The organism is Bradyrhizobium sp. UFLA06-06 (assembly GCF_054820065.1).
On the sequence record NZ_JADFUD010000008.1, the window covers coordinates 1 to 57,671 of the forward strand.

A 57,671-nucleotide genomic window follows, 5' to 3' on the forward strand; every position below is an offset into this window, starting at 1 on the left:
GCCAACTAACCCACCTGTGCGCTGGCCTTAGCCGGCGAGGTAAGCAGAGCAATTTTCTTAGGGGCACGCTCTTGCCCAGTTCTGCCAACGATAATCAACGCGGGGGCATCGTCCCTCGCGGCCTACGCCGTACAGACGCGGCGCGATATCTCGGCATCAGCCCGAGCCATTTCGATAAGCAGCGAGAGGCGGGCGCAATCCCGGCTCCCAGGCAAATGCTGGGCGTTTTGCTGTGGGACCGACACGAACTAGACTCCTTGTTTGACGGCAAGGCACCCGCTGTCGCCAATGAAAACGATTACTGGGAACAGCATTGCGCCAGCGCAAACCGAAATATGTGAATGAATATCTGGATAGGCACGGGAAGCCCCGTGTCTATTTGCGACGGCCGGGCAAGCCTCAACTTGCCTTACCGGCGCCGCTGTACACCGAGGAATTTTGGACGGCATACCGCGCGGCCATGGGCGGTGAAGAGACGCCTGCCGTGAGGCGCGTCAAGGCTGGCTCTATTGCCGCCGCCGTCAACGGCTATTACCGCTCAACTGAATTCAAGGGTTTGGCGAAGAGCACGCAGGACGTTTACAGCGGCGTGCTGAATAGATTCGTTGAGAGGCATGGCGACGGCCCGATTGCCACCATGCAGCCGAAGAATATCAACATTATCATTGACGAGATGGCCGACACGCCTTCGGCCGCGTCCAACTTTCGCAAACGCCTCAAGGCCGTGATGGATTACGCGGTTTCGGCTGGCCTGCGCAGCGACAATCCGGTCGTTGTGGCCAAGCGCGTGAAGCTAAAAACCAAAGGCCACCGCACTTGGACTGAGGAAGACATCACCAAATTTAGAAAGCAGCACAAGGTTGGCACGCCGTTGCGACTTGCCTTCGATGTGCTGCTACACACCGGCCTCAGGCGCTCTGATGCCGTGCGGCTTGGCTGGCAGCACTTCACGAAAGACGGGTTCGCTATCAGCACCAAAAAGAGCCAAGGCCACGTTGAGCTTTGCATTCCGGTGCACGCGGATCTGGCGCGCTACATCGCCGACTGCCCGAAGGACGGCCCGGCCTTCATTGCAACCATGTACGGCCGCGCGCGCAGCGAGAAGGCGTTTTCCAGTTGGATTAGCGAAGCTGCAGGTGACGCTGGCTTGCCAGAAGGCTCGAGCCCGCACGGCGTCCGCAAGGCCGCATGCCGTCGATTGGCCGAGGCGGGATGCAGCGCGCTCGAAATCATGTCCATTACCGGCCACACCGACATCCGCGAAATCGAGCGGTACTGCCGCGAGGCGGCGAAGAAGAAATTGGCCGTTGCGGCCATGGCGAAACTGCAAAACGGTTTCGATAAGAAATTGCCTAACCCATCCGATAAGTTAGGCAAAAGTGCCGATAAGTCATTGAAATCATTATCAGGAAAAGCCGTCTGGCGATCCCGGCAGGATTCGAACCTGCAACCCGCGGAGTAGAAATCCGCTACTCTATCCAGTTGAGCTACGGGACCGTGGCGGCCTTGTAGCACCGCCAATATGAAAAATCCGCCTTTCCGCCAAGTCCGGCCGAACCGATTTTTGTGGTCGAGCGACAAAGGCGAGCAGGGACCCGCCCTGCGTTGGCCTGTCCAGCCCGTCGCGCCGCGCGACGCTGCCGCCGGGGGCTGGTCAAAGGAATGTCGGCAATGCGATCTGCGACGTTTTCGTCCGTTCATGTCCGCGCCTTCACTCCGTCACCTTTTCGCGCATTTTTTGGCCCCAACGCGGCGTTCGACCGCGGGGCGTTCAGGAGCTCCATCATGATCGGATTGGTTCGTGCCGCCACGATATGCGCCACGCTGCTGCTCGCCCTGGTGAGCGCCCAGGCCGCGGACAAGGCCTTCAAGCGCGACGATCTCGCCGATTCCGCGATCAAGTTGGAAGCCCAGATCAAGAGCGAGGCCGGCGCGGTCAACAAATCGGCCGCGACCCTGCGCACCGACGCCGACGCCGCCTTCAGGCGCAATGATTTCCGCGGCGGGCTCACGATCCTCGGCCAGATCGCGGCGACCACGCCGGAGGACGGCGCCAACTGGCTGCGGCTCGCCAGGACGGTCTTCCAGATCCGTTCGGCCAGCTCAAGCGAGCAGACCTTCCTGATGGAGCGCGCCTCCACCGCCGCCTACATCGCCTATCAGCGCGCCGGCAATGCGGGCGAGGAGGCGGACGCGCTCGCCGTGCTCGGCAAAGCGCTTGCCGAGCGCAAGCTGTGGCGCCCGGCGCTGGACAGCCTGCGGCTGTCGCTCGACATGCGCGAGGTCGCCGATGTCCGCGGCCAGTACGAGAAGATGCGCGACGAGCACGGTTTCCGCCTGCTCGATTATACCGTCGATTCCGACGCGGCCTCGCCGCGCGCCTGCTTCCAGTTCTCAGAGGAACTCGCCAAGCGCGTCGACTTCGCGCCCTATCTGGCGCTCGCCGGCACCGACAAACCGGCCTTGTCGGCGGAAGGCCAGCAGCTCTGCGTCGACGGGCTGAAGCACGGCGAGCGTTACAACATCAATCTGCGCGCCGGCCTGCCTTCGACCGTCAAGGAGACCCTGCCGAAATCGGCCGAGTTCAACATCTATGTCCGCGACCGCAAGCCGTTCGTGCGGTTCACCGGGCGGGCCTATGTGCTGCCGCGGACCGGACAGCGCGGTATCCCGGTGGTCAGCGTCAACACGCCGGCGGTCAAGGTCGACGTCTTCCGGATCGGCGACCGCAACCTGATCAACACGGTCATCGACAGCGACTTCCAGAGCACGCTGAGCCGCTATCAGCTCTCCGATCTCGGCGACCAGCGCGGCGTCAAGGTGTGGTCCGGCGAGCTTGCGACAGCGACCACGCTGAACCAGGACGTCGTCACGGCGTTTCCGGTCGACCAGGCGCTCGGCGACCTGCAGCCTGGTGTCTATGTCATGACCGCCGCGGCCAAGGGACCGGGCACCGACGACGACGGCACGCTGGCGACGCAATGGTTCATCGTCTCGGACATGGGCCTGTCGGCCTTCTCCGGCAATGACGGTATCCACGTTTTCGTCAACTCGCTGGCTTCGACCGAACCGGTCGCCAACGCCGACGTGAAGCTGGTCGCCCGCAACAACGAGATCCTGGCCACCCGCAAGACCGATGCCGCCGGCCACGTGCTGTTCGAGCAAGGCCTGGCCCGTGGCGAGGGCGGGTTGTCACCGGCGCTGCTGACTGTCATGGGCGAGAAGGCCGACTACGCCTTCCTGAGCCTGAAGACCAATGCGTTCGACCTCACCGACCGCGGCGTCGCGGGCCGGGCGATCCCGGCCGGCGCGGACGCCTTCGTCTACGCCGAGCGTGGCGTCTACCGCTCCAACGAGACCGTCTATCTGACCGCGCTGCTGCGCGACGGGCAGGGCAATGCCCTGACCGGGACGCCGCTGACCATGGTGATCGAGCGCCCCGACGGCGTCGAATTCCGCCGCGCCGTGCTGCCCGACCAGGGCGCCGGCGGCCGGATGCTGGCGGTGGCGTTGAACTCTGCGGTGCCGACCGGCACCTGGCGCGTCCGCGTCTTTACCGATCCGAAGGGCTCGTCGGTCGGCGAGACCACCTTCATGGTCGAGGATTACATCCCCGAACGGGTCGAATTCGATCTGACCAGCAAGGAGAAGGTGATCAAAGCTGAAGTTCCAGTGGAACTTCAGGTCTCCGGCCACTTCCTCTACGGCGCGCCGGCCTCGGGCCTGCAGCTCGAGGGCGACATGCTGGTGGCGCCCGCGGCGAACGGCCGGCCCGGTTATGTCGGCTATCAGTTCGGCGTCGACGACGAGCAGACCGCGAGCAACGAGCGGACCCCGATCGAGGACCTGCCGGAGGCCGATGCCAACGGCGCGGCGACGTTCCCGGTGAAGCTCGAGAAGGTGCCGACCTCGACCCGGCCACAGGAGGCCCAGATCTACATCCGCATGGCGGAGACCGGCGGACGCTCGGTGGAGCGCAAGATCGTACTGCCGGTCGCGCCGGCCGCGTCGCTGATCGGCGTCAAGCCGCTGTTCGGCGACAAGAGCGTGGCCGAGGGCGACAAGGCCGAGTTCGACGTCGTGTTCGTCGCGCCCGACGGCAAGCAGCTGCCGCGCAACGGGCTGCGCTACGAGCTGTTGAAGCTGGAGTCGCGTTACCAGTGGTACCGGCAGAACTCGTCCTGGCAGTATGAGCCGGTCAAGTCGACCCGCCGCGTTGCCGATGGCGACGTCAATCTTGCCGCCGACAAGCCGATGCGCCTGACCTTCCAGCCGCAGCCCGGCCGCTACCGGCTCGACGTGAAATCGACCGACGCCGACGGTCCCGTCACCTCGGTGCAGTTCGACGTCGGCTGGTATTCCGACGGCAGCGCCGACACGCCCGATCTGCTGGAAACCTCGATCGACAGGCCGGAATATCAATCCGGCGACACCATGACGGTGTCGGTCAATGCGCGCACATCAGGCAAGCTGACGGTCTATGTGCTTGGCGACCGCCTGCTGACCACCCAAAGCGTCGACGTCAAGGAGGGCACCCAGCAGGTCAAGCTCGCCGTCGGCAAGGATTGGGGCACCGGCGCCTATGTCATGACGACGCTGCGTCGTCCGCTCGATGTCGCCGCCGGGCGCATGCCCGGCCGCGCGATCGGGCTGAAATGGTTCGGCATCGACAAGAAGGCGCGCACGCTTGCCGTCGAACTGTCGCCGCCCGCGTTGGTGCGGCCGGGCTCGACGCTGAAGATCCCGGTCAAGCTCGGTGGCCTCAATCCCGGCGAGGACGCCAAGGTGGTGCTGGCCGCGGTCGATGTCGGCATTCTCAATTTGACCAATTACAAGCCGCCGGCGCCGGACGACTACTATCTCGGTCAGCGCCGCCTGACCGCCGAGATCCGCGACCTCTACGGCCAGCTGATCGACGGCATGCAGGGCACCCGCGGCCAGATCCGCAGCGGCGGCGACTCCGCCGGCGCCGAGCTGCAGGGCTCGCCGCCGACGCAGAAGCCGCTCGCGCTCTATTCCGGCATCGTCACGGTCGGGCCTGACGGGACTGCCGAGGTGAGCTTCGACATCCCGGAATTCGCCGGTACCGCGCGGGTGATGGCGGTGGCGTGGAGCGCAACCAAGGTTGGCCGCGCCAATGTTGACGTGATCGTGCGCGATCCCGTGGTGGTGACCGCGACATTGCCGCGCTTCCTGCTGACCGGTGACAAGGGCACCATCAGCATGGATATCGACAATGTCGAAGGCGCAGCCGGCAACTATGCCATCAGCGTCAAGGCGAGCGGCCCGATCAAGGCTTCCGGCAATTCGACCACGACGGTGAAGCTCGCCGCCAAGCAGCGCTCCTCGCTGTCGCTGGGCCTCGAGGCCGGCGGCGCCGGACGTGCCGAGTTCGACGTCGACATCTCCGGGCCGAACGGGCTGACTCTGGCGCGGCATTATGCGCTCGACGTCAAGCCGGCGACGCAAGTGCTGGCGCGCCGCTCGATCCGCACGCTGGCGAAGGGCGAGAGCCTGACACTGACCTCGGACATGTTCTCCGATCTCGTGCCGGGCACCGGCAGCGTGTCGGTCTCGGCGAGCCTGTCGACCGCGCTCGATGCCGCGAGCATTCTGAAGGCGCTCGATCGCTATCCCTATGGCTGCTCCGAGCAGATCACGAGCCGCGCTTTGCCGCTGCTCTATGTCAACGATCTCGCCGCCGGCGCCCATCTCGCGATGGATACCGCGGTCGACCAGCGCATCCGCGACGCGATCGAACGTCTGTTGGCACGGCAAGGCTCGAACGGTTCGTTCGGCCTGTGGTCGGCGGGCGGCGACGACGCCTGGCTCGATGCCTACGTCACAGACTTCCTGACCCGGGCCCGCGAAAAGGGCTTTGCGGTGCCGGACGTGCTGTTCAAAAACGCGCTCGACCGCGTCAGGAACTCGGTCGTCAACGCCAACGAGCCGGAGAAGGACGGCGGCCGCGATCTGGCCTACGGCCTCTACGTGCTCGCGCGCAACGGCGCGGCGCCGATCGGTGATCTGCGCTATCTCGCCGACACCAAGCTGAACAATCTGGCGACCCCGATCTCCAAGGCCCAGCTTGCCGCGGCGCTGGCGCTGGTCGGCGACAAGGCGAGGGCCGAGCGGGTCTATGGTGCCGCGCTCGATGCGCTGAACCCGAAACCCGTGATCGAGTTCGGCCGGGTCGACTACGGCTCGGCATTGCGCGACGCTGCTGCGCTGGTCTCGCTTGCAGGCGAAGGCAATGCGCCACGCACCACGCTGACCCAGGCGGTGCTGCGGGTCGAGGCGGCGCGGGGACTGTCGCCCTACACCTCGACGCAGGAAAATGCGTGGATGGTGCTGGCGGCGCGGGCGCTCGCCAAGGAAACGCTGGCGCTCGATATCAACGGCCAGCCGGTCAAGACCGCGGTCTATCGCAGCTACAAGGCCGAGGAGATCGCCGGCCAGCCGCTCAGGATCACCAACACCGGAGACGCACCGGTGCAGGCGGTGATCTCGGTGTCGGGCTCGCCGGTCACGCCGGAGCCGGCGGCCTCCAACGGTTTCAAGATCGAGCGCAGCTATTTCACGCTCGATGGCAAGCCGGCCGATGTCGCCAAGGCGAAACAGAATGACCGCTTCGCGGTTGTCCTGAAGGTCACGGAAGCAAAACCGGAGTTTGGGCATATCATGGTGGCCGACTATCTGCCGGCCGGGCTCGAGATCGACAACCCGAACCTGGTGTCATCGGGGGATTCCGGCACGCTCGCGTGGATCGAGGACGGCGTCGAGCCGAAGAACACCGAGTTCCGCGATGACCGCTTCACGGCGGCGATCGATCGGGGCGCCAACGACAAGTCGGTGTTCACGGTCGCCTATGTCGTGCGCGCGGTGTCGCCGGGCAAATATGTGCTGCCGCAGGCCTATGTCGAGGACATGTACAATCCCTCGCGCTACGGCCGCAGCGGAACCGGCGCGGTTGAGGTGAAGCCGGCGAAATGAGTGGAACGTTGAGGACAGCACCGGTACGCGGATCGCGGTGGCGACGGATCAGGACCTTCCTGACGTTCGGTGCGGTCGCGATGCTAGTCGCAATCGGTGCCTTCGCCGCCTGGGTCGTGTCGCTCGGGCCGTTGCCGCTCGACAAGGCCCAGCAGGTCTCGACCACGGTGATCGATCGCAATGGCAAGCTGTTGCGCGCCTATGCGATGGCGGACGGGCGCTGGCGGCTGCCGGTCGACGCGAAGACGTCCGTCGATCCCACCTATCTGAAGCTCTTGTTCGCCTATGAGGACAAGCGCTTCTATGAGCATCACGGCATCGATCCGCTGGCGCTATCGCGCGCCGCATTCCAGCTGCTCACGAGCGGCCATATCGTCTCGGGCGGTTCGACGATCACGATGCAGCTGGCGCGGCTGATCGAGCCGCGCCACCAGCGCTCGGTCTACGCAAAGCTGCGGCAGATGGTGCGCGCGGTCGAACTGGAGCGGCAGCTCTCGAAAGACCAGATCCTCGATCTCTATCTTGCGCTGGCGCCGTTCGGCGGCAATCTCGAGGGCATCCGCGCCGCCTCGATCGCCTATTTCGGCAAGGAGCCGAAGCGGCTGTCGCTCGCCGAAGCCGCGCTGCTGGTGGCGCTGCCGCAATCGCCGGAGCGGCGTCGGCTCGATCGTTACCCGGACGCGGCCCACGCCGCCCGCGACCGCGTGCTCGAGCGCATGGTCGAGGATGGCGTGGTGTCGAAGGACGATGCCGCGCAGGCCACGGCGACGGCGGTGCCGAAGATGCGCAAGCAGATTCCGATCCTGGCGCCGCATTCGTCCGATCAGGCGATCGCGACGATGAAGGATGCGCCCGTCATCAAGCTGACGCTCGACGCCACGCTGCAACGGAACCTGGAGGCGCTGGCGCGCGACCGCGCCATCGCGCAGGGGCCTGACGTCTCGGTTGCGATCGTCGTGGTCGACAATGAGACGGGCGATGTGCTCGCGCGCGTCGGCTCGGCGGATTATTTCGACGAGCGGCGGGCCGGGCAGGTCGACATGACGCGCGCCGTGCGCTCGCCGGGCTCGACCTTGAAGCCGTTCATCTATGGCCTTGCCTTCGAGGATGGCTTTGTCCATCCCGACAGCCTGATCGAGGATCGGCCGATCCGCTTCGGCACCTACGCGCCGGAAAATTTCGACATGACGTTTCAGGGCACGGTGCCGATCCGCAAGGCGCTGCAATTGTCGCTGAACGTGCCGGCGATCGCGCTGCTCGACCGCGTCGGTGCCAGCCGGCTGTCGTCGCGGCTGAAGCAGGCCGGCACCAGTCTCGTGTTGCCGAAGGACGAGGCACCGGGCCTTGCGATGGGTCTCGGCGGTGTCGGCATCACGTTGCAGGATCTCGCCCAGCTCTATTCCGGCCTGGCGCGGCTTGGCGCGACCAAGCCGCTGCGCGAGATCATGCAGGCCAATGACGGCCGCGACACGATGCGGCTGATGGATCAGGCTGCGGCCTGGCAGGTCGGCAACGTCCTGCTCGGCACGCCGCCGCCGGAGAACGGCGTGCACAACCGGATCGCGTTCAAGACCGGCACCAGCTACGGCTATCGCGATGCCTGGTCGGTCGGCTTCGACGGCCGCGTCACGATCGGCGTCTGGGTCGGCCGTCCCGACGGCGCGCCGGTGCCGGGTCTGGTCGGCCGCACCGCCGCGGCACCGATCCTGTTCGACGCCTTTGCGCGCACCGGCAAAATCCCGGCGGCATTGCCGAAGCCGCCGCGCGGCGTTCTGGTCGCCTCCAACGCGAAACTGCCGCCGCCGCTGCGCCGCTTCCGGCCGCTCGGCGAACTGGTCCGCAGCGGCAGCGACCAGGCTCCGCATATCCAGTTTCCGCTGAACGGCTCGCGCATCGATGTCGATCATTCCGAGGACGGCCGCAATGCGCCGATGCCGGTCAAGGTCGCCGGCGGGGTGCTGCCGCTGACGGTGCTCGTCAATGGTGTCTCAGCCGGGGACATCGACAGCCGGCGCCAGCGCCTGATCGACCCGCCGGGGCCGGGCTTCGCCCGGCTCACCGTGATCGACGCCACGGGTGCCGCAGATACCGTTGTGATCCGCGTGCAATGATCGCACGGGAAAGCGGAGCGGCACGGTCGGAAAGCGGAACAGCACAGTTGTTTGCGCTGCGGTTTCATCGTATGCGAAACCCATGGTGGATGGCCTCCAACCCCGGCGCTTCGGAGCAGGGCAACAGTCTGTAAAACCTGCGCATTCGAGCCGCAGGCTGTTCATGGCGTTCGAGTTCGCAACGGCCAGCCAATGGCGTTCGGTCCTGTTCCTGACGCTGACCTGCCTGGTGCTGTTCCTGCCGGGCTTCTTCACCATCCCACCGATCGACCGTGACGAGGTCCGCTTTGCCCAGGCGACCAAGCAGATGGTCGAGAGCGGCGATTTCGTCGACATCCGCTTCCAGGACGACGTCCGTTACAAGAAACCGGTCGGCATCTACTGGATGCAGGCGGCGGCGCTGAAGACCGTCTCCGCGCTCGGGGTGCCGCGCGCCCAGGTCCGCATCTGGGTGTACCGCCTGCCGTCCCTGATCGGCGCCATCGGCGCCGTTTTGCTGACCTATTGGACGGCGCTGGCCTTCGTGACGCGGCAGGGGGCGGTGCTCGCCGCCCTCATGATGGCAAGCTGCGTATTGCTCGGGGTCGAAGCGCGGCTCGCCAAGACCGACGCGATGCTGCTGCTGACGGTCACCGCGGCGATGGGCGCGATGGCGCGGGTCTATCTGTCCTGGCAGCGCGGCGAGGACCCCGCACACCCGTCATGGGTCCCGCCGGCGGTCTTCTGGACGGCGCTGGCGGTCGGCATCCTGCTCAAGGGGCCGCTGATCCTGATGTTCGTCGGCCTTGCGATGGCGGGGCTTGCGATTCTCGACCGATCGGCGGCCTGGTTCTGGCGCATGCGCCCGGTCTGGGGCCTGATGTGGACCCTGGTGCTGGTGCTGCCGTGGTTCGTGCTGATCTTCCTGCGCGCCGGCGAGACCTTCTTTGCCGACTCGGTCGGCGGCGACATGCTGAGCAAGCTCGGTGCACAGGAATCCCACGGTGCGCCGCCTGGAATCTATCTGCTGCTGTTCTGGATCACGTTCTGGCCCGGCGCGCCGCTGGCCGGCATGGCGGCGCCTGCGGTTTGGCGGGCGCGGCGCGAGCCCGGCGCGCAGTTCCTGCTGGCCTGGCTGATCCCGTCCTGGATTGTGTTCGAGGCTGTGCTGACCAAGCTGCCGCATTACGTGCTGCCGCTCTATCCGGCGATCGCGATCCTGACCGTCGGTGCGCTGGAGCGGCGCGTGCTGTCGCGCTCGCCCTGGCTGTTGCGGGGCGCCGCCTGGTGGTTCGCGATCCCCGCCTTCGGCGCCGTGCTGGTGATCGTCGGCGCGATCAAGGCGATCCATCAGCCGGTGTTTCCGGCCTGGCCGTTGTTCGCCGTCGCGATGGTGTTCGGCCTGTTCGCGTGGTGGTTGTTCGAGGACAGCCGCGCCGAGCGCTCGCTGCTCAATGCGGTGATTGCCGCGGCGCTGATGGCAGCCGGCACCTATGGCGTGGTGCTGCCGCGGCTCACCACCGTATTTCCGAGCCAGGAGGTCGCACGCGCCTTGCGCAACGTGACCTGCGTCGGCCCGAAGGCGGCAGCCGCCGGCTTCCACGAGCCGAGCCTCGTGTTCATGACCGATACCTCGACGCTGCTCACCGACGGATCGGGCGCCGCGGATTTCCTCGGGCAGGGCTCCTGCCGCTTCGCGCTGGTCGAGCAGCGCTCGGAGCGCGCCTTCGTGCAGCGCGCCGAGGCGATCGGCCTGCGCTACAACGCACCGGTGCGCGTCGAGGGCTACAACATCTCGCAGGGCAAGGCGGTCTCGATCGCGATCTTCCGTTCCGAAGGGACGGAATGACATGCCGGCGCTGCCAGCGACCCCGGAATCCGCCAACTATTTCGGACGATTGCTGACGCTGGTTTGGCTTTCCCTCGCCCAGCTCGTGCGGGCGCCGTCGCATTCGCGCCGCGCCGAGGCGGCGCGCCGCTCCGCGCGCCACGGACTTTTGCTCGTCGTCATTGTCGGCGCCGGGATCATCACGCTGATGTATGCGTTCGATGTGACCGAGATCAGTTTGATGCCGCCACGCGGCACGCCGGGTCTCTGGTGGGTGAAGACGCTCACCGATTTCGGCAAGGACGAGTATGTGCTGTGCGCGCTTGGCCTGCTGCTGATCGCGGTCGCGTTGGCGGCGCCGGCGCTGCGCGACGTGCCGCGCGCGACCTTGCTTGGCCTTGGGACAAGGCTGCAATACCTGTTTCTGTCGGTCGTGCTCTCGGTCGCTGTCGGTGAATTGATCAAGTGGATCGTCGGCCGCGGGCGGCCCTTTGTCGGCGGCAAGGCCAATGCCTTCAACTTCCAGCATTTCGCCGGCACCGAGGCCTATTCGAGCTTTCCGTCGGGACATTCGATCACGGCGTTCGCACTGGCCTTTGCCGTGTCCGCGGTGTGGCCGGGCGCGCGGTTCGCGATGCTGGTCTATGCGCTGGTCATCGCCGCGACCCGGCTCGTGCTGCTGGCGCATCATCCGAGCGACGTGGTGGCCGGTGCGCTGGTCGGGGTGATCGGCGCAATGGTCGTGCGCTACTGGTTCGCCGCCCGCCGCCTTGGTTTTGCCATTCATCGCGACGGCACCGTGGTGGCGCTGTCAGGACCGTCGGACGGGCGTCTCAAAAGGGTTGCGAGGAGCGCCTTCGCCCCATAAAAGCGGTCGCCCGACGGTCGGATCGGGCTGGTTCCATCGCCGACAATACCAACCACGAGTGCCGATTTGCCTGCTCCCGACCAGACGCCGGTCGCCGTTTCCATCGTCGTGCCTGTGCGCAACGAGGCGGACAATATCGCGCCGTTGATCGCCGAGATCGCGGCCGCGCTCGACGGACGCTGGGCCTACGAGATCATCTATGTCAATGACGGTTCGACGGATGCCACCGGTGCGCGGCTGGACGCGATCATGGCCAAGCGGCGCAATCTCCGGCAGCTCCGCCACGCAGACTCGTCGGGCCAGTCGGCGGCCGTGCGCAGCGGCGTGCGCGCCGCGCGCGGCGCGATCGTGGCGACGCTCGACGGCGACGGGCAGAACAATCCCGCCTTCCTGCCGGACCTGATCGCGGCGGTCGAGAGCGGCAACGGTCGCGTCGGCCTCGCCGCGGGCCAGCGCGTCGGGCGCAAGGACACCGGCTTCAAGAAGCTGCAATCGCGCATCGCCAACACGGTGCGCGGTATCATCCTGCGCGACGGCACCCGCGACACCGGATGCGGCCTGAAGGCGTTTCCGCGCGAGGTGTTTCTGGCGATGCCTTACTTCGACGGGCTGCATCGTTTTCTCCCGGCACTGGTGCGCCGCGAGGGGCTGACGATTGCCTATGTCGACGTCGTCGACCGGCCGCGCCATTCCGGCGTGTCGAACTATGGATTCTTCGACCGGCTCTGGATCGGGATCATGGATCTCGCCGGCGTGTGGTGGCTGATCCGCCGCAAGAAGCCGACGCCGGTCGTCACTGAAGTGGTCGCTGAAGTGCCCGATGTCGCCGGCGTGCCGGGCGTGACCGAGGTGAAGTGATGCTGATTCAGTACGGCCAGGCGTTGAGCGCCTATCTCTACGACGTGTTCATCGCCAAGTTCGACTTCTGGCTGGCGTTCGGCCTGATCGCGCAACTGTTCTTCACCGCGCGCTTCCTCGTGCAATGGATCTCCAGTGAACGCGCCGGCCAGAGCGTGGTGCCGATGGCGTTCTGGTTCTTTTCGATGGGCGGCGGCCTGATGACGCTGATCTACGGGCTTGCCAAGCGCGAGCCCGTCATCATCATCGGGCAGGGTCTCGCCACGCTCATCTACATCCGCAACATCATGCTGATCGTGAAGAACCGCGGCCGCGGGTCGAAGACGCTCGATAGCTGATTGCCGTCATCGTCGGCACGGCATCGATTGCGACCGAATCTGAACCAAGGTCAAAGATTCGCCCCAAGGCGCATGGCATCTACGACCTGCCGTGGGCGTGGCGGCATCTCGAGACCGTGCCCCAGGGGATGAGGGGCGTTGATGACCAGCCGTGACGAAGCGACGAAAGCGGGTGGTCAATCGGGCGTCCGCGATGTTCCGTCGCTTGGCGAGCCGCCGCTGACCGGCGAGCGCAAGTTGCCTGACCGGCGCGCCGTCAGTTTCCGCTGGATGACGGGGACGATTCTGATCGGATCCGCGGCCGTCGCTCTTCTTGCTGGCGCGCTTCGCGGGGCGTTTGGCGATCACGCGCGATTCGCAAGCGCGCCGGTCGTGTCACTTCCGCGCTTCGCAGGGCAGGTGGTTGACGAGGCGCGGCGCGGCGATCGTCTCGACCGCAGGCTCGGCTCGCAAGGCAGTTCCGCTGCGCTCAAGATTGAGCAGCTGAGCGATGCCGGCGCGGTCCGTCGATTTACCCGCGTGTCAGCGCGGCTCGCGGAGATCGATCTCGAACCACGACAGGAAGCGCGGGGAGACGAAAAGGACGACGCGCGACCGGGCTCGCAACGCGACCTGCTGTCGGAACTGCCAGCCATCATACGGACAGGTCCATCGCGGCGCCCACTGCCGGGCGGCACCAGCGCCTATGCTGACGGTGAGGACGTGCCGCATCCGCCGGCTCCGATAGGTGAGGCTGTCAACGTCACCAACCTTCCGAAGTCTCCTTCGTCGTCGCGTCACCGGCGACATGTCGTTATCGCGAGAAGCGGCGACACGCTGGCCGCCATTCTGCGGGCGCTGACGGCGGCCGCGGAGGACGCGCCGGCGATCCTCGCCGCCTTCCCATCGCCGGGCGCTCGAGAGAGTCTGTCCGGTGGCGACAAAATCACGGTCATCGAACAAGGCGGAGACGCCGGTTCGGCGCACGGCCATGTCGCGAAAGTGTCGATCGAACGGGCCGGCTCCGATGTTTCGGCCGTCGGTCGCACCGATGGCGGCCAATACCAGCCGATCGTGCCGGAACAGCCCGACATCGCCGTGCGGAGCGACAGCCCGCTGCGTGAGTCGATCGATACGCATTCCGTTCCGGGCGAAACGCTGCGTGACGGCCTTGACGCGCTCGCGCGCTCCAACCACGTCGACCAGGGGATCGTTGCTGAACTGATGCGGCTCTGTGGCCGCGATTTCGACCTCGACGAGCCGCTCGGCGACGCCGATGTGGCTGAGATCATCTACGCGCCGAACGACATCGGTCAGCCGGAATTGGTCTTCATCGATTTGACGGCGGGCGGGCAGACCCGCCGGTACTATCGCTTCACGGCGCCGGACGATGGCAGCTCCGATTTCTATGATGAGACCGGCCAGTCCATCACCAAATTCCTGTTGCGCAAGCCGGTCGTGAGCGGGCGGCTCGGCGACGGCTTTGGCTGGCGGATTCATCCGATCCTTGGCGACCGTCGCTTCCATGAGGGCGTCGATTATGCGGCGCCTTATGGGTCGCCCATCGCGGCCGCCGGCGCCGGCGTCGTCGAGACCGAAGGGTACGAACGGGGGTACGGGAGATATATCCGCGTGCGGCACGACCGCGGCTATGAGACGACCTATGCCCACGTCGCGAGCTTCCCGTCCGGGCTGAAGATCGGCGACCGCGTTCGTCAGGGCGAGACGATTGCCTTTGTCGGATCGACCGGGCTCTCGACCGGACCACATCTCTATTACGAGGTGCGGATCAACGGCCGCAACGTCGATCCGCTTCGGATGAAGCTCTCAGGCGGCCGGCTGCTGCAAGGCGACCTGCTTGGGGCCTTCGATCGCCAGCGTGACAGCATCAACCAACTCGCCGCCGTCTCCGCGCTTCCACAGCGGCGTTTCGGCTCCGAACGTCGGCCGCCGACATAGCGAGCGCAGATCGCATCAGGCCGTGGCGCCGTGGCGGGCCTTGCCGGGGTCAGGAGCCCGGAGAGCTCGAAGGCACGGGCGCCGCAACGTCGGTCGTCGCCATCGTGCTCTCGCGATCGGCGGCGGTCTCGCCGGCGGCATCGAGTACGGGATAGGCGACCGAGCAGATGTGCGAATGGATGCGGCGAAGGTCGCGCAGCACGTCGAGATGCAGCGAAGTGGTCTCGATGGTTTCGGGCCGGCCTTCGCGCAGGCGCTCCAGATGACGCTCGACGGCGGCCAATTCGGCCGCGCGCAGCGCCGCCTTCTCGGTGAGCAGCTTGCGCGCCTCGTTGGCGTCGCCCGACATGAACACGCCGAACGCGATCCGCAGCGAGTCGATCGTGCGCTTGTGGAACGCCGACAGTTCCTCGGCGCCTTCGGCGGAGAATTGCAGGCGATGCTTGATCTTCTTGGTCGCGAGCTCGCTCAGGTTCTTGTCGACGATGTCGCCGATATGTTCGAGATTGATCGCGAACGCGACGATCTCCATCGCGCGCTGACCCTCGCGCTCGTCCAGGCTGCCGCGGGTGAGTTTCGTGACGTAAAGCTTGATCGCCTCGTTCAGCCGGTCGACGGTGTTGTCCATCTTCGAGACCTGGTCGACCAGGGCGCGATCGTTGGTCAGCATCGCCGCCATCACCTTGCGCAGCATGGCCTCGGTGTGATCGCCCATATGCAACACCTCGCGCGCCGCATCGGCCAGCGCCAGTGAGGGCGTCTCCAGCGCGCTCTCGTCGAGATAGCGCGGCCGTGATGGATCGGTCTCCTGCGCTCGCTTCGGCAACAGACGCTCGAGCAGCCGCGCCATGTGATCGAGCACGCCGATGAACAGCAGCGCGGTCGCAACGTTGAAGGCGATGTGGAACAGCGCCGTCGCCTTGGCGAGATCGGGCTGCCAGGCGTAGATGATCTCGGTGATCGGGCGCAGGAACGGCGCCACCAGCAGGATGCCGACGACGCGGTTGACGAGGTTGCCGACCGGCAGCCGGTAGCTCGCCGGATTGTCGCGCCGCGCGCCCTCCAGCAACGGATTGATGGCGCTGCCGAGGTTGGCGCCGAGCACTAGCGCAAAAGCGGCATAGGGCGAGATGAACTGGGAAAAGGCCAGCGACATCACCAGCAGCACGCTGGCGACACTGGAATGGACCAGCCAGGTGACGACGGCGCCGATCAGGATGCAGAGCACGGGATCGCCGGTGATCGCGCCCAGAAACACGCGCACGCCCGGGGCATTCTCGGCGGGCGCCATTGTATCGAGCAGGATGTGCAGCGCCAGCAGCATCAGGCCGAGGCCGATCGAGACGCGGCCGAGATCCTTGATCCGGGAGCGCGGTCCGCTGCGGAACGCGACGAGGCCGACAATGAACAGAACCGGCGCGATGGCGGCGACGTTGAACGACAGCACCTGCACGATCAGCGTGGTGCCGATATTGGCGCCGAGCATGATCGCGAGCGCCGGCACCAGGCTGACGATCTCTTCGGCGGCGAAGGAACTGGTGATCAGGGCAGTCGCGGTCGAACTCTGGAGCAGGGCGGTCAGGCCGAGACCGGCGCCAAGGGCGGTAAAGCGGTTGCGCAGCGCCCGGGCGAGCAGCAACCGCAAATCCGGTCCGAAGGCACGCAGAATCCCGCTATGGACCATGTGCAGGCCCCACAGCAGGAGCGCCACGCCCCCCATCAGATCGAGCAGAACAATGCTTCCCATGCTTCCTGGCATCCCGGCGAATTCGAGTCGAAAGGATATAGGTATCGTCTATCGACTGGCGATCAACCCCTTTTTGTTCTCATGCGAGCCCGGGCGGGAGCGACGCACGCAGCTGAGTGGATTGGCCCATCGGGAGAGCGTTATGCGACCTGCAGCGACAATTCTCAACTATTCAATCTTTGATTGAAGCAAGCTTCTGGGGCCCCGACGAGGGCGCCCCGGGTAAACGAATCTCGAACGCGACCGCTCAATTGCGATCGGTTCCGCTAGGCAGTTTCCAATCTTTCCCGGTTATGACGATAGGCCAGGAAGTTGCCCAGAAAGGCTTGGGGATCAGAATGTTTATGAATCGCCGCAAGAGCGAACGCCGCCCGTGCCGGAGCGTCGCCAAAATTCAGCTGGGCACAGGGTCGCTGCCACGCGACTGCATGATCACCGATATTTCGGCCGGCGGCGTCAAGGTGATCGCCGAATATCTGGAGATCCCGCCGGAATTCACCATCATCCTGTCGACCGGCAGTCCGCGTCAGTGCCGGCTGGCCTGGCAAATCGGGCACGAGTTCGGCGCCCAGTTCGTCGACTGAACCAGCGATTTCGCTGCTTTCTCGCCGGGCGTCCGGCACCGGATCTGGGCCGGATGACGGCGACATGATGGCATCCTTAACCGGACCTTAGGGTTAAGCTGTGAGCATCCCGGAACCTTCGCCGTTCCGAGTCTCGCTTTATGTTTGAGAAATTACCCCGACCCTCAGGCCGCGCGCGCCGTCTCGCGGGCACGGTATCTGCCGCGATCCTGCTGATCGGGTTGTCCGCCTGTCAAACCTCCGGCCCGTCTGACATCACCGGCTCATTGGGCGACACGGCGGAGGCCACGCCGGCACCCGCCGATCCGCGGCGCGACATCGCGACCTACCACGAGCGCGTCCGCGCCAACCCGAAAGACACCGACGCTGCGCTGAAATACGCCCGGGCATTGCGCGCCACCGGACAGCGGGCCCAGGCGGTCGCCGTCATGGAGCAGGCGGTGTTGGCGCAGCCCAGCAACAAGGCACTGCTCGCGGGTTACGGACGGGCGCTCGCCGACAACGGCAATTTCCAGCAGGCATTCGACGTGCTCGGGCGCGCGCATACGCCGGAAGATCCGGACTGGCGCATCCTGTCGGCGCAGGGCGCCGTGCTCGATCAGCTCGATCGCCACGACGAGGCGCGGCAGTACTATGCGAGTGCGCTGAAGATCGTGCCTGACGATCCGTCAGTGCTCTCCAATATCGGGTTGTCCTATTTGCTGTCGAAGGACCTGCCGAAGGCCGAGGAGACGCTGCGCCGTGCCCGGGAGCGCGCCCCCGGCGACATGCGGGTGCGGACCAATCTCGCCGTCGTGGTTGGCTTGCAGGGCCGCCAGTCCGAGGCGGAAACCATCATGAAGGCCGATCTGACGCCGGAGCAGGGCTCAGCCAACGTCGCCGCGCTGAAACGGCTGTTGGCGCGCAGGGATGCGAGCCGCACCGACGCCGAGAAGATCCCGGTCGCGGCCAGTCGCCGCGACTAGGACGGTTTCAAGCGGGACGCTAGCCGGCGGCCCGGCGCCCGTCGTTTCGGCGCGACTGCAGCTTCTTGAGGATCGGCGACAGGAACGACTCGCGGGCTTCGGCGAGATCGGGGCGGCCGGTGAGGCGCTGCGCGATCTGCAGGAAAGTCCTTGTGGTGCGGTGACGCGCGGAGACTTCCGCGATCATCTGGCCGTTGTTGGCGGCTTCACCGAACAGCCTGCAGTCGAACGGGATCGCCGCGATGGGCTGGCTCTCGATCGTCTTGGCGAAATCCTTGACCTCGATCTCGGGGCGCTTGGACATGCCGACCTGGTTCAGGCAGTAGAGCGGCGGGCGGTCGTTCGGACGCGCGGTCCTCAACAGGTTCATCATGTTCTTGGTGTTGCGCATGTTGGCGAGGTCGGGCTCTGCAACGATCAGGATATCGTCGGCACCGACCAGCACGCGTTTGGTCCAGGCGGTCCATTGATGCGGCACGTCGAGCACGATGCAGGACGTCGTCATGCGCATCGTATCGAAGATGGCATCGAACGCTTCGGCGCCGAAATCGTAGACCTGGTCGAGGGTGGCCGGCGCCGCCAGCAAGCTGAGATGATCGCCGCACTTTGCGAGCAGGCGTTCCATGAACGCGGAGTCCGGACGTTCGGGCGAGAACACGGCGTTGGCGATGCCCTGCACCGGGTCCTGATTGTAGTCCAGGCCGGCGGTACCGAAGGCGAGGTCGAGATCGACGACCACCGAGTCCAGCCCAAGGTCGCGCGCGATGGTCCAGGCGACATTGTGGGCAACGGTCGAAGCGCCGACGCCGCCCTTGGCGCCCGCGACCGCGATCAGGCGGCCGACCGAGACCGCTTCGGAGGCCGAGAACAGGCTGCAGATCGAGCGCACGATGTCGAGCACCTTGACCGGCCCGATGACGTAGTCGTTGACGCCGCGCCGGACCAATTCGCGATACGGCGCAGTCTCGCCGGGCATGCCGAGCACCACGACGCGGGTGCCGGGATCGCAGACCGTGGCGAGCTCGTCGAGACCGGCGAGGAAATCATGATCCGGCTCGGTCTCCAGCATGATGACGTTGGGCGTCGGCGCCTTGTGGTAGGCGTCGATCGCCGCGGCGATGCCGCCCATATGGACCGAGAGATGAGCCTTGGCGAGCCGGCGGTCGTCGGCAGCCGCGCGTGCGTTCGCGGCGGTCGCGACGCTGGCGCAGAACGCCTGCACGGAAATCCGCGGCGCCGGCGCGATGTAATCGTTGGCGTGCTGCGGCTCGTCTTGCTGTTCGGTCATTTCGCGGCGTCGCTCAGCTTGGCTTTCTCGGTTTCGGGGTAGGCGGTCGCGGTCGACTCACCCTTGCGGTATTTATCGAATGCGATCGTACGGCGCGGCGTATAGGCTGCGGTCTCGGTTCGCGGCTGTTCGAGGTCGGACGGATTGGCGACCATCGCGGCAAGGTTACGCTGCGTGGCGCAGCCGAAATTGTCGTACTGTTTGTTCTCGTTGTAGCTCGGATTGTAGATCGAGGGACCGAGGTCGCTCGGCCACACTCCGCAGGGACCGGCGACGGCGGCCATCTTCGGATAGCTCAGCCGAATGGTCGGAAGCGCACGCGGATCATCGAGATGATAGGAGCGCCTGGTGATGGCATGGGCGGGCACGCCCATCGACGCCAGCAGGCCGCGGATCTCCTGATACACCGCCTGTGCCGAGCGCGCGTTCGAGCTGTCGGCCGGCACGTCGATCGCAATCGCGCCGGTGCCTTCGCGGCGCCAGGTGCGCGCCAGCCCCATGACGTCGTCGCGCTGGGTTTCGGTGAGGTTGCCGCGGGCGCGGCCGACGAAGACGACGATCGATTGCTCGCCTTCGGTGACGGCGATCGGATGCCGCTGCCGATAGTCGTCGGGCACCGTGCCGGTGACGACATCGCTCGTCAGATTGCAGCCGCCGAGCGCGATCGCGCTGACGACGAGGGCGCCGAACAGCGACAGCGTCCTGGCACGACCGGCTTGTTTGTTGCGTGTCATCATAGGATCCCCCAACCCCTTCAGGTCCGCGCCTCAGTCGATGATGAAGCCGAAATTGACCGGCGTGGCGCCGATCGGCTCGCTGCGGGCGGCAACGCCGTAGATGCGATTGACGCGCGCCAGCAGCGCCGACTGCGCGTCGGAAGCCGGGGCAAATCCGTCGTCGGGACGAGACAGCTCCTTCTGCGCAACGGCGCGCACCACGTAGGGCGTCACGATGACCATGAGCTCGGTCTCGTTGTTGACGAAGTCCTGGCTCCTGAAGAGCTGGCCGAGGATCGGGATCTGATCGACGCCGGGCATGCCGTTGATGGCCTGCTTGGTCTGCTCCTGGATCAAACCGGCCATCGCGATCGAGCCGCCGGAGGGCACCTCCAGCGTGGTGTCGGCGCGGCGGGTCTTGATCGAGGGAATGGTCGTGCCGTTCTGACCGCCGGTCAGGGCGTTCTCCATCGAGACTTCGGAGACCTCGGTCATCACCTTCAGGCTGATCCGTCCCTCGGTCAGCACCACCGGAGTGAAGTTGAGCGAGATGCCGAACTTCTTGAAGCTGACGGTCTGGACGCAATTGCCGATCGTGCCCGACGTCGTCGTCTGGCAGGTGACGCCGGTCGGAATCGGAAACTCGCCGCCCGAAATGAAGGTCGCCGACTCGCCCGAGATCGCGGTGAGGTTGGGTTCGGCCAGCGTCTTGACGACGCCCGCGCTCTCCATCGCGCGCAGCGTCGCGGTGACGGTCGGCACGCCGAGCTTGTTCAGGGCTGCGCCCGTCAGCCCGTTGCTGGGGGCGAGCGCACCGTTATTGGCGGTAAAGGCGTTGGCGTCGTTGAAGACCACCGCGGCGGTGCCGTAGTTCATGTTGGCGCTGAGGTCGACGCCGAGCTGCTTGACGACGTCCCGGCGGACTTCAGCAACGGTGACTTTCAGCATCACCTGGTCGCGGCCGCGGACCACGATGGAGTTGACGACCTTGTCGGCGCTGCCGACCAGTTTGGCGGCGATGTCGCCGGCCTGCTGGGCCTCGACCGGGCTTGCCACCGTGCCGGTCAGGACGACGCTGTCGCCGACGCCCTCGATCTGGACGCCGGGCAGCATCTGCTTCAGCGCGGCGCGCATGCCGTTGAGGTCGCGCTTGATGGCGATGTCGTAGGAGGCGACCTGGTTGCCGTCGGCGTCGAAGAACACCACGTTGGTCTGGCCGACCGCCGCGCCGATGATATAGGCGCGCTGCGCCGAGCGGATCACGGCGTTGGCGATCTTGGGATCGGCGACCAGAACGTCCTTGGCCTCGCGCGGCAGATCGACCACGACCGACTTGCCAACGCCGAGCGAGACGGAGCGCGTCTTGGCGGCGATGCTGCTCGTCACCGCGACATCCGCGTTCTTGTCGGGATCGGTCGCGCTGGCAAGGGCAGGGATCAGCATCAGCGCAGTGATCGCCGAGAATGACAGCGCGCGGACCAGCGTGGTCGACGTCGCCATTTGTTTCGTACCCGTCGTCATATCGAAGCCCCCATCACTTCTGTGTCGTCAGAGAGCTCGGGATGCCGAAGCGCACCACCTTGATGCTCTCGCCCCGCTTCGGGGCATGGTCTCTGGTCTCGTCGGTCTGTTCGTTGACGTCGGCGATGCTGCGCAGAGCCAGCGCCAGCGTGCCGCTCTGCCGGGCGCGCGCCAGCGTCTCGGCCTGTTCGGGCTTGAGCTCGAGGGTTACGGTCTTGCCGACAAGGGAGTTGTTGCCGTCCTTCTCCTTCGGCGCCTGGTCGATCGCCAGCACGCGGACGTTGGACAGCAGGATTTCAGTGGTGACGATATCGCGGCCGCCTTGCTGGTCGGGATTCTTGTCGCGTCGCGACAGGATCACATCGACGCGGTCGTTCGGCAGAATGAAGCCGCCGGCGCCGGTCTCCGGCGAGATTTCGGTGGAGATCGCGCGCATACCGGAGGGCAGGATCGCGGCCATGAAGCCGCTTCCATTGGCCTTGACCAGCTTTTGCTCGCGGATCGGTTCGCCGACGATGAAGGGCGCGCGTGCGATCGAACCGATGACGTCGTTCATGGCATTGGCGTTGGCGTCGTGGCGGATGAACGCGCTGCTTGCAGTTTCAGCCGGCCAGCGCTGCCACTGGATGTCTTCGGCCTTGACCGATTGACCGAGCCCGATGTCGGACTTTGCGACCAGCACTTCGACGGTCGGCAGTTGCGCGACGGGCGGCGCGACCGGCGCCGGTTTGCGATCGCCAACGCTCGCGAGATACATGGCCGCGAGGCCTGCGACGCCGGCGATGCCGAGGACCACGATGCGTGCCGTTTTCATGCGATTGTCTGAATGCCCTTCACACCGGGCAGTCGCGACCTTGCGGCACTGACAGCCCTTCCCGAGGCATCACTACGGCCGCAAAAGTATAAGGGAACTTGATGGAAGGTCCGGACAATTAAGGGATTGGTGGGGATGGTGAACGGCGAGTTATCGGCGCCGTCGCATCTCCGCAGAATCCCGGAGATCGCGCTCGCGCAACGTGTGCGATGTGGGAGTCGCAACGCGGCGTCACAGCCGGTCGGTCGTGGTTAATGTCGCCTGATGCGCAATCCCGCGCGCACGGATCAGAGCGCGGCTTTCAACGCGGCAAAGCCGCGATCGAGATCGGCCTTGAGGTCATCGAGGTTCTCGAGCCCGATATGCAGCCGCAGCGTCGGGCCGCCCGGCGACCATTTGGTCGCGGTGCGATAGTCGCTGCAGTCGAACGGGATGGCGAGGCTTTCGAAGCCGCCCCAGGAAAAGCCCATACCGAACAGCGTGAGCGCGTTCAGCATTGCATCGACCGCGGTCTGCGGCACCGGCTTCAGCACGATGCTGAACAGCCCGGAGGCGCCGGTGAAGTCGCGTTTCCAGATCGCGTGCCCGGGATCGGTGTCGAGGGCAGGGTGCAGCACGCGATCGACCTCGGGCCGCGCGCCGAGCCAGCGCGCGATCTCGAGCCCGGAGCGGTGGTGCTGCGCAAGCCGCACCGATAGCGTGCGAACTCCGCGCAGCGCGAGATAGACGTCGTCGGGGCCGGCGCAGACGCCGAGCAGGCGGATCGCCTCCTGGATCAGCGGCCAGGCTTTCGCATTGGCTGCGACGGTGCCGAACATGATATCGGAGTGGCCACCGACATATTTGGTGCCGGCCTGCATGCTGATGTCGACGCCCTGTTCGAGCGAGCGGTGATAGAGCGGCGTCGCCCAGGTGTTGTCGTCGATCATGAGCGCGCCGCGGGCGTGCGCCACGGCCGATATCGCCCGCACGTCGGGCATCTCGAACGTCTGCGAGCCGGGCGCCTCGATCAGCACCGCGCGGGTATTCGGCTTGAACAGCGTCTCGATGCCGGCGCCGATCAGCGGGTCGAAATAGCTGGTCTCGATGCCGTAGCGATTGAGCATGTTGTCGCAGAAATTACGGGTCGGCCGATAGGCATTGTCGCACACCAGGAGGTGATCGCCGGTTTTGAGCACGGCGAGCAGCGTGGTGCTGATCGCCGCCAGTCCCGACGGGGCAAGGCCGACGCCGGCGCATTGCGGGCCTTCCAGCGCCATCAGCACGTCCTGCAGCGCCCGCGTGGTCGGGCTGCCATGGCGGCCATAGGTAAATTCGGCGCGATGGGCGTGGAGGTCCTCCGCGGTCGGATAGAGCACGGTCGAGCCGTGAAACACCGGCGGATTGACAAAGCCCTTCTGGGCCTTGGTGTCGCGGCCGGCCGTGACCAGACGGGTCGCGGCCTGTTGCGGGTGGGAGGGCGTGGAGCCGTCGGAGGAGGTCATGGAGCGCTGCCGTTAGACTTTAGACTTTTTGCCGCAGCCCTACCGCGTCGGAAGACAGGGCTGGGCCGGGAGGTGTTACTAACAAGAGGTAGAAGACATGCGTCAACCCCTTGACCCGGCTCGTCAGTCGCTATGTGATGCGCCGCAACTACCAGTCGCCGCACGTTGAGGGGCCTGCCGCGACCTACGATCCGTTGCCTGACCGGTTTGCAGGTCAAACTGCCGGTCAAGTCGGCATTTTTGCTGCAAGGGATCATTGGGATGGCCCGTGAACGCGAGGCGATCACAAAGTAACCGTCCACCGGACGACCCTGAAAGGCCCCGCCCATGAAACGCGTATCCCTGGCTGTCACCCTTGCCGCTGCCGCCGCTCTGTCGGTCCAGGCCGCCTCGGCGCAAACCCTCAAGACGGTCAAGGACCGAGGCCAGCTGTCCTGCGGCGTCAGCGGCGGCCTGCCGGGCTTCTCGTCGCCTGACGACAAGGGGAACTGGACCGGCATCGACGTCGACATCTGCCGTGGCATCGCCGCGGCGATCTTCGACGATCCGTCCAAGGTCAAGTTCGTGCCGCTGTCGGCCAAGGACCGCTTCACCGCGCTGCAGTCGGGCGAGATCGACGTGCTGTCGCGCAACACCACCTGGACGCTGTCGCGCGATACCTCGCTCGGCGCCAACTTCACCGGCGTGACCTATTATGACGGGCAGGGCTTTCTGGTGAAGAAGTCGCTGAAAGTGAACTCGGCGCTGGAGCTGAACAGCGCGTCGGTCTGCGTGCAGACCGGCACCACGACCGAGCAGAACCTCGCCGACTACTTCAAGGGCAACAACATGAAGTACGAGGTGATCGCGTTCGCCGGCGCCGACGAGACCGTGAAGGCCTACGAGACCGGCCGCTGCGACGTGTTCACCTCCGACGTGTCCCAACTGTATGCGCAGCGGCTGAAGCTCGCCAACCCGGCCGACCACGTCGTGCTGCCCGAGATCATCTCCAAGGAGCCGCTGGGCCCGATGGTTCGCCATGGCGACGACCAGTGGTTCGACATCGTGAAGTGGGCGCTGTTCGCCCAGATCAATGCCGAGGAACTCGGTGTCACCCAGAAGAACGTCGACGAGATGGCCAAGTCGGACAAGCCCGACCTCAAGCGCGCCTTCGGCACCGACGGCAATCTCGGTGAGCAGCTCGGCCTGACCAAGGACTGGTTCTCCCGCATCATCAAGGCCGTCGGCAATTACGGCGAGATGTACGATCGCAACGTCGGCGCCGGATCGAAGCTGCAGATCGCACGCGGGCTCAATAATCTCTGGAACAAGGGCGGCATCCAGTACGCGCCTCCGATCCGCTGATCGGCGACGAGGCGGCTGCGGCGATGACGACCGAGCCCCGAAAACCACCGCCGCAGTTCATCTTCCGCCTGAAGCGCGCGCTCGGCGGCCAGTCCGGCTGGACTGGCCTTGCCGTGCAGATCGTGTTCGCGGCGGTGTTGGCCTGGGTCGCCTATGAGATCGTGGCCAATGCCCGTGCCAACCTGGAGACGCAGCGCATTGCATCCGGGTTCGGGTTTCTCAAGAACAATGCGGGCTTTGATGTCAGCCTGAACCTGATCCCGTATTCGGGGTCGGACACCTATACGCGGGTGTTCTTCGTCGGCCTGTTCAACACGCTGCTGGTTGCGGGCATTGGCATCGTCTTCGCCACCATCATCGGCTTCATCATTGCGCTGTGCCGGCTGTCGCCGAACTGGCTGCTGGCGCGGCTCGGCGAGATCTATGTCGAGATCGTCCGCAATCTGCCGCTGCTGTTCCAGCTGTTGTTCTGGTACCTTGCGGTGCTGGCGGCGCTGCCGGGGCCGCGCCAGAGCATCTCGCTGTTCAACGCCTTCTTCCTCTCCAATCGCGGGCTGGTGATCCCGCGGCCGATCGGCGAGGCCGGGCTTGATCCGTTTCTGATCGCGCTTGCGATCGCCATCGCAGGCGCGCTGGCGCTGCGCGGCTACGCAAGGCGGGCGCTGTTTCAACGCGGGCAGGCGATCCGGATCTGGCCCTATGTGCTCGGCCTGCTGGTCGGATTGCCGCTGGTGACGGTGCTGGTGTTCGGGCTGCCGGTGACCTTCGAGTTGCCGCAACTCAAGGGCTTCAACTTCGCCGGCGGCGCGCGGGTCATTCCGGAGCTGGTTGCGCTGGTGGTTGCGCTGTCGACCTATACGGCGGCCTTCATCGCCGAGATCGTCCGCGCCGGCATTCTGTCGGTCCATAAGGGACAGATGGAAGCCGGCTCGTCGCTCGGCCTGTCGCGCGGCACCACCTTGCGGCTGATCGTCGTGCCGCAGGCGATGCGCGTCATCGTTCCGCCGCTGACCAACCAGTATCTCAACCTGACCAAGAATTCGTCGCTGGCGGTCGCGATCGGCTATCCCGACCTGGTCTCGGTGTTTGCCGGCACGACCCTGAGCCAGACCGGCCAGGCGATCGAGATCATCGCCATCACCATGGGCGTGTACCTGCTGATCTCGCTGGTCACCAGCGCGGTCATGAGCGTCTATGGCTGGCGCATCAACCGGAGCCTTGGGGCATGACGGACGTCACCGCGTCATCCTTTGTCCGGCAGGACCTGGTGCCCGAGCGCCGGGCGCCGGTGAGGACCACCGGTCTCGTCGGTTTCATCCGCACGCGGCTCTTGAATTCGCCGACCAACATCCTGCTGACGATCCTGGCGCTGGGGCTGCTCTGGTACACGATCGTTCCCGCGTTCAAGTTCCTGCTGGTCGATGCGGTCTGGAGCGGCAAGGACCGCAATGCGTGCCTTGCCGAGACCGCCGGCCGTCAGGTCGGCGCCTGCTGGCCCTATATCCAGGCCAAGCTCACCCAGCTGATCTATGGCTTCTACCCGGAAGCCGAACGCTGGCGCGTCAACCTGACCTTCGTCCTCGCGGCTGTTCTGTTGCTGCCACTCCTTATTCCGCGCCTGCCGGCGAAGGGCTTGAATGCGAGCCTGTTCTTCTTCGCCTTTCCGGCGGTCGCATTCTTCCTGCTGCGCGGCGGCGGGCTGACCGGTTTCGGCGTGAGCTGGGTCGCGAGCCTGTTGCAGCTGTTCGACGACAGCATCGGCAATGCCGGGCAGGTACTGGTCAATCTCAGCCAGAATTCGGCGATCGGACCGCCGCTGTGGGCCGTCGGCAAGATCATCGTGCTTGTCGGCAGCCTGATCGGCTGGCTGATCTTCCCGATGACCTGGCTGCGCGAGCAGCTTCAGATGTCGAGCCAGCCGCTCTGGTTCGACTTCCTGCTGACCACTGGTATCGTCTCGCTGATCCTGTTTTTCCTCGGCGGCGGCATGCGAACCGGACAACGGGCGCTGCTCGGGAGCCTCGCGAGCTTTGCCGGCATCGCGATCGTGATCAAGCTGATGGGGCTCGACCGCGGCGGACTGCCCATCGTCGACACCAGGCTGTGGGGCGGCCTTTTGGTAACGCTGGTGGTGTCGGTCACCGGCATCGTCACCTCGATGCCGATCGGGATCGCGCTGGCGCTGGGCCGCCGCTCGACCATTCCGCTGATCCGGATCTTCTCGATCGCCTTCATCGAGTTCTGGCGCGGCGTGCCGCTGATCACGGTGCTGTTCTTCGCAACCTACATGCTGCCGCTGTTCCTGCCGGGCAATTTCAACGTCGACGGGCTGGTCCGCGCGCTGATCGGCATCGCGCTGTTTGCCGGCGCCTACCAGGCCGAGGTGGTGCGCGGCGGCCTTGCCGCGATCCCGCGCGGGCAGGGCGAGGCGGCGAGCGCGCTCGGCCTGTCCTGGTGGAAGACCACGTCGCTGATCGTGATGCCGCAGGCGTTGCGCCACGTCATTCCGGGGCTCGTCAACAGCTTCATCGCGCTGTTCAAGGACACCTCGCTGGTTTCGATCGTCGCGTTGTTCGACCTTTTGGGGTCGTTGCATGCGACGTTCTCCGATCCGACCTGGTCGACGCCGACCACGGCCTTTACCGGCTTCGCTTTCGCTGGAATGATCTACTTCGTGTTCTGCTTTGGAATGTCGCGCTACTCGCTGTTCGTCGAAAACAGGCTCAACGCTCACCGCCGCCACTGAACAAGGTCACCATGTCCACAACCCCGATCGTCAACATTTCCGCTCTCAACAAATGGTACGGCGACTTCCACGTGCTGCGCGACATCAACCTGGAGGTCGGCAAGGGCGAGCGCATCGTGATCTGCGGCCCGTCCGGTTCGGGCAAGTCGACCCTGATCCGCTGCATCAACGCGCTGGAAGAGTTCCAGGAGGGCGAGATCGTGGTCGACGGCATCGACCTCGGCCCGAACCTGCGCCGTGTCGACGAAGTCCGCCGCGAGGTCGGCATGGTGTTCCAGAGCTTCAACCTGTTCCCGCATCTCACCGTGCTCGACAATTGCACGCTGGCGCCGATCTGGGTGCGCAACATCCCGAAGAAGGATGCCGAGGCCGCCGCGATGAAGTTCCTCGAGCGGGTCAAGATCCCGCATCAGGCCAATAAGTTTCCCGGCCAGATGTCGGGCGGTCAGCAGCAACGCGTTGCGATCGCCCGCGCGCTGACGATGAACCCGAAGGTGATGCTGTTCGACGAGCCGACCTCGGCGCTCGACCCGGAGATGGTCAAGGAAGTGCTCGACACCATGGTCGATCTTGCCAAGGAGGGCATGACCATGCTGGTCGTCACCCATGAAATGGGCTTTGCCCGCGAGGTCGCCAACCGCGTCGTCTTCATGGACGCGGGCCAGATCATCGAATCGAACACGCCGCAGGAATTCTTCGCCAACCCGCAGCACGCGCGGTCGAAGCTGTTCCTAAGCCAGATTCTCCGGTGATTTCCGCCGTCATTGCGAGCCACCCGGTCGGCGCAAAGCGCCGCCGGATGACAGGCTCCGCGAAGCGATCCAATCTTCCGCATCGGAAGCATGGATTGCTTCGTCGCAATAGCTCCTCGCAATGACGTCTGCGGGGACGCGGTTGGTTACACCAGCGGCAGCTCGATCTTGCTGCGCTTTTCCAGCCATTCCGGGACCGGCAAATTCTTCGAGCGCATGAAGGCCGGGTTGAACAGCTTGGACTGATAGCGGTTGCCGGAGTCGCAGAGGATGGTGACGATGGTCTTGCCGGGGCCGAGCTGCTTGGCGAGCTGGATCGCGCCCGCGATGTTGACGCCGGTCGAGCCGCCGAGGCACAGGCCTTCGTGCTCCAAAAGCTCATAGATGATGGTCACGGCTTCCTCGTCGGAGATCAGGAACGCGGTGTCGACCTTCGCCGTCTCGACCACAGGCGTGACGCGTCCGAGCCCGATGCCTTCCGTGATCGAGTCGCCCGGCGTCGATTTGACCTGCCCATTCTTGAACAGTTCGTACATTCCGAAGCCGTGCGGATCGGCGCAGGCGGTGACGATGGCCGGGTTCTTTTCCTTCAGGTAGCGGCTGACGCCGGCGAGCGTGCCGCCGGTGCCGACCGAGCAGATGAAGCCGTCGACCTTGCCGTCGGTCTGCTGCCAGATTTCCGGTCCGGTCGAGTCGTAATGCGCCTTGGGATTGTCGAGGTTGTTCCACTGGTCGGCGAACAGCACGCCGTTCGGTTCGGTCTTGCGCAGCTGCTCGGCAAGACGCTTGCCGAGATGCTGATAGTTGTTCGGATTGGCGAAGGGCAGCGCCGGCGCCTCGACGAGTTCGGCGCCGCACAGCCGCAGCATGTCCTTCTTTTCCTGGCTCTGCGTCTCCGGAATGACGATCAGGGTGCGATAGCCGCGCGCACTCGCCACGACAGCAAGCCCGATCCCGGTATTGCCCGCGGTCGACTCGACCACGAGGCCGCCGGGCTTCAGCGTGCCGCGCCTCTCGGCCTCCAGGATCATCCATTTGCCGGCACGATCCTTCACCGACTGGCCCGGGTTCATGAATTCGGCCTTGCCGAGAATGGTGCAGCCGGTCAGTTCGGACGCGCGTTTCAGCTTGATGAGCGGGGTGTTGCCGATCGCTTCGATGACGTCTTTGTTGAATATCATGTCGGGGAATTTCTTTGCCGGTCTGTGTCTTGCTTGGCGAACCTAGTGTGCTGATCGAAAAAGGGAAGGGCTTTTGCACTGCGGCAAGAGACGGCTTCAACACGCTTGACCTCACAGGCGCGAATGTTGCGGACTTGGGGAGAACGCCGTTTTTCGGCGGTCGGGTCGGCCAGCAGAATCATCCTGTGGTCCGCGGTTTTGCATGAGTTGCGCGCTCCAGGCCGATCGAGACCTGACGGCGCGGTGCGCGGTGGCGCGACTTTGGCGCCGCGCCGGCACATCTTGCGGATTCAATGCAACAGGAGCCGAGAAATCTCCATGAAATCTTTGTAAGAATCGTGACTTCCGGCACGGGCCGAAATGCGCGGAAATGCCGTAAAAAATAGGGAAAAGTCGGCATTCACGGTAGCCACGAATCGCTTGCGATGCGACGCCACGCAATCGTGACGGGGCTGTCCGCCCCATTGTCCCAAGGGTAGGATGGGACAGGCAGGTTCCATTGGAAGCATACCCCCGTGAACGTCACCCAGACCATCGCTGAACGCGTCATTCGTGCGCCGCGGGCGAGGTCTGGCTTCGGCGGAGAATGGGTGTGACCCAGCCCGTACCCGTGATGGTGCCTGGAGGCCGGTTCGGCCTCGCCGTCCGCGCGCGCCGGCTCGCGGGACGCTCGCTTGTTGCGCTCGGCGTGGTTGCCGGCTCCGCCGGCTGCATTCTGACCCAGGACATCCCTGATCCGGCGCTCGACGTGCCGCAGGGCTACAGGGCCGCGCGTCTCGGCCGGCCGGGCGACGCGCTTCCGACGCTCGATTGGTGGCGGGGCTTCCGCTCCAAGGAGCTAACGCAGCTGATGGAGGAGGCGCAGACCGTCAACCTCGACATTGCCGCTGCGGTTGCGCGCTTCCGCCAGGCCGACGCGCTGGCGCGGCAGGCCGGCGCGGCGCTGCTGCCGACCCTCAACCTCAACGGATCGGAAACCTACTCGCGCACCTCCGGCTCCAGCGCCAGCGGCCTCACCAATGGCGGGCGCGAGGTGGTGAACTACAGCGCCTCGCTCAGCGCCAGCTATCAGCTCGACTTCTGGGGCCAGAACCGCGACGCCGCGCAGGCGGCGGAGGAGACCGCCGTTGCCAACCGGTTCGACCGCGAGGTGGTGGCGCTGACCACGCTGGCGAGCGTCGCTAATGCTTATTTCACGGTGCTCGCGACGCAGGACCGGCTGCGCACCGCGCAGGGCAACATCGCCAGCGCCGAGCGCATCCTCAATGCGATCAAGGAACGCTTCAAGGCCGGCACCGGCTCCGATCTCGACGTCGCGCAGCAGGAGAGCGTGCTCGCCAACCAGCGCGCGCTGGTGCCGCCGCTGCGGCAGACGCTCGCCCAGAATATCAACGCGCTCGCGGTGCTGGTGTCGCGCCCGCCGGAAAGCGTGCGCGTCTCCGGCGGCTCCCTCAACGCCGTTGCGATCCCGCGCGTCACGCCGGGCCTGCCGTCTGAATTGCTGACCCAGCGTCCTGACATCCGCCGGCAGGAGGCGCAGCTTGCATCCGCCACCGCCAATGTCGGCAGCGCGCGGGCGCAGTTCTTCCCGAGCATCCAGCTGACCGGGACGGGTGGCTACCAGAGCCAGGCGCTGGTCTCGCTGTTCCAGCCGCATGCCGCCTTCTTCAACCTGATCGGCAGCATGACCCAGCCGATCTTCGACGGCGGCCGGATCCTCGGCAATTTCGAATACACCAAGGCCAAGCAGGACGAGTTGCTGCAGACCTACCGCAAGACGGTGGTGCAGTCGTTCACCGACGTCGACAATGCGCTGGTCGCGATCCGCGAGACGACGCGGCGGCTGCAGTTGCAGCGCGACGTGCTGTCGTCGTCGCGGCGGGCCTTCGACCTCGCCGAGCAGCAGCTCAAGGCCGGCACCGCCGATATCGTAACTGTGCTAAACACGCAGCTGACCCTGTTCCAGGCGGAAGATGCCTATTCGCAGGCCCAACTGGCCCGGCTATTGGCGATCGTGAGCCTATATCAGGCATTAGGGGGCGGCTGGGAACCGAAGATGGAAAGACCGGTCGATGCTCTTTAAGCCCGACTCGACGGACGACGAGAAACGCACGGCGCCGCGCAAGCGGAGCCTTCTCTCGCGCCTGCTTGGGCGCATGGTGTCCTTGGTCATCACGCTCGTGATCCTGGGCGGCCTCGGCTATCTCGGCTGGCTCGCCTTCCAGCCCAAGCAAAACGGTGGCGGCGGGCGCGGTGCAAACGGGCGGCCCGATCTGCCGGTGCCGGTGCTTGCAGCCACCCCGCATGTGCAGGACGTGCCGGTCTATCTCGACGGCGTCGGCTCAGTGAGGGCGTTGAACACGGTTACCGTGCGTTCCCAGGTCGACGGCAAGCTGATCGCGGTGAACTTCGTCGAGGGGCAGGACGTCAAGAAGGGTGACGTGCTCGGCGAGATCGATCCCGCGATCTATCAGGCGCAGTACGATCAGGCGGTCGCCACGAAAGCCAAGGACGAGGCGCTGCTCGCCAACCAGAAGATCGACCTCGCCCGCTATGAGCAGCTCGCCGCCAGCAATGCGGGCTCCAAGCAGCAGGCCGATACACAACGCGCGCTGGTGGCGCAGCAGCAGGCCATCATCAAGGCCGATCAGGCCCAGATCGACAACATGCGAGCCACGCTGGGCTACACCAAGATCGTGGCGCCGATCTCCGGGCGCGCCGGCTTGCGCCAGGTCGACCAGGGCAACATCATCCACGCCTCCGACACCACCGGGCTCGTGATCCTGACCCAGCTGCAGCCGATCGCCGTGTGGTTCAGCCTGCCGCAACAGCAGATCATGCGGGTGAACGCAGCGGCGGCGAAGGGCCAGCTCGCGGTCGACGTGTTCGGCAATGACGGCGTCACCGTGATCGATACCGGCAAGCTGACCGGCATCGACAACCAGGTCGATCCGACCACCGGCACGCTGAAGCTGAAGGCCGAATTCCCCAATGCCAGCTACCAGCTCTGGCCCGGCCAGTTCGTCAATGTGCGGCTCAAGGTCGAGACCCTGCCGCAGGCGATCGTGGTGCCGACCTCGGCGGTGCAGCGCGGTCCGGCCGGCACCTTCAGCTACGTGATCGGCGAGGGCGACATCGTCACCGCCAAGCCGGTCACGGTCACCCAGCAGAACGAGCATGAGGCCGTCATCGCCAGCGGCCTGACCACGTCGGACCGTGTCGTGACGACCGGCTTTGCCAATCTCGCCGATGGCGCGAAGGTCGTGGTCGGCAAGGACGACGGGCCGCCGGCCGCCGATCTCGCGCCGCGCAAGCGCAGCCGCAATCCCGACGGCAAGCGCGGCGCTGGTCAAGGCGAAGGGCAAGGGAAGGATCAAGGCAAGGACGGTAAGAAAGACTGGCAGGGCAAGGACGGCGAGCATCGCGGCCGGCACGAGCATAGCGAAGGCGATCAGAAGGGGCAGACCGGACCGGCGCCCGCGCCGGCGGCAGGGGGCGAACAGTCGGGCGGCGCGCCGAAGGCGCAGCCATGACCGGCATCCTGACCTCGTAATGTCCGACCCAACAGCGAGCACGCAGCCATGAGCGTCTCCGAACCGTTCATCCGCCGGCCGATCGCCACCTCGCTGCTCGGCATCGCCCTGATGATCGGCGGTGCGCTTGGCTATTGGGCGCTGCCGGTCTCCGCGCTGCCGCAGGTCGACTTCCCGACCGTGCAGGTGACGACGCAACTGCCCGGCGCCAGCCCCGACGTGGTGGCTTCGCTGATCACGGCGCCGCTGGAGCGGCAGCTCGGGCAGATCCCGTCGCTGTCGTCGATGAACTCGACCAGCTCGTTCGGCGTCAGCCAGATCTCGCTGCAGTTCGATCTCAACCGCGACATCGACGGCGCCACGCAGGATGTGCAGGCCGCGATCAACGCCGCCGCCGGCATCTTGCCGAAGACGCTGCCGTATCCGCCGGTCTACGCCAAGGTGAACCCGGCGGACGCGCCGGTGATGACGCTGGCGCTGACCTCGGACACGATCTCGCTGCGGGCGATGAGCGATCTCGCCGATACCATCCTGGGCCAACGGTTGAGCCAGATTTCCGGCGTCGGCCGGGTCTCGATCCTCGGCGGTCTCAAGCCGGCGGTGCGCGTGCAGGCCGATCTGGCCCGGCTTGCGGCCTATGGCATCGCGATGGAGGATTTGCGTAACGCGATCGCCGGCGCCAACGTGTCGGGGCCGAAGGGTTCGCTCGACGGCGCCCAGCAATCCTACACCATCGCCGCCAACGACCAGATCGCCGCCGCCGACGCCTACCGGCCGATCATCATCGCCTATCGCAACGGCTCGCCGGTCACGATCGGCGACGTCGCCCAGATCGTCGACGGGCTGGAGAACGACCGCACCGGCGGCTGGTACCAGGGCACGCCGGCCGTCATCATCGACATCCAGCGCCAGCCGGGCGCCAATGTCATCGACGTCGTCAAGCAGATCCGCGGCGAAATCCCGCGGCTGCAGCGGGCGGTCCCGGCCGGCGTCAAGCTGACCATCGTCTCCGACCGCACCGTGACGATCCGCGCCTCGGTGCGCGACGTCCAGTTCACGCTGATCCTGAGCGTCGTGCTGGTGACACTGGTGGTGCTCCTGTTCCTGCGGTCGCTGCGGGCGACCCTGATTGCCGGCGTCGCGCTGCCGCTGTCGCTGATCACGAGCTTCGGCATCATGTATTTCGCGGGCTTCAGCCTCGACAATCTGTCGCTGATGGCGCTGACCATCGGAACCGGGTTTGTGGTCGACGACGCCATCGTCATGATCGAGAACATCGTCCGCCACATGGAAGGCGGCGAGACGGTGATGGAGGCCTCGCTGAAGGGTGCCAGCGAGATCGGCTTCACCGTGATCTCGCTGACGGTGTCGCTGATCGCGGTGTTCATCCCGCTGCTGTTCATGTCCGGCCTGGTCGGCCGCATGTTCCGCGAGTTCGCGCTCACCTTGACGATCGCGGTGGTGACCTCGGCGATCGTTTCGCTGACGCTGACGCCGATGATGTGCTCGCGACTGCTCAAGAACATCCATGAGGAGATGGCGGTCCCGGGCCTGGCCGCGGTCAGCCGTTTCATCGACCGCATGGTGGAGTTCTACCATCGGACGCTGCTCTGGGTGCTGCGGCGCCAGCGCGCGACGCTGCTGGTGACGTTCGCGACCATCGCGTTGACGCTGATCATGTATGTGCTGGCGCCGAAGGGTTTTCTGCCGCTGCAGGACACCTCCTCGATCACGGCGGTGACCGAGGCCGGTCCCGACGTCTCGTTCGCCGAGATGCAGCGGCGGCAGAGCGCGGTCTCCGATATCATCAAGGCCGATCCTGATGTGGTTGGCGTGGTCTCGGTGATCGGTTCGGGCTCGGTCAATCCGACCACCAATGTCGGCCGTCTGGTGATGACGCTGAAGCCGCTCGACGAGCGGCGCGAGGGCGTCGTCAAGGTGATCGAGCGCCTCAAGCAGAAGGTCGCGACGGTGCCCGGCATGACGGTCTACTTCCAGCCGGTGCAGGACGTGCAGATCTCGACCCAGTCGAGCCGCTCGCAATACCAGTACACGCTGACCGCGACCGATGCCGCCGAGGTCTCGCAATGGGCGCAAAAGCTCGTCGCCGAGATGCGGCGTGATCCGATCTTCCGCGATGTCTCCTCGGAGGCGCAGGAGGGCGGCTTGCGCGCGGCGCTCGACGTCAACCGCCAGCGTGCCGGCCAGCTCGGCGTCAGTCTGCAGGGCGTCACCGACACGCTGAACGATGCCTTCGCGCAGCGGCAGATCTCGACGATCTACGGCCAGGCCAACCAGTACCGCGTCGTGCTCGAAGCGCTGCCGATGTATCAGCGAGACCCGTCGATCCTCGACAAGCTCTATCTGCCCGGCGCCAACGGCGCGCAGGTGCCGCTGTCGGCGGTGGCGACGCTGGTCCGGACCACGGCGCCGCTCGCGATCTCGCACCAGGCGCAATTCCCGTCGGTCTCGCTCAGCTTCAACCTGGCGCCGGGCGAGGCGCTGGGCGACGCGGTCGCGGCCGTGAAGGCGATCGAGAGCAGGATCGGGATGCCCGGCAGCATCGTCGGGATCTATTCCGGCGACGCCGCCGAATTCGCGCGCTCGCTCGCCGGGCAGCCCTGGCTGATCCTGGCGGCGATCATCACGATCTACATCGTGCTCGGCGTGCTCTATGAGAGCTATATCCATCCGATCACCATCCTCTCGACGCTGCCCTCGGCCGGCGTCGGCGCCATCCTCGCCCTGATGCTGTGCGGGCAGGACCTCTCGGTGATCGGCCTGATCGGCATCATCCTGTTGATGGGCATCGTCAAGAAGAACGCGATCATGATGATCGACTTCGCGCTGGAGGCCGAGCGTCACCAGGGCATGTCGTCCTATGATGCCATCGTGCAGGCCTGCCTGCTGCGCTTCCGCCCGATCATGATGACGACGCTGGCGGCGCTGTTCGGCGCGCTGCCGCTCGCGATCGAGAGCGGCACCGGCGCCGAACTGCGCTTCCCGCTCGGCATTTCGATCATCGGCGGTCTGCTGCTGAGCCAGCTGCTGACGCTCTACACCACGCCGGTGATCTACCTGGCGCTCGACCGGCTCAACCGCCGGATCGAGCGGGCCGTGCCGGAGCCGGGTCCCAGCGGCCCGCCGATCGCGGGCGCCACCGAGGGCATGCAGTGATCTCGATCTCGGAGCCCTTCATCCGCAGGCCGGTGGGCACCACACTGCTTGCGATCGGGCTGTTCCTGGTCGGGATCGTCGCCTACCAGTTCCTGCCGGTGTCGTCGGTCCCGAATGTCGATTTCCCGACCATCCGGGTGTCGGCGTCCAGGCCGGGGGCCGATCCCTCGGTGATGGCCGCGACCGTCGCCGCGCCGCTGGAGCGCAAGCTCGGCACCATTTCTGGCGTCGACCAGATCACCTCGACGAGCTCGCTCGGCACCACCAGCATCCAGGTGCAGTTCTCGATCGGCCGCAACATCGACCGCGCCGCGCGCGACGTGCAGGCCGCGATCAACGCCTCGCTCGCCGACCTGCCGAGCGACCTGCCGTCGCTGCCCAGGTTCCGCAAGGCCAACCCGGCCGCGTCGCCGGTATTCGTGCTGGCGCTGACCTCGAAGACGATCCCGACCAGCGCGATGTACGACGTCGCCGACACGGTGCTGGCGCAGCGCATCTCGCAGGTGCCGGGGGTCGGCGAGGTCACCGTCAGCGGCGCCGACCAGCCGGCGGTGCGCATCGCGCTCAACCCGGTGTCGCTGGCGAATGCCGGGATCGCGACCGACGACGTCCGGCTCGCGATCATCAACGCCAACCCGCTGGGGCCGGTCGGCATCTTCAATGGCGGCCGGCTGAGCGAGACGCTCTCGATCAACAAGCAGATGCGCACCGCGGCCGAGTTCCGCGACATCGTCATCAAGAGCTCGAACGGCAATTTCGTCCGCCTCGCCGACGTCGCCGAGGTCGAGGATTCCGTGCGCAATTCGCGCTCGATCGCCTGGTTCAACAAGCAGCCGGCAGTGCTGATCCAGATCACCAAGCAGGGCGACGCCAACGTCATCGACACCGTCGACGGCGTTCGCAGGTTGCTGCCGGAGCTGAGGAAATGGATTCCGGCGGGCGTCGAGATCTCGACCCTGGTCGACCGCACCGGAACGATCCGCGCCAGCGTCGAGGACATGCAGTTCACGCTGCTGGCGACCGCCGTGCTTGTGATGATTGTGGTGTTCGTGTTCCTGCGCCGGGTGGTGCCGACGATCGCCGCCGGCGTCTCGGTGCCGCTGGCGCTGGCCGGCACCTGCGCCGGGATGTGGCTCGCCGGCTTCTCGATCGACAATCTGTCGCTGATGGCGCTGGCGATCTCCGTCGGCTTCGTGGTCGACGACGCCATCGTGATGATCGAGAACATGTATCGCAATCTCGAGCAGGGCATGGCGCCATATCCGGCCGCCGTCGAAGGCGCCAAGCAGATCGGCTTCACGGTGCTGTCGATCTCGCTGTCGCTGATCGCGGCCTTCACGCCGCTGATCTTCATGGATGGCATCGTCGGGCGGCTGCTGCGCGAATTCTCGCTGACGCTGGTGTTCGCCATCGCGGTCTCGACCGTGGTGTCGCTGACCATCACGCCGATGATCTGCGCGCATTACATCAGGGAGGCGACCTCGGATCACGCCACCTGGTACGATCGCGTCATCGAGGGTACGCTGTCCCGTGTCGTGGCGTTCTACGCATCGACGCTGCGGATCGTGCTCGGCTATCCCTTCCTGACCCTGGTGGTGTTCTTCGCCACCGTCGCGCTGACGGTGACGCTCTACATCAAGACGCCGAAGGGCTATTTTCCGACCGACGACAGCGGCTTCGTGATCGGCTCGACGCGGGCGTCGGCGGATATCTCGTTCCAGGCGATGCTTCAGCTGCAGCAGCGGCTCGCCGACATCGTGATGGCCGATCCCGCGGTCGCCGGCATCGGTTCGTCGGTCGGCTCCGGCGGCGGCCCGGGCGGCGCCACCTCCAACCGCGGCACCATGTTCATCAGCCTGAAGCCGCCGGAGCAGCGGGGCGGCCTGTCGACCGCGCAGGTGATCGACAGGCTGCGCCGCAACCTGTTCATGGTGCCGGGCATCCGCCTGTTCATGTTCGCCGCCCAGGACATCCGCACCGGCGGCCGGCAGAGCGATTCCGACTACCAGTACACGCTCGCCTCGACCGACCTCGAGCTGTTGCAGAAATGGGCGCCGATCGTGGCCAAGCGCATGGAGACGGTGGAGGGCATCACGGACGTCTCCTCCGACCGCGATCCCGGCGGCCTGCAGCTCAACCTCGTGATCGACCGCAAGACCGCCTCCAGCCTCGGCGTCCGCGTGCAGGACATCGACAACGCGCTCAACAACGCCTTCTCGCAGCGGCAGATCTCGTACATCTACACCCAGCGCAACCAGTACGTGGTGGTGCTCGAGACCGATCCGAAGTTCCAGAGCGATCCGTCGAACCTCGAGCGCATCTACGTTGCCGGCGCCAACGACGTGCAGGTGCCGCTGTCGGCGCTGGTGCATTACCAGCGAGGCCTGTCGGCGCTCGCCGTCTATCACTCCGGCGGCTTCCCCTCGACCACGGTCTCGTTCAACCTGCTGCCGGACGTGCCGCTGGAGGTCGCAACGACGAACATCCAGCAGGCGGTCGACGAGCTGCACATGCCCGAGGGCATCCGCGGCAGCTTCGACGGCAATGCCGGCGATTTCAACAAGACCAGCGGGCGGCAGCCGCTGCTGATCCTCGGCGCGCTGGTCGCGATGTATATCGTGCTCGGCGTGCTCTATGAGAGCCTGGCGCATCCGATCACGATCATCTCGACACTGCCGTCGGCCGGCCTCGGCGCCTTGCTGGCCTTGCAGGTGACCAACACGCCGCTGACGGTGATCGCCTTCGTCGGCATCATCCTCTTGATCGGCATCGTCAAGAAGAACGGCATCATGATGGTCGACTTCGCGCTCGAGGCCGAGCGGCATCAGGGCCTGTCGTCGCGGGACGCGATCTTCGAGGCCTGCCGCGCGCGCTTCCGTCCCATCCTGATGACGACGATGGCCGCGCTGTTCGCCGGCATTCCGCTGGTCATTGCGACCGGCCCCGGCACCGAGCTGCGCCGGCCGCTCGGCATCACCATCATCGGCGGCCTGTTCGTGTCGCAGATCCTGACGCTCTACACGACGCCGGTGATCTATCTGCTGATCGACCGGCTGCGCCAGCGCCGCGAGCCGTCAGGCGTGCACGCACCCGCGGAATAGTTTGAATTGCACGATTGCAAGCGTATAGCGGAGCGATGTCCGAACCGACCGAAGCAAAAACCGACGATGTCGCCGAGATCGAGGAGTGCCCGCATTGCGGCAAGCCGCTGCCGCTGTGCATCTGCGACAGCGTCACGCCGATCGAGAGCCGCATCCAGCTCCTGATCCTGATCCATCCGCAGGAGCAGGACAGGGCGCTCGGCACCGCGCGACTGTTGGCGCGGCATTTCGAGAACGCCGTGGTGCGGATCGGATTGTCCTGGCCGAGCCTGGCCAAGGCGCTGGGCCGGCCGGTGCCCGATCCGTCGCGCTGGGCGGTGCTCTATCTCGGCTCCGCCAAGGTCGAGGATCTCGAGACCGATGCCGAGATCGTCGCGATCAACCGCAAGGGCGAGCTTGAGCCGCATCAGCGTGCCATCCTGGCCGACATCGAGGGAATCGTGCTGCTCGACGGCACCTGGAGCCAGGCCAAGGCGCTGTGGTGGCGCAACGCCTGGATGTTGAAGTGCCAGCGGGTGATTCTCGGACCGAAACGGCCCTCGCTCTACGGCAAGCTGCGGCGGGAACCGCGCCGCGACGGCCTGGCCACCATCGAGGCGGCCGCGATCCTGCTGGCGGGGCTGGAGAAGCGGCCGGACATTGCCGCAACGTTGTCAGGTAGTTTCGAGCGGATGCTGGCGAGGTTCCGGGAAGTGCAGGTCAAATTGCCGGAACTGGCGCCAAAACCGAAGAAGCGGGATTTCCGGAGGCGCCGGCGTTAGAGCCTGGCCCGAACGGTTTTCCGAAAGGATCATGCTCAAACGAGGGGCACCTTACCTTCCGGCTCGGTTGCCTATCGGAGAGAGGCCGTATATGAAGTCCGCCGCAAGGGGCCACGTGGCGGAGTGGTTACGCAACGGTCTGCAAAACCGTGTACACCAGTTCAATTCTGGTCGTGGCCTCCACTCATCTCATCAATGGCTTGCAGCCAGTCAATGAGAAACCGCATTAGCTCGCGGCGTACCAACCTTCAGGAAACGGAATCAGCGGCCACGGCGCCTGGTTGTCATTGGCCGCGCGCGGTGGCGGCTGAATGCGGGGCGAGGGCTGAGCCACAAGATCCTCCTGAGCAATGGGCGCGATCGCCGTTCGCACGGCGTCCAGCAGCAGATCAAATTCGACTTCGCTCATCGCGCTCTCCGAGGTTCGAGAGCGCCATGGTCGCAAAACTGTCTTCGGTCCGGATTGAGCGATTCGTTCGAATTTTATGAAAAGAACGATGGCGCCCGTGTTGGTTAACAAATCGTTGGTGACCTTTTGGGAACCTAGGTCGGCGTGACCGCACCTCATGTGAGACAGATCACATCTTGCGAAAAACTCTGCCCGGAATTCCCGGCAATACTCATAGCCGTCAAATATCGCAGGAATTTTAGGGTGCCGTGACAATGAGGGCGTGCGTCGCGGGATACTCGTTGATCGCATGCCACCTCAATCCCCGGCTCTTGCTGACATGGTTTCACCAGTCGGCAGCGTTGGGCGCTGCGGGCAGCTCCCGGACAGCGCAAATCGTCGACACCCGCTGCCTATCGCCTCTAGCCGGAGGAAATTCCCGACGTCTGCGCGCCGTTATGTCAGCCCGGCGAGGTCGTGCGGCAGCATGGACTTGAACTGCGTCAGCGCCTGCCGCGCTTTCCTCGGCGGCAGCGTGATCGCATGACGCACGGCAGCTGCGATCAGCGTCATGGTCAGTCCCGAGAACGTGGCGACGGTGGCAGTGGGCATGTCGGGCGCAATCCGCATGACCGCATCGGACAACAGGCCGGAGAGCACCGCCATGTCGTCCGCATCGAGCTTCTGCAGGGCGCGGTCGGCTTGTGTCGCCTGCCAGATGTCGCGCATGACCGGCTCGCGCATGAACATCTCGTAGTAGCTGTCGACGATCCGGCAAAGTGCCGGGTGCAGGTCGCGCGCAGTCGTCACCATGGCCAGATCGCGCCTGACGCAATCGCGCCCGACCGCGTTATGGCGTTCGGCCAGGGTGCCGATAATCGCGGCCTTGTCCGGGAAATATTGATAGAGCGAGCCGAATGCGACGCCGCTGCGCGCGACGATGTCGCTCATGCGGAAACCCTCGCTGCCCTTTTCCGCCATGATCTCGGTCGCGCAGGCGAGGATGCGCTCGAAGCGCTCGCGGCTGCGCTGCTGGGTCGGGGCAAGCCGCGCCAGCCCGGGTAGGGGGACTTCCGCGGGCGCGGCCTTTCGTCTCGACATCTTTTTCTTCCCTGCGATCGGGGTTGACGGCTCTAATACGAGAGTTTATCGCGTTTTACAAATACGAGTATGTCTCGCATTTGGAGGCGGAAAGATGCGCCAGATCCTGACCTCGGGCTTGCTGTGGTTTTCCGCGCTCGGCTGCGGCCTGCTCGCCGGGCTCTATTTCGCGTTCTCGGCTTTCGTCATGACCGCGCTCGGCCGCATCGATCAGGCCGCCGGCATCTCGGCGATGAACGCGATCAATGTCGATATCGTCCGCTCGCCGTTCATGCCGGTGTTCCTCGGCACCACGCTGTCCTGCGCCGTGCTGGTCGTGCTCGGCGGGCTCAGATGGCAGGAGCCGGGCGCGATTGCGATGATTTGGGGCGGCGGCCTCTACGTGGTCGGCATGTTCGTCGTGACCATCGTCTTCAATGTGCCGCTGAACGATCAGCTTGCGGCCTCTGATCCTGCCGGCACGTCGGCGGCATCGGTTTGGGCGCGCTATCTGACCGACTGGACCTTCTGGAACCACGTGCGGACCATTGCCTCGCTGGCGGCGACCGCGCTGTTCATCGTTGCCATCGCCGGGCGATAGCCGGCCGCGTTTGTGCACGAAGCCGGGCGTGCTGCCCGAGACCAGAATCATAGGCACGGCCCGATCGCCGCGCTGGCGGTGTTTCCAGGCGCCCACAAGAGCTGCGACCGGGCCGGCGGGCTGGGTATGTAGTACGCCGGGCGATGGGTAAGCCCTTGTATCGCAGAGGCTTACCGTGCGCGCTAAAGTTTCGCCGGAGGGGCCATTTGGTTCTTTGCAAGGCCGAAAGGCTTTGTTATACGCTGCCCGCGCGCGAACGGATGTTCGCCTATTCCTCGGTAGCTCAGCGGTAGAGCATTCGACTGTTAATCGAATGGTCGCTGGTTCGAATCCAGCCCGGGGAGCCAGTTCGGCTGGCCCCATCACACTCAGCAACAATCACAAGCCCGTGGTCCGCATCGGACAGGCCGAAAACGTCGTCAAATCGACTCAATAGCCGTCGACACTTGTTCTCGCCGGGTCTTGAGAGGTGATTTTGATGGCCATTAACCTGATCGACCTGTCGATGCCGCAGCCGACGCTGGTTCCGAATGATGCCCCCGACATCAGTGACGATGAGTGCGTCCGCCGGCTCGCGAGGGCCGTCGAGGAGCATGATTCCGAGCATCTCGATGAAGTGGCCCGCTTGATCGGCCGGCTCGCCGTCACGATCGAATAGCCCGCGCCGTGGAGCGCGTTTTGGGAGCGCGTTTTGCACGCCAGCGGCGTGTTGCGTTTTTGCGGAGCTTGTTCCAAAAGATGGCCCTGTTCTAGCTTCTCCAGCGGCAATGCCGCGACTTGCAGGGTCTCCGCCAATGACCGGTTTTTCGACCGCGCGCCAGTATATGGTCGATGGTCAGGTGCGTCCGAGTGACGTGACCGATGATCGTATTCTCGATGCCATGCTGACCGTGCCGCGCGAGGTCTTCGTACCGGCCGGCAAGCAGGCGCTGGCCTACCTCGACCTCGACCTCGACGTAGCCGAGGGCGGTGCGACGAGGCGCTGCCTGATCACGCCGGCGCTGCTCGCCCGGATGCTCCAGGCCACCGAGATCAAGGCCACCGACCGCGTCCTGGTGGTCGGCTGTGCGACCGGTTACGCCGCTGCCGTCGTGGCGCGCTTTGCCGCAGACGTCAGCGCGACCGAAAGCGATCCGGCGCTTGCCGCAAAGGCGGCCACAGCCTTCGCCCAGCTCGGGATCCAGAATATCACCGTCAAAACGGCTGCGGCCGCCGACGGCGATGCCGCGGGTGCCCCGTTCGACGTCATTATCCTCAATGGTGCCACGGAAATCGTCCCGACCGGGCTGTTCGGCCAGCTCAAGGAGGGGGGCCGGCTGGTCGGGGTGTTCAGTCTGTTGCCGCCGCCGCGCGCCACCCTGGTGACGCACTCGCACGGGGATTTCGGCCATCGCGAGCTGTTCGACGCCTCGGCCCCCGTTTTGCCCGGATTCGAGCGGCTTCCCGCCTTCGTCTTCTGACGCTATCGCGGCGCTCGGGCTGATAAAATCCCGTTCCGAATCAGAAGTGTGGCCCGTTTGCCCCATGTGAAGAGTTTCGACCGTGTTCCGTTGCGGGGTAGTTCCGTTGGCCCTAGCTGCGGACTAAGGTGAGGCGGGACTCACTTCGACTGAAGCGACCGCCGGACTGATTTGCGTGTGGAGACGGCGACTACAATGATTGGATTTCCGGGGATGCGTGGGGTGAAGGTTGTCACCGCGGCTGCGACTGCCGTCCTTCTGTTGGCGGAGATGGGCCCTGTGCCCGCACTCGCCGATACAATCGAGGCCGCCTTGGTGCGGTCCTACCAGAACAATCCCCAGCTGAACGCGCAACGCGCGCAGGTGCGGTCAACTGACGAGAACGTTCCGCAGGCACTGTCGGGCTACCGCCCGAAAGTCGCACTGACGGCAAGCGCGGGGTACCAATACACCGATACGCTGACGACACAGGGTGGCGACTCGAACAATCTTGTCCGCACCGGAATCCATGGCGCCAACGCGCCGCGCAGCGCAGGCCTCACGGTCAACCAGTCGCTGTTCAACGCGCAGACCGCGCCCAGGGTGCGCGCGGCGGAAAGCCAGGTCTCGGCGGCTCGCGAGGGCCTGCGTGTGCTCGAGCAAACCGTGATCCTGAGCGCGGCCACGATCTACATGGACTTTCTCCGCGACTCCGCCATCGTCGAAGTTCAACGCAGCAACACGCGCGTGCTGGAACAGACGCTGAAGCAGACCCAGGATCGCTTCAATGTCGGCGAAGTGACGCGGACCGACGTCGCGCAGTCCGAAGCGCAGCTTGCGGCTGGCAAAACCCAGCAGCTCACCGCCGAATCGAACCTGACGACGACGCGATCGAATTTCCGCCGCATCATCGGCAACGAGCCGCAGAATCTCGCGCCGGGCTCGCCGGTTGACCGCTTCCTGCCAACGACGCTTGCGTCCGCCGTCGAACTCAGCCTGACCCAGAATCCGAACGTCACCTCGGCGATGTACGGCGTCGACGTCAACTTCCTGCAGGTCAAGGTCAGCGAAGGTGCGCTGTTCCCTTCGGTCAACCTGCAAACGTCCGTGCAGCAGCAATACGAGCAGACCATGATCAGCCAGCGCGCATTCAGCGCGGGAACGGCGGTCCAGCTGTCGGTGCCGCTCTACCAGGGCGGTGCGGAATACTCGCTGATCCGCCAGTCCAAGGAATCGCTGGCGCAGCAGCGCCTTGTGCTCGAACAGACCCGCGATCAGGCGCGCGCCAACGTCGTCACCGCATGGGGCCAGCTGGTCGCCGGCAAGTCGCAGGTGGCATCGGCACAGGCGCAGGTGACCGCGTCGGAGATCGCCCTGAACGGCGTGCGCGAAGAGGCCAAGGCCGGTCAGCGTACTACGCTCGACGTGCTCAACGCACAGCAGGCGCTCGTCAACGCGCGCAACGCGCTGGTCACCGCGCAACATGACCGCGTCGTCGCGTCTTATAACGTGCTGAGCGCAGTTGGCCGCTTGTCGCCGCAGGTGATGGGCCTTTCGACCAACGTCTACGATCCGAGCGTGCATTACCAGCAGGTTCGTGACAACTGGGCCGGCGTCCGCACGCCCGACGGCCGCTAAACACCTTCGCGTCATCATCGCTTGTCGCGTCATGTTTGTGGTTCTGAGTTAATCAGGACCACAAACAGGCGCGTCTGCTTGCATTCGATAATTGGCCTGACATACCGTTTTGTCGGGCAGCAAGGCGATTCGCGGCGCGCCGGCGTAGCGTGATGACAGGTGCGACGCCACCTGTGATCACGCTGCATTGGGCGACACGAGGCTTGCACAAGGCCTCGGGCGGGCTTGATCTGGGGACAAGTCGGGCGGGAGCAATGAGAATCTCCGCCCGTATCATCGGAACCGGCGAATCCTCTCGGGCTTGATGTAGAATCGTTTCGATGTGGAGTCGGAGATGACGCAACCTGCGAAGGTCCAAGAGCCCTCGATGGAGGAGATCCTGGCGTCGATCCGTCGCATCATTGCCGACGACGAGGCGAAGCCGGCCGCGGCCGAGAAGCCTGCGGCTGCCGCTGCAGCGCCGCCGCCGAAGGTCGAGCCTGCACCAGCAGCCAAGCCAGCGATGAAGAGCCCGCCGCCCGCAGCGCCACCGGCCGCGCAGGCCGCCGCGCCCGCGCCGAAATCACCGCCGCCTGCGCCAGCACCGGCGGCCAGCAATAGTCAGGACGACATCGACTCGCTGCTCGCCAGCCTCGACGAGGCGACGCCCGCAGCCGAGATCAGGCCCTCGCCGCAGCCCGCAGCCCGGCCCGAAGCCGACGTGTTCGAACTCACCGACGAGATGGCGCTGCCGGATCCGGCGGCCGCGCCGTCGTTCCGCAAGGTCGAGCCGCAGGACGACCTCGAGTTCACGGAAGCGCGGAGCCGGGCGCCGGAACCGGCCCGGGAGCCGCCGGCGATCGAGAGCGCGCCGATGCAGCAGATCATCTCGGGAACCACGATGCGGGCCGTCGAGTCGGCCTTCAACTCGCTGGCCAACACCGTGCTGAGCAACAATGCGCGGACGCTTGAGGATCTGGTCAAGGAGATGCTGCGGCCGATGCTGAAGTCCTGGCTGGACGATAATCTGCCCGGGCTGGTCGAGCGGATCGTCAAGGCCGAGATCGAGCGGGTATCTCGCGGGCGTTAGCTCCGCCGCGGGCGCTAGCTCCGCCGCGGGCGCGAGGCTGGCTCCCGCCGTTGAGCCTGGCAGCCCTCATTCAGCTCCCCAAATGCCCTAAACGCCGTTTTGACGTGCCGGTCCGGTTGACTTGGTGCGCTCCGGCGGCTTTCTAGCCCTTTCCATGGTCCACAGCGCATTGTCATGATCGAGAAAAACTACCAGCCCGCCGATATCGAGCACCGCATGGCCCGGATCTGGGAGGAGAGCGGTGCGTTCAAGGCCGGCCGGCCTGAACGCAAGGACGCCGCGCCTTTCACCATCGTGATCCCGCCGCCGAACGTGACCGGCTCGCTGCATATGGGCCACGCGCTCAACAACACGCTGCAGGACATCCTGTGCCGTTTCGAGCGGATGCGCGGCCGCGACGTGCTGTGGCAGCCCGGCACCGATCACGCCGGCATCGCCACCCAGATGGTGGTCGAGCGTCAGCTGATGGAACGGCAGGAGCCGGGCCGGCGCGACATGGGCCGCGCCAAATTCCTCGAGCGGGTCTGGCAGTGGAAGGCCGAGAGCGGCGGCACCATCGTCAACCAGCTCAAGCGTCTCGGCGCCTCCTGCGACTGGTCGCGCGAGCGCTTCACCATGGACGAGGGCCTGTCGCGCGCCGTCGTCAAGGTGTTCGTCGAGCTGCATCGCGATGGCCTGATCTACAAGGACAAGCGCCTGGTCAATTGGGACCCGAAGCTGCTTACCGCGATCTCCGATCTCGAAGTGCAGCAGGTCGAGGTCAGGGGCCATCTCTGGTACCTGCGCTACCCGATCGAGGGCCGCAGCTTCAGCCCCGACGATCCGAAATCGTTCATCGTGGTCGCGACGACGCGCCCCGAGACGATGCTCGGCGACACCGCGGTCGCGGTGCATCCGGACGACGAGCGTTACACCGATCTGGTCGGCCACCACGTCATCCTGCCGCTGGTCGGCCGCAGGATTCCGATCGTCGCCGACGATTATTCCGATCCGGAGAAGGGCTCGGGCGCGGTCAAGGTGACGCCGGCGCACGACTTCAACGACTTCGAGATCGGCAAGCGTCACGGCCTGCCGCAGATCAGCGTGCTCGACCAGGAAGGCAGCCTCAGCCTCTCCGGCAACGAGGACTATCTGCGCGGCCTGCCGATGGGCGCCGACGAATTCGCCGCGGAGTTTCACGGCATCGAGCGCTTCGCCGCGCGCAAGAAGATCGTGGCACGGCTGGAGGAGTTCGGCTTCCTCGAGCGGATCGAGCCCAACACCCACATGGTGCCGCATGGCGACCGCTCCGGCGTCGTGATCGAGCCGTATCTCACCGACCAGTGGTATGTCGACGCCAAGACGCTGGCGCAGCCGGCGATTGCGGCGGTGCGCTCGGGCGAAACCACCTTCGTGCCGAAGAACTGGGAAAAGACCTATTTCGAGTGGATGGAGAACATCCAGCCCTGGTGCATCTCGCGCCAGCTCTGGTGGGGCCATCAGATCCCGGCGTGGTACGGACCCGACGGCAAGGTGTTCGTCGCCGAGACCGAGGAAGAGGCGGTCGGCCACGCGCTCGGCTATTACGTCGAGCAGGAAGTCATCACGCCGGAGCAAGGCCACGACATGGCGGTCGACCCCGCCAAGCGCGAGGGCTTCATCACGCGTGACGAGGACGTGCTCGACACCTGGTTCTCGTCGGCGCTGTGGCCGTTCTCGACGCTGGGCTGGCCGGACGAAACCCCGGAGGTCGCGCGCTACTACCCGACCAACACGCTCGTCACCGGCTTCGACATCATCTTCTTCTGGGTCGCCCGCATGATGATGATGGGCCTCCACTTCATGAAGGAGGCGCCGTTCTCGACCGTCTACATCCACCGCCTCGTCCGCGACGAGAAGGGTGCCAAGATGTCGAAGTCGAAGGGCAACGTCATCGACCCGCTCGGCGTGATCGACGAATACGGCGCCGACGCGCTGCGCTTCGCGCTGACGCGCGAGGCGGCGCAAGGCCATGACATCCGCCTGTCGCCGCATCTGGTCGAGACCAACCGCAATTTCGCGACCAAGTTCTGGAACGCCTGCCGCTTTGCCGAGATGAACGAGTGCGTCAAGCCGGACGGTTTCGATCCGAAGGGCGTGAAGGAGACGTTGAACCGCTGGATCGCGCACGAAGCCTCGCGCGTCACCCGCGAGGTCACCGAGACGATCGAGGATCATCGCTTCAACGATGCCGCGGCCGCGATCTACCGCTTCGTCTGGAACGTGTTCTGCGACTGGTATCTTGAGCTCGCGAAACCCGTGCTGATGGGCGAGGAGGGCGCGGCCAAGGCCGAGACCCGCGCCATGATCGCCTGGACCCGCGACGAGATCCTCAAGCTGCTGCATCCGTTCATGCCCTTCATCACCGAGGAGCTGTGGGCGGTGACCGCGAAGCGCGACGGCCTGTTGGTGCTGGCGTCCTGGCCGCGCAAGTCGGGCGTGGCCGGCGAGCAGCTGGCCGCGATCGCAACCGCCGGTCCGGTGGTCGATCCGATCATTCCGCCGGTCATTGCCGCGCTCGACGCCGACGAGTTCAGCGATCCCGCGGCCGAGGCCGAGATCGGCTGGGTGGTCGATCTCGTCACCGCGATGCGGTCGGTGAAGGCGGAAATGAACATCCCGCCGTCGACGTTGACGCCGCTGGTGATCGCGGGCGCCTCCGCCGAGACGCGGGACCGCGCGCAGCGCTGGAACGACACCATCAAGCGGCTCGCGCGATTGTCGGATATCTCGTTCGCCGATCACCCGCCGGAAGGCGCGATGCAGCTCCTTGTCCGCGGCGAGGCGGTCGCGCTGCCGCTGAAGGGCGTGATCGATCTCGCGGCTGAACGCACGCGGCTGGAGAAGGAGCTCGGCAAGGCCGACGCCGACATCAAGCGGGTCGATGCCAAGCTCGCCAATGAGAAGTTCGTCGCCAACGCGCCGGAAGAGCTCGTCGAGGAAGAGAAGGAAAAGCGCGCGGCAGCAACGGAGCGCCGCGCCAAGATCCTCGAGGCGATCGAGCGGTTGAAGAAGGCGTCATAGCTGATAACGCCGTGGCGCTCAAAACCGCTTGCTGAGGAATTTCGATCCCTTCAGCCCGTAGCGCCAGGGCAGGTCGACGGCCTTGGTGATGCCGATCCGCACCCCGGTGATGATGTCGGGTGCTTCGGTCCGCGCATGGAGCGCGATCGGGGCGCGGTCGAGCGGCAATTCGCTGTGCGCGATGGTGATGCCGAGCGCCTCGCAGAGCTTGCCGGGCCCCGAGCACAGCGCGCGCGCGTCCTCCAGCCCGCGCCGCCGGCGCATCGCCGCGACCCCGTGGGTCGGCTCGAGCGCGCGGATCAGCACGGCGCTGGCCGAGCCCGCCTCCTCGCAGACGAAGTTGACGCACCAATGGATGCCGTAGGAGCGGTAGACGTAGGAGAAGCCCGGCGGGCCGAACATCACCTGGTTGCGCGGGGTCGGCCCGCGGTAGGAATGCGCCGCCGGGTCGGTGTGATGATAGGCCTCGACCTCGGTGATGATGCCGCCGGCGCCGCCGACCAGGAAGGTGGCGCCGATCAGATCGGGGGCGACCTCGTGGACGCTGCGATCGAAGAAGGAGCGTTTCAGCGCCTTGCCGAGGCGCGGCGCGGTCGCGCTGGTGGATCGGGGTTTTTGAGGCATTTTGAGGTGGGAATCGGCATGGAACGGACCGCAAGACTGCCAATATATGGGCTGGTCTGCTAGGGTCGCGGGGCGGGTTGCGAGCCGCGTCAACACCGATTAGCTAAACCCTTGGTTCAGAGCATGATCTCCAGCGCAAACCCGTTCCGGGTTTGTCGCGGGAAAACCGGCCTCCACTTTTCCGGATCATGCTCCCGCGACTTGCAGGCATCCATGGTCACCATCGTCGACACCATCTCCACCACTCAGCTCCGCCCGCGTCACCCCGAAAAGGTGAACCGGCCCGATGCCGTGTCGCCGCCGAAGCCGGACTGGATCCGCGTCCGCGCGCCGAACACGCGCGGCTATGCGGATACGCGCCGGATCGTGAAGGAGAACGGCCTCGTCACGGTGTGCGAGGAGGCGGGCTGCCCCAATATCGGTGAGTGCTGGGACAAGAAGCACGCCACCTTCATGATCATGGGCGACACCTGCACGCGCGCCTGCGCGTTCTGCAACGTCAAGACCGGCATGCCCGGCGCGCTCGAAGCGAGCGAGCCGGAATACGTCGCGGAGGCAACCGCCAAGCTCGGGCTCAGTCATGTCGTGGTCACCTCGGTCGACCGCGACGATCTCGCCGACGGCGGCGCCGAGCATTTTGCAGAGACGATCCGCGCCATCCGCGCGCGCTGCCCGACCACCACGATCGAGATCCTGACACCGGACTTCCTGCGCAAGGACGGCGCGCTGGAGCGCGTGGTCGCGGCCAAGCCCGACGTCTTCAACCACAATCTGGAAACCGTGCCGTCGCGCTATCTGACGGTCCGTCCCGGCGCCCGCTATTTCCATTCGATCCGCCTGCTGCAGCGGGTCAAGGAAATGGACCCGACCATCTTTACCAAGTCCGGCATCATGCTCGGCCTCGGCGAGGAGCGGCACGAAGTGCTGCAGGTGATGGACGACCTGCGCTCGGCCGAAGTCGATTTCCTGACCATCGGCCAGTATTTGCAGCCGACCCGCAAGCATCACGCCGTGATGCGCTACGTAACGCCGGACGAGTTCGCAGGCTACGAGCGCGTCGCCTATACCAAGGGCTTTTTGATGGTGTCGGCTAGCCCGTTGACGCGCTCGTCGCATCACGCCGGCGAAGATTTCGCCAAACTGCAGGCGGCGCGCACGGCCCGCGGCCGCTAGATTTTTGTAAACGGCGGTAAGCCGGCGCCGCCGCGCGCCGTTGCTTGATCGGGCCTTGACCGAACCTTGATCGAACGTTGATCGAATCTTGGACTGGACCAATGCAGCGCGTTCTGGTGATGGGATCGTCGGGATCCGGCAAGTCGACCTTTGCGCGGCGGCTGTCCGCGATGACAGGGATTCCGACCGTGTCGATCGACGCGCTGTTCTGGAAACCGGGCTGGGTCGAGTCGGGCAGGGACGAATTCGAGCGCCGCATGACCGAAGCCGCCCGAGAGCCGCGCTGGATCATGGATGGGAACTACATGAGGCATGGTGCAGGCGAATTGCGCCGGGAGCTCTCCGATACGATCATCTGGTTCGACCTGCCGCGGTCGACCTGCATGCTCGGTATCTTCAGGCGGGTTGCCGGGAGCTATGGCCAGGTCCGCCCCGAGATGGCGGAAGGCTGTCCCGAGAAGATCGATCTCGAATTCTTCCGCTACGTCTGGACCTATCGCCAGCAGCAGCGGCCGAAGCTGATCGAGTATTTTGCCGGCTTGCGGCCCGATCAATCGCTGGTCTGCTTCACCGATCGGGCGCAGGCGGATGATTATCTGAAGCGCCTCGCACTCGGGCAAAACCGTGCGAGTATCCACTGATGCCACGATTCTCAAGCAAGCGGCGGGTCCGCCACACCGCACCTCAAATGTTCGATCTGGTCGCCGACGTCGAGCGCTATCCCGAATTCGTGCCGCTGTGCCAGTCGCTCAAGATCCGCCAGCGCACGCCCAAGGACGACGGTACCGAGGTCGTGGTGGCGGACATGACGGTGTCCTTCAAGCTGGTGCGGGAAACCTTCACCAGCAGGGTGACGCTCGACCGCCCCAATCTGAATATCCTGGTCGAATATCTGCGCGGCCCGTTCAGCAATCTGGAGAATCGCTGGAGTTTTGAGCCGAAGTCGGAAGCCGAATGCGATGTCGGCTTCTTCCTGAACTACGAATTCAAGAGTCGGATGCTGGCGATGCTGATGGGCTCGATGTTCGACGCCGCGTTTTCACGCTTTGCCGCGGCGTTCGAGAAGCGCGCGGATCAGGTCTACGGCAAGCCGCAGCTGTCGACGTAGCGAAGCCGTCTCGTTTGCTTCCCTGGAACGCAAATGCCCGGCACGAGGCCGGGCACGACGGATGATGCGGGAGACCGTTCGCCGACTTACGGGCAGGATCGCCGCACGCCGCCGGATGCGATGTAGGTGCCCGAAGCCGGGTCGTAGGTACGGAAGCGCTGGGAGCAATAGGCGTCGTTATTGGCCTTCGCCTGGCTTGCCGCAATGGCACCGCCGATGATCGCGCCGGCCGCAAGCCCGCCGATGATCGCCGCGCCGTTACTACCGCGATCGCGATAGTAACCACCGCGGTAGCCGTATCCGCCGCGATAGCCGTAACGCGGACCACCGTGCCAGTGACGATACTGCACATGCTCGACGGAGCTAGGCTGGTCCTGCAATCGTGCGGGAGCGAGTGGTGCGGCGGACGACGGCGCAACAGTCGACAGCGTCATGGCGCCAGCGCTGATGGCGGCCACGAGCAAAGTTCCCAACTTCATCATTTTCTCCTTGTTGTGGGATTTTGCTGTTGAACGAACAATCGAAACAGCAGAGTTGGAACAACATAAAGCGGCGAAGCCGCGTCAGAGTTCCATTTTAGGTAGGCGTCACTGGGCCGCAGTTGACACAAGTCAGTGTAGGGCGGGCCGTGGCGCGACCCGGCTTTGAGTCGGGCCTATCCGCGCGGCGGCCGGCGGCGCTTCGCAGTGTGGCTCCGCGGCGAGCGGGCCACCCTTGGCCGCAACCGGCTGGCGGCCTCGCGACGCGGCTTGGCGGCCTGCGGCGGGCGCGCAAGCTCCATCAGCATGCGCAAGGCTTCGACCACGGAGCGCTGCCGCACCGTGCTGCGGCCGATTGCGCCAAATCGCTGCTCACGATGAATGATGCGGCCGTCGCGCGCGGCGACCGCGAAATGCACCAGGCCGACCGGCTTGCCCGGCGTCGCACCGCCAGGGCCCGCGATGCCGGTGATCGAGACCGCAAGGTCGACGCCGGCCTTTTCCAGCGCGCCGATCGCCATCGCGGTCGCGGTTTCCTTGCTCACCGCGCCGAACGTTTCCAGCGTGGCCGCCTTGACGCCGAGCATGCCCCGCTTGGCCTCGTTCGAATAGGTCACGAAGCCGCGGTCGATGACGTCGGACGAGCCGGGGATGTCGGTGAGCGCGCCCGCGACCAGGCCGCCGGTGCAGGATTCGGCGGTCGCGATGGTCAGCTTGCGCATCCGGCACAGGTCGAGCAGCGAGCGGGAGAGGGCACGAGCGTCGCTGCCGCCCATGTCAGGCACTCCTGCCTTTATCATCCCTGCCTTTATCGTCCCAACCTCTATCGTCCCAAGGGAGACGCACCGTGGCGCTCGCGGTTGCCGCGATGCCTTCCTCGCGGCCGGTGAAGCCGAGCCGCTCGCTGGTGGTGGCCTTGACCGCCACGCGCGAGATATGGACGCCGGAGATCTCCGCGATCTTCGCCCGCATGGTCTCGCGCAACGGTCCGATCTTCGGCCGCTCGCAGATCAGCGTCACTTCGAGATTGGCGATCCGTCCGCCACGCGCGGTGACGCGCTCGACCGCGTATTTCAGAAACTGGTCGGAGGAGGCGCCTTTCCACTTGGCGTCGCTCGGCGGGAAATGCGAGCCGATATCGCCGTCGGCCATTGCGCCGAGGATCGCGTCGACCAGCGCATGCAGCCCGACATCGCCGTCGGAATGGGCCAGAAATCCTTTCGTGTGCGGCACGCGCACGCCGCAGATCATCACATGGTCACCGTCGCCAAAGGCGTGCACGTCGTAGCCGGTGCCGGTTCTGATGTCGCCGAGTTGGCTTGCGAGCCGCGCTTCCTCGCGCACGAAGTCCTCGGGTGTGGTGAGTTTCATGTTGGCAGCATCACCTTCAAACGTCGCAACCGTCAATCCCGCCCACTCGGCAAGCGCCGCATCGTCGGTGAAATCGGAGCGGCCCTCGCGCGCTGCGCGACGATGCGCCTCCAATATTACGTCGAAACGAAAAGCCTGCGGTGTCTGCGCGATCCGCAGGCGCGCGCGCTCCGGCGTCGCCTCGACGTCGCCGGCATCGCCGGTGAGCTTGATCGTGTCGGTGACGGGAATCACGGGGATCGCAGCTCCGGTCCGGCCGGCCGCGGCGATCGCGCGCGAGATCACGGCTGCGGTGACGAAGGGGCGCGCGGCATCGTGGATCAGCACGATGTCCGGCTTCTCGCTTGCGAGCGCCTCGAGCCCGGCATGGACCGAGGCCTGCCGGGTCGCGCCGCCCGGCGTCGGCGGCCGATGGCGGAGGCCTGCAACCGCTTCATCGAAAAGCGCGGTGTCGTCAGGATTGACCACAGGCTGCACCGCAAACACGTCCGGGTGTCCGGAGAACGCCTCCATGGCGCGGTAGATCACCGTCTGCCCGCCGATCGTCCGGTATTGCTTCGGCCCGCCTGCGCCGGCGCGCAGTCCACGGCCGGCTGCGACAAGAATGGCTGCGGTACGCTCAGACTTCGGCATTTTGAACCAGTGACAGACGAATCGGGGATGAGGGGGACGGCTGATATCGCCGCGCACAGCCCTTAGCATGACCGCTGCGCAAAAACAGAGCGTTTGCCGATGACTGTGGGAAAAGCAGATCTTGTTGCAGTGCACTTGCACTGATGGTAGGAATGTCTAAACCGTAGGCATGAACCTTGACTGCACAAGAATTGTGCGCAGAATAGACGACGTCAGCTGCAATGGCGTGGCTGACAGAACGACGAGACGGCTGTGACCGGCGTGCAAAGTACTCCTCGTAACCCATTGAAGATCGGCGATATTGCTGTCGCCAACCGGGTTCTCCTCGCGCCCATGTCCGGCATTACCGATGCGCCCTTCCGGCGACTCGCTGCCACTTTGGGCGCCGGCTTGGTGGTCTCCGAGATGACCGCCAGCAACGATCTGGTGAATGGCAAGCCGATGTCGAAGCTGCGTTGCGAGGCAGCCGGGGTCGGGCCGCATGTGGTCCAGCTGGCGGGCTGCGAGACCCACTGGATGGCGGAGGGCGCGCGGATCGCCGAAGGCGCCGGCGCCGATGTCATTGACATCAACATGGGCTGTCCGGCCCGCCACGTGACCGGCGGCCAGTCCGGCTCCGCCCTGATGCGCGACCTCGACCATGCGATCACGCTGATCGAGGCGACGCTGTCGGCGGTCAAGGTGCCGGTCACGCTGAAGATGCGGCTGGGCTGGGATGACCGCTCGCTCAATGCGCCGGAACTGGCGCGCCGCGCCGAGGCTGCCGGCGTGCAGATGATCACCGTGCATGGCCGGACCCGCTGCCAGTTCTACAAGGGCGAGGCGAACTGGAACGCCGTGCGCGCCGTCAAGGACGCCGTCACCGTTCCGGTCGTGGTCAATGGCGACATCACCTCGTTCGACAAGGCTGTCAGCGCGCTCGAGATGTCGGGTGCCGACGCCGTGATGATCGGCCGCGGTGCGCAGGGGCAGCCCTGGCTGCCGGGACAGATCGGCCGCCGCCTGGAAACCGGGATCGCCGAAGCGGCGCCGTCGCTCGCCGAGCAGCTCAAGCACATTCGCGCGCTCTATGACGAGGTTTGCAGCCACTATGGCTTGCGCATCGGGCTCAAGCACGCACGCAAGCACCTCGGCTGGGCGCTGGAGGCTGCTGCGGCCTATAGCTGCGCACCAGCCGCGACATTGAAGACCTGGCGGCAGGCGATCCTGACCGCGGAAGAGCCGTCCAGCGTGCATCGCTCGCTCGCGGACGCCTACGACGATTTTGCCTGGAGTGCTGCCGCATGACGTCAGCCATGGAATTCCGCCGGCCGGTGCCGACTGACGGGGAGGCCATCCTCAATGCGCTGCCCAATCCGGTGCTGCTGGTCGCGCCCGACGGGCGGATCGTCGACGCCAATATCGCAGCCGAATCCTTCTTCGAGATCTCGACCCAGTTTCTGCGCCGGCAGTCGCTGAAGGAGCTGGTGCCGTTCGGCAGCCCGCTGCTGGCGCTGATCGAGCAGGTGCGGACGAGCGGCTCGCCGGTCAACGAATACAAGGTCGATCTCGGCACGCCGCGGATCGGCGGCGATCGCCAGGTCGATCTGCACGTCGCGCCGCTGACCGAGCGGCCCGGGCATATCGTGGTGATGCTGCAGGAGCGCACCATCGCCGACAAGATGGATCGGCAGCTCACCCATCGCAGCGCGGCGCGCTCGGTGATCGCGCTGGCGGCGATGCTCGCCCACGAGATCAAGAATCCGCTGTCGGGCATCCGCGGCGCGGCGCAGCTTTTGGAGCAGCAGGCCTCCTCCGAGGACCGGCTCTTGACGCGGCTGATCTGCGACGAGGCGGACCGCATCGTGACGCTGGTCGACCGCATGGAGGTGTTCGGTGACGACCGCCCGGTGGCGCGCGGCCCGGTCAACATCCATTCCGTGCTCGATCATGTGAAGCGCCTGGCGCAGTCCGGCTTTGCCCGCAATGTGCGCTTCATCGAGGATTACGATCCGTCGTTGCCGCCGGTGCTGGCCAACCAGGACCAGCTGATCCAGGTGTTCCTCAACCTCGTGAAGAATGCCGCCGAAGCGGTCGCCGATCTCGGCACCGATGCGGAGATCCAGCTCACCACGGCGTTCCGGCCCGGGGTGCGGCTGTCGGTGCCCGGCAAGAAATCGCGGGTCTCGCTGCCGCTGGAATTTTGCGTCAAGGACAACGGCTCCGGCGTGCCGGAAGACCTGCTGCCGAACCTGTTCGATCCCTTCGTCACCACCAAGCAGACCGGCAGCGGGCTCGGCCTCGCGCTGGTCGCCAAGATCGTCGGCGATCACGGCGGCATCATCGAATGCGAGTCGCAGCCGCGCAAAACCACCTTTCGCGTGCTGATGCCGATGTACAGCGCCGCCAAACAACTCGAC

44 protein-coding genes and 3 tRNA genes (1 of these 47 running past the window's edge) are annotated in these 57,671 nt (G+C 65.6%); 33 read left to right on the plus strand and 14 right to left on the minus strand.

Features of this window, described 5'->3' with window-relative positions; genetic code table 11:
- Both IF803_RS08980 and IF803_RS08985 read left to right on the plus strand, forming a co-directional pair.
- On the plus strand, positions 1 to 341 hold a 341-nt coding region (locus IF803_RS08980; protein ID WP_461191909.1), incomplete at its 5' end, for a helix-turn-helix transcriptional regulator.
- A 386-nt stretch (positions 342 to 727) separates the two neighbouring features.
- Positions 728 to 1,462: a tyrosine-type recombinase/integrase gene (locus IF803_RS08985; protein ID WP_461192026.1), complete on the plus strand. Its 735-nt coding sequence runs from the start codon at positions 728 to 730 to the stop codon at positions 1,460 to 1,462.
- Here the strand turns inward: IF803_RS08985 and IF803_RS08990 are convergent.
- Positions 1,421 to 1,497: transfer RNA gene (locus tag IF803_RS08990), tRNA-Arg, on the minus strand. The genes IF803_RS08985 and IF803_RS08990 overlap by 42 nt on opposite strands.
- A gap of 288 nt (positions 1,498 to 1,785) precedes the next feature.
- On the opposite strand from IF803_RS08990, the gene IF803_RS08995 reads away from it, so the two are divergent.
- From IF803_RS08995 to IF803_RS09025, 7 genes are all read left to right on the plus strand, one after another.
- Positions 1,786 to 6,993, plus strand: a complete 5,208-nt coding sequence (locus IF803_RS08995; protein WP_461191910.1) for an alpha-2-macroglobulin family protein — start codon at positions 1,786 to 1,788, stop codon at positions 6,991 to 6,993.
- Positions 6,994 to 7,073: 80 nt separating this feature from the next.
- A complete protein-coding gene (gene pbpC / locus IF803_RS09000; protein WP_461191911.1) occupies positions 7,074 to 9,104 on the plus strand; it encodes a penicillin-binding protein 1C in 2,031 nt (676 codons plus the stop codon).
- A 163-nt stretch (positions 9,105 to 9,267) separates the two neighbouring features.
- A complete protein-coding gene (locus tag IF803_RS09005) occupies positions 9,268 to 10,932 on the plus strand; it encodes an ArnT family glycosyltransferase (RefSeq protein ID WP_304495456.1) in 1,665 nt (554 codons plus the stop codon).
- Position 10,933: 1 nt separating this feature from the next.
- Positions 10,934 to 11,779, plus strand: a complete 846-nt coding sequence (locus IF803_RS09010) for a phosphatase PAP2 family protein (RefSeq protein WP_461191912.1) — start codon at positions 10,934 to 10,936, stop codon at positions 11,777 to 11,779.
- 66 nt (positions 11,780 to 11,845) lie between these two features.
- On the plus strand, positions 11,846 to 12,637 hold the full coding sequence (locus IF803_RS09015; protein ID WP_461191913.1) for a glycosyltransferase family 2 protein: 792 nt from the start codon (positions 11,846 to 11,848) through the stop codon (positions 12,635 to 12,637).
- Positions 12,637 to 12,975: a lipid-A-disaccharide synthase N-terminal domain-containing protein gene (locus IF803_RS09020; protein WP_016845896.1), complete on the plus strand. Its 339-nt coding sequence runs from the start codon at positions 12,637 to 12,639 to the stop codon at positions 12,973 to 12,975. Before IF803_RS09015 ends, IF803_RS09020 begins: the two co-directional genes overlap by 1 nt.
- Positions 12,976 to 13,116: 141 nt before the next feature.
- Positions 13,117 to 14,913: a peptidoglycan DD-metalloendopeptidase family protein gene (locus IF803_RS09025; protein WP_461191914.1), complete on the plus strand. Its 1,797-nt coding sequence runs from the start codon at positions 13,117 to 13,119 to the stop codon at positions 14,911 to 14,913.
- Positions 14,914 to 14,962: 49 nt separating this feature from the next.
- On the opposite strand, the gene IF803_RS09030 is transcribed toward IF803_RS09025, so the two are convergent.
- Positions 14,963 to 16,660 carry a Na/Pi cotransporter family protein gene (locus IF803_RS09030; protein WP_461191915.1) on the minus strand — a complete coding sequence of 566 codons (1,698 nt, stop codon included), beginning with the start codon at positions 16,658 to 16,660 and terminating at the stop codon, positions 14,963 to 14,965.
- Between the two features lie 338 nt (positions 16,661 to 16,998).
- On the opposite strand from IF803_RS09030, the gene IF803_RS09035 reads away from it, so the two are divergent.
- Together IF803_RS09035 and IF803_RS09040 are read left to right on the plus strand one after the other, a co-directional pair.
- On the plus strand, positions 16,999 to 17,244 hold the full coding sequence (locus IF803_RS09035) for a PilZ domain-containing protein (RefSeq protein ID WP_026192789.1): 246 nt from the start codon (positions 16,999 to 17,001) through the stop codon (positions 17,242 to 17,244).
- Positions 17,245 to 17,384: 140 nt separating this feature from the next.
- Entirely contained in the window at positions 17,385 to 18,209 is an 825-nt protein-coding gene (locus tag IF803_RS09040; protein WP_411780475.1) for a tetratricopeptide repeat protein, read from the plus strand.
- 19 nt (positions 18,210 to 18,228) lie between these two features.
- Here the strand turns inward: IF803_RS09040 and IF803_RS09045 are convergent, their stop codons facing one another.
- The 5 genes from IF803_RS09045 to metC all read right to left on the minus strand — a co-directional run bounded on the left by IF803_RS09045 (position 18,229) and on the right by metC (position 24,032).
- A complete protein-coding gene (locus tag IF803_RS09045) occupies positions 18,229 to 19,497 on the minus strand; it encodes an AAA family ATPase (protein WP_028339755.1) in 1,269 nt (422 codons plus the stop codon).
- Positions 19,494 to 20,234: a CpaD family pilus assembly protein gene (locus IF803_RS09050; RefSeq protein ID WP_461191916.1), complete on the minus strand. Its 741-nt coding sequence runs from the start codon at positions 20,232 to 20,234 to the stop codon at positions 19,494 to 19,496. The genes IF803_RS09045 and IF803_RS09050 overlap by 4 nt, the downstream gene beginning before the upstream one ends.
- Positions 20,235 to 20,264: 30 nt before the next feature.
- Positions 20,265 to 21,713 (minus strand): type II and III secretion system protein family protein, encoded by a 1,449-nt coding sequence (locus tag IF803_RS09055; protein WP_461191917.1) that lies wholly within the window; start codon positions 21,711 to 21,713, stop codon positions 20,265 to 20,267.
- A gap of 34 nt (positions 21,714 to 21,747) precedes the next feature.
- The gene (cpaB, locus tag IF803_RS09060) at positions 21,748 to 22,548 is read right to left on the minus strand and encodes a Flp pilus assembly protein CpaB (protein WP_016842117.1); all 801 of its coding nucleotides are present in this window, start codon (positions 22,546 to 22,548) and stop codon (positions 21,748 to 21,750) included.
- A 287-nt stretch (positions 22,549 to 22,835) separates the two neighbouring features.
- Positions 22,836 to 24,032 (minus strand): cystathionine beta-lyase, encoded by a 1,197-nt coding sequence (metC, locus tag IF803_RS09065; RefSeq protein ID WP_461191918.1) that lies wholly within the window; start codon positions 24,030 to 24,032, stop codon positions 22,836 to 22,838.
- 327 nt (positions 24,033 to 24,359) lie between these two features.
- Between metC and IF803_RS09070 the strand changes: the two genes are divergently transcribed.
- The 4 genes from IF803_RS09070 to IF803_RS09085 are packed head-to-tail and all read left to right on the plus strand — an operon-like array spanning position 24,360 to position 28,874.
- The gene (locus IF803_RS09070) at positions 24,360 to 25,376 is read left to right on the plus strand and encodes an amino acid ABC transporter substrate-binding protein (RefSeq protein ID WP_028331912.1); all 1,017 of its coding nucleotides are present in this window, start codon (positions 24,360 to 24,362) and stop codon (positions 25,374 to 25,376) included.
- 23 nt (positions 25,377 to 25,399) lie between these two features.
- Positions 25,400 to 26,605, plus strand: coding sequence for an amino acid ABC transporter permease (locus IF803_RS09075; RefSeq protein WP_411780478.1), 1,206 nt, complete (start codon positions 25,400 to 25,402; stop codon positions 26,603 to 26,605).
- Positions 26,602 to 28,122 (plus strand): amino acid ABC transporter permease, encoded by a 1,521-nt coding sequence (locus tag IF803_RS09080; protein ID WP_461191919.1) that lies wholly within the window; start codon positions 26,602 to 26,604, stop codon positions 28,120 to 28,122. Before IF803_RS09075 ends, IF803_RS09080 begins: the two co-directional genes overlap by 4 nt.
- A gap of 11 nt (positions 28,123 to 28,133) precedes the next feature.
- Positions 28,134 to 28,874 (plus strand): amino acid ABC transporter ATP-binding protein, encoded by a 741-nt coding sequence (locus tag IF803_RS09085; protein WP_028339762.1) that lies wholly within the window; start codon positions 28,134 to 28,136, stop codon positions 28,872 to 28,874.
- A gap of 146 nt (positions 28,875 to 29,020) precedes the next feature.
- On the opposite strand, the gene IF803_RS09090 is transcribed toward IF803_RS09085, so the two are convergent.
- Positions 29,021 to 30,055 carry a cysteine synthase A gene (locus IF803_RS09090; protein ID WP_253592025.1) on the minus strand — a complete coding sequence of 345 codons (1,035 nt, stop codon included), beginning with the start codon at positions 30,053 to 30,055 and terminating at the stop codon, positions 29,021 to 29,023.
- Between the two features lie 586 nt (positions 30,056 to 30,641).
- Between IF803_RS09090 and IF803_RS09095 the strand changes: the two genes are divergently transcribed.
- The 6 genes from IF803_RS09095 (at position 30,642) to IF803_RS09120 (ending at position 40,810) form a co-directional block, all read left to right on the plus strand.
- A complete protein-coding gene (locus tag IF803_RS09095; protein WP_461191920.1) occupies positions 30,642 to 32,138 on the plus strand; it encodes an efflux transporter outer membrane subunit in 1,497 nt (498 codons plus the stop codon).
- The gene (locus IF803_RS09100) at positions 32,128 to 33,588 is read left to right on the plus strand and encodes an efflux RND transporter periplasmic adaptor subunit (RefSeq protein WP_461191921.1); all 1,461 of its coding nucleotides are present in this window, start codon (positions 32,128 to 32,130) and stop codon (positions 33,586 to 33,588) included. Before IF803_RS09095 ends, IF803_RS09100 begins: the two co-directional genes overlap by 11 nt.
- Before the next feature lie 48 nt (positions 33,589 to 33,636).
- Positions 33,637 to 36,765, plus strand: a complete 3,129-nt coding sequence (locus IF803_RS09105) for an efflux RND transporter permease subunit (RefSeq protein ID WP_429040753.1) — start codon at positions 33,637 to 33,639, stop codon at positions 36,763 to 36,765.
- Positions 36,762 to 39,866 carry an efflux RND transporter permease subunit gene (locus IF803_RS09110; protein ID WP_461191922.1) on the plus strand — a complete coding sequence of 1,035 codons (3,105 nt, stop codon included), beginning with the start codon at positions 36,762 to 36,764 and terminating at the stop codon, positions 39,864 to 39,866. Before IF803_RS09105 ends, IF803_RS09110 begins: the two co-directional genes overlap by 4 nt.
- Positions 39,867 to 39,901: 35 nt before the next feature.
- Positions 39,902 to 40,627, plus strand: a complete 726-nt coding sequence (locus tag IF803_RS09115; protein ID WP_461191923.1) for a tRNA-uridine aminocarboxypropyltransferase — start codon at positions 39,902 to 39,904, stop codon at positions 40,625 to 40,627.
- 109 nt (positions 40,628 to 40,736) lie between these two features.
- Positions 40,737 to 40,810, plus strand: a tRNA-Cys gene (locus IF803_RS09120).
- 43 nt (positions 40,811 to 40,853) lie between these two features.
- Here the strand turns inward: IF803_RS09120 and IF803_RS09125 are convergent.
- Positions 40,854 to 41,036 (minus strand): hypothetical protein, encoded by a 183-nt coding sequence (locus tag IF803_RS09125; protein ID WP_016842103.1) that lies wholly within the window; start codon positions 41,034 to 41,036, stop codon positions 40,854 to 40,856.
- A 435-nt stretch (positions 41,037 to 41,471) separates the two neighbouring features.
- Entirely contained in the window at positions 41,472 to 42,116 is a 645-nt protein-coding gene (locus IF803_RS09130; RefSeq protein WP_461191924.1) for a TetR family transcriptional regulator, read from the minus strand.
- A 94-nt stretch (positions 42,117 to 42,210) separates the two neighbouring features.
- Here IF803_RS09130 and IF803_RS09135 point away from each other — a divergent pair, with 94 nt between their 5' ends.
- The 7 genes from IF803_RS09135 (at position 42,211) to IF803_RS09165 (ending at position 49,884) form a co-directional block, all read left to right on the plus strand.
- A complete protein-coding gene (locus IF803_RS09135; protein ID WP_461191925.1) occupies positions 42,211 to 42,696 on the plus strand; it encodes an anthrone oxygenase family protein in 486 nt (161 codons plus the stop codon).
- Between the two features lie 272 nt (positions 42,697 to 42,968).
- A tRNA-Asn gene (locus IF803_RS09140) sits at positions 42,969 to 43,043 on the plus strand.
- A 131-nt stretch (positions 43,044 to 43,174) separates the two neighbouring features.
- Positions 43,175 to 43,354, plus strand: a complete 180-nt coding sequence (locus IF803_RS09145; RefSeq protein WP_016842100.1) for a hypothetical protein — start codon at positions 43,175 to 43,177, stop codon at positions 43,352 to 43,354.
- Positions 43,355 to 43,490: 136 nt separating this feature from the next.
- Positions 43,491 to 44,156, plus strand: coding sequence for a protein-L-isoaspartate O-methyltransferase family protein (locus tag IF803_RS09150; protein ID WP_461191926.1), 666 nt, complete (start codon positions 43,491 to 43,493; stop codon positions 44,154 to 44,156).
- Between the two features lie 213 nt (positions 44,157 to 44,369).
- A complete protein-coding gene (locus tag IF803_RS09155; protein ID WP_411781128.1) occupies positions 44,370 to 45,773 on the plus strand; it encodes a TolC family outer membrane protein in 1,404 nt (467 codons plus the stop codon).
- Between the two features lie 334 nt (positions 45,774 to 46,107).
- Positions 46,108 to 46,842 carry a PopZ family protein gene (locus tag IF803_RS09160; protein WP_461191927.1) on the plus strand — a complete coding sequence of 245 codons (735 nt, stop codon included), beginning with the start codon at positions 46,108 to 46,110 and terminating at the stop codon, positions 46,840 to 46,842.
- A gap of 174 nt (positions 46,843 to 47,016) precedes the next feature.
- A complete protein-coding gene (locus IF803_RS09165; protein WP_461191928.1) occupies positions 47,017 to 49,884 on the plus strand; it encodes a valine--tRNA ligase in 2,868 nt (955 codons plus the stop codon).
- 18 nt (positions 49,885 to 49,902) lie between these two features.
- Here IF803_RS09165 and IF803_RS09170 read toward each other — a convergent pair whose 3' ends face one another.
- On the minus strand, positions 49,903 to 50,508 hold the full coding sequence (locus IF803_RS09170; RefSeq protein ID WP_461191929.1) for a DNA-3-methyladenine glycosylase: 606 nt from the start codon (positions 50,506 to 50,508) through the stop codon (positions 49,903 to 49,905).
- Positions 50,509 to 50,721: 213 nt separating this feature from the next.
- On the opposite strand from IF803_RS09170, the gene lipA reads away from it, so the two are divergent.
- The 3 genes from lipA (at position 50,722) to IF803_RS09185 (ending at position 52,789) form a co-directional block, all read left to right on the plus strand.
- Positions 50,722 to 51,681 carry a lipoyl synthase gene (gene lipA / locus IF803_RS09175; protein ID WP_461191930.1) on the plus strand — a complete coding sequence of 320 codons (960 nt, stop codon included), beginning with the start codon at positions 50,722 to 50,724 and terminating at the stop codon, positions 51,679 to 51,681.
- Positions 51,682 to 51,782: 101 nt separating this feature from the next.
- Positions 51,783 to 52,322 carry a P-loop NTPase family protein gene (locus IF803_RS09180; RefSeq protein ID WP_461191931.1) on the plus strand — a complete coding sequence of 180 codons (540 nt, stop codon included), beginning with the start codon at positions 51,783 to 51,785 and terminating at the stop codon, positions 52,320 to 52,322.
- Positions 52,322 to 52,789, plus strand: coding sequence for a type II toxin-antitoxin system RatA family toxin (locus IF803_RS09185; RefSeq protein WP_461191932.1), 468 nt, complete (start codon positions 52,322 to 52,324; stop codon positions 52,787 to 52,789). Before IF803_RS09180 ends, IF803_RS09185 begins: the two co-directional genes overlap by 1 nt.
- Before the next feature lie 86 nt (positions 52,790 to 52,875).
- Here the strand turns inward: IF803_RS09185 and IF803_RS09190 are convergent, their stop codons facing one another.
- The 3 genes from IF803_RS09190 to IF803_RS09200 all read right to left on the minus strand — a co-directional run bounded on the left by IF803_RS09190 (position 52,876) and on the right by IF803_RS09200 (position 55,272).
- Positions 52,876 to 53,271 (minus strand): BA14K family protein, encoded by a 396-nt coding sequence (locus IF803_RS09190; RefSeq protein WP_028339779.1) that lies wholly within the window; start codon positions 53,269 to 53,271, stop codon positions 52,876 to 52,878.
- A 173-nt stretch (positions 53,272 to 53,444) separates the two neighbouring features.
- On the minus strand, positions 53,445 to 54,044 hold the full coding sequence (locus IF803_RS09195) for a CinA family protein (protein WP_461191933.1): 600 nt from the start codon (positions 54,042 to 54,044) through the stop codon (positions 53,445 to 53,447).
- Between the two features lies 1 nt (position 54,045).
- Positions 54,046 to 55,272, minus strand: a complete 1,227-nt coding sequence (locus IF803_RS09200; RefSeq protein WP_461191934.1) for a bifunctional 2-C-methyl-D-erythritol 4-phosphate cytidylyltransferase/2-C-methyl-D-erythritol 2,4-cyclodiphosphate synthase — start codon at positions 55,270 to 55,272, stop codon at positions 54,046 to 54,048.
- 285 nt (positions 55,273 to 55,557) lie between these two features.
- Between IF803_RS09200 and dusB the strand changes: the two genes are divergently transcribed.
- A complete protein-coding gene (gene dusB / locus IF803_RS09205) occupies positions 55,558 to 56,559 on the plus strand; it encodes a tRNA dihydrouridine synthase DusB (protein WP_461192027.1) in 1,002 nt (333 codons plus the stop codon).
- Positions 56,556 to 57,671: the 5' portion of a two-component system sensor histidine kinase NtrB gene (locus IF803_RS09210; RefSeq protein WP_026192783.1), read on the plus strand. It continues 60 nt past the right edge of the window; only the first 1,116 of its 1,176 coding nucleotides appear in the window; its start codon is at positions 56,556 to 56,558; its stop codon lies beyond the right edge, outside the window. Before dusB ends, IF803_RS09210 begins: the two co-directional genes overlap by 4 nt.

Coding starts and splice junctions, on each gene's coding strand:
- IF803_RS09185 (WP_461191932.1), top strand. CDS start 52,322: ATGCCACGATTCTCAAGCAAGCGGCGGGTCCGCCACACCGCACCTCAA.
- IF803_RS09155 (WP_411781128.1), top strand. CDS start 44,370: ATGCGTGGGGTGAAGGTTGTCACCGCGGCTGCGACTGCCGTCCTTCTG.
- IF803_RS09160 (WP_461191927.1), top strand. CDS start 46,108: ATGACGCAACCTGCGAAGGTCCAAGAGCCCTCGATGGAGGAGATCCTG.
- IF803_RS09115 (WP_461191923.1), top strand. CDS start 39,902: ATGTCCGAACCGACCGAAGCAAAAACCGACGATGTCGCCGAGATCGAG.
- IF803_RS09080 (WP_461191919.1), top strand. CDS start 26,602: ATGACGGACGTCACCGCGTCATCCTTTGTCCGGCAGGACCTGGTGCCC.
- IF803_RS09085 (WP_028339762.1), top strand. CDS start 28,134: ATGTCCACAACCCCGATCGTCAACATTTCCGCTCTCAACAAATGGTAC.
- IF803_RS08995 (WP_461191910.1), top strand. CDS start 1,786: ATGATCGGATTGGTTCGTGCCGCCACGATATGCGCCACGCTGCTGCTC.
- lipA (WP_461191930.1), top strand. CDS start 50,722: ATGGTCACCATCGTCGACACCATCTCCACCACTCAGCTCCGCCCGCGT.
- IF803_RS09135 (WP_461191925.1), top strand. CDS start 42,211: ATGCGCCAGATCCTGACCTCGGGCTTGCTGTGGTTTTCCGCGCTCGGC.
- IF803_RS09005 (WP_304495456.1), top strand. CDS start 9,268: ATGGCGTTCGAGTTCGCAACGGCCAGCCAATGGCGTTCGGTCCTGTTC.
- IF803_RS09075 (WP_411780478.1), top strand. CDS start 25,400: ATGACGACCGAGCCCCGAAAACCACCGCCGCAGTTCATCTTCCGCCTG.
- IF803_RS09070 (WP_028331912.1), top strand. CDS start 24,360: ATGAAACGCGTATCCCTGGCTGTCACCCTTGCCGCTGCCGCCGCTCTG.
- IF803_RS09105 (WP_429040753.1), top strand. CDS start 33,637: ATGAGCGTCTCCGAACCGTTCATCCGCCGGCCGATCGCCACCTCGCTG.
- IF803_RS09030 (WP_461191915.1), bottom strand. CDS start 16,660: ATGGGAAGCATTGTTCTGCTCGATCTGATGGGGGGCGTGGCGCTCCTG.
- IF803_RS09190 (WP_028339779.1), bottom strand. CDS start 53,271: ATGATGAAGTTGGGAACTTTGCTCGTGGCCGCCATCAGCGCTGGCGCC.
- IF803_RS09090 (WP_253592025.1), bottom strand. CDS start 30,055: ATGATATTCAACAAAGACGTCATCGAAGCGATCGGCAACACCCCGCTC.
- IF803_RS09040 (WP_411780475.1), top strand. CDS start 17,385: ATGTTTGAGAAATTACCCCGACCCTCAGGCCGCGCGCGCCGTCTCGCG.
- IF803_RS09180 (WP_461191931.1), top strand. CDS start 51,783: ATGCAGCGCGTTCTGGTGATGGGATCGTCGGGATCCGGCAAGTCGACC.
- IF803_RS09200 (WP_461191934.1), bottom strand. CDS start 55,272: ATGCCGAAGTCTGAGCGTACCGCAGCCATTCTTGTCGCAGCCGGCCGT.
- IF803_RS09095 (WP_461191920.1), top strand. CDS start 30,642: ATGGGTGTGACCCAGCCCGTACCCGTGATGGTGCCTGGAGGCCGGTTC.
- IF803_RS09100 (WP_461191921.1), top strand. CDS start 32,128: ATGCTCTTTAAGCCCGACTCGACGGACGACGAGAAACGCACGGCGCCG.
- pbpC (WP_461191911.1), top strand. CDS start 7,074: ATGCTAGTCGCAATCGGTGCCTTCGCCGCCTGGGTCGTGTCGCTCGGG.
- IF803_RS08985 (WP_461192026.1), top strand. CDS start 728: ATGGATTACGCGGTTTCGGCTGGCCTGCGCAGCGACAATCCGGTCGTT.
- cpaB (WP_016842117.1), bottom strand. CDS start 22,548: ATGAAAACGGCACGCATCGTGGTCCTCGGCATCGCCGGCGTCGCAGGC.
- metC (WP_461191918.1), bottom strand. CDS start 24,032: ATGACCTCCTCCGACGGCTCCACGCCCTCCCACCCGCAACAGGCCGCG.
- IF803_RS09150 (WP_461191926.1), top strand. CDS start 43,491: ATGACCGGTTTTTCGACCGCGCGCCAGTATATGGTCGATGGTCAGGTG.
- IF803_RS09165 (WP_461191928.1), top strand. CDS start 47,017: ATGATCGAGAAAAACTACCAGCCCGCCGATATCGAGCACCGCATGGCC.
- IF803_RS09130 (WP_461191924.1), bottom strand. CDS start 42,116: ATGTCGAGACGAAAGGCCGCGCCCGCGGAAGTCCCCCTACCCGGGCTG.
- IF803_RS09145 (WP_016842100.1), top strand. CDS start 43,175: ATGGCCATTAACCTGATCGACCTGTCGATGCCGCAGCCGACGCTGGTT.
- IF803_RS09170 (WP_461191929.1), bottom strand. CDS start 50,508: ATGCCTCAAAAACCCCGATCCACCAGCGCGACCGCGCCGCGCCTCGGC.
- IF803_RS09020 (WP_016845896.1), top strand. CDS start 12,637: ATGCTGATTCAGTACGGCCAGGCGTTGAGCGCCTATCTCTACGACGTG.
- IF803_RS09050 (WP_461191916.1), bottom strand. CDS start 20,234: ATGATGACACGCAACAAACAAGCCGGTCGTGCCAGGACGCTGTCGCTG.
- IF803_RS09035 (WP_026192789.1), top strand. CDS start 16,999: ATGTTTATGAATCGCCGCAAGAGCGAACGCCGCCCGTGCCGGAGCGTC.
- IF803_RS09195 (WP_461191933.1), bottom strand. CDS start 54,044: ATGGGCGGCAGCGACGCTCGTGCCCTCTCCCGCTCGCTGCTCGACCTG.
- IF803_RS09025 (WP_461191914.1), top strand. CDS start 13,117: ATGACCAGCCGTGACGAAGCGACGAAAGCGGGTGGTCAATCGGGCGTC.
- IF803_RS09010 (WP_461191912.1), top strand. CDS start 10,934: ATGCCGGCGCTGCCAGCGACCCCGGAATCCGCCAACTATTTCGGACGA.
- IF803_RS09125 (WP_016842103.1), bottom strand. CDS start 41,036: ATGAGCGAAGTCGAATTTGATCTGCTGCTGGACGCCGTGCGAACGGCG.
- IF803_RS09055 (WP_461191917.1), bottom strand. CDS start 21,713: ATGGCGACGTCGACCACGCTGGTCCGCGCGCTGTCATTCTCGGCGATC.
- IF803_RS09045 (WP_028339755.1), bottom strand. CDS start 19,497: ATGACCGAACAGCAAGACGAGCCGCAGCACGCCAACGATTACATCGCG.